Annotated in this window: 51 protein-coding genes, 1 pseudogene and 1 other annotated feature (2 of these 53 only partly in view); of the genes and pseudogenes, 40 read left to right on the plus strand and 12 right to left on the minus strand. The window is 45.4% G+C overall.

Annotated features, from left to right (window positions below):
* Nucleotides 1-456: the 3' portion of a carbohydrate ABC transporter permease gene (locus tag ACFYU8_RS02995; protein WP_106837281.1), read on the plus strand. It extends 372 nt beyond the left edge of the window; 456 of the gene's 828 nt are visible here — the last part of the coding sequence; its start codon lies beyond the left edge, outside the window; it ends in the stop codon at nt 454-456.
* Nucleotides 457-475: 19 nt separating this feature from the next.
* Nucleotides 476-873 (plus strand): annotated as a pseudogene (locus ACFYU8_RS03000) (SRPBCC family protein).
* An 82-nt stretch (nt 874-955) separates the two neighbouring features.
* Here ACFYU8_RS03000 and ACFYU8_RS03005 read toward each other — a convergent pair.
* Nucleotides 956-2,365: a sigma-54 interaction domain-containing protein gene (locus ACFYU8_RS03005; protein WP_390295959.1), complete on the minus strand. Its 1,410-nt coding sequence runs from the start codon at nt 2,363-2,365 to the stop codon at nt 956-958.
* A gap of 231 nt (nt 2,366-2,596) precedes the next feature.
* On the opposite strand from ACFYU8_RS03005, the gene pdhA reads away from it, so the two are divergent.
* The 5 genes from pdhA (at nt 2,597) to ACFYU8_RS03030 (ending at nt 7,888) form a co-directional block, all read left to right on the plus strand.
* Nucleotides 2,597-3,664: a pyruvate dehydrogenase (acetyl-transferring) E1 component subunit alpha gene (gene pdhA, locus ACFYU8_RS03010; protein ID WP_390295957.1), complete on the plus strand. Its 1,068-nt coding sequence runs from the start codon at nt 2,597-2,599 to the stop codon at nt 3,662-3,664.
* A complete protein-coding gene (locus ACFYU8_RS03015) occupies nt 3,661-4,644 on the plus strand; it encodes an alpha-ketoacid dehydrogenase subunit beta (RefSeq protein ID WP_390295954.1) in 984 nt (327 codons plus the stop codon). Before pdhA ends, ACFYU8_RS03015 begins: the two co-directional genes overlap by 4 nt.
* A gap of 17 nt (nt 4,645-4,661) precedes the next feature.
* Nucleotides 4,662-5,960, plus strand: a complete 1,299-nt coding sequence (locus tag ACFYU8_RS03020) for a dihydrolipoamide acetyltransferase family protein (RefSeq protein ID WP_390295952.1) — start codon at nt 4,662-4,664, stop codon at nt 5,958-5,960.
* Nucleotides 5,961-7,406, plus strand: coding sequence for a dihydrolipoyl dehydrogenase (gene lpdA, locus ACFYU8_RS03025; RefSeq protein ID WP_390295949.1), 1,446 nt, complete (start codon nt 5,961-5,963; stop codon nt 7,404-7,406).
* A 131-nt stretch (nt 7,407-7,537) separates the two neighbouring features.
* Nucleotides 7,538-7,888, plus strand: coding sequence for a VOC family protein (locus ACFYU8_RS03030; RefSeq protein WP_390295947.1), 351 nt, complete (start codon nt 7,538-7,540; stop codon nt 7,886-7,888).
* Nucleotides 7,889-8,012: 124 nt separating this feature from the next.
* On the opposite strand, the gene ACFYU8_RS03035 is transcribed toward ACFYU8_RS03030, so the two are convergent.
* Nucleotides 8,013-8,603: an NAD(P)H oxidoreductase gene (locus ACFYU8_RS03035; protein WP_390295945.1), complete on the minus strand. Its 591-nt coding sequence runs from the start codon at nt 8,601-8,603 to the stop codon at nt 8,013-8,015.
* Between the two features lie 239 nt (nt 8,604-8,842).
* On the opposite strand from ACFYU8_RS03035, the gene ACFYU8_RS03040 reads away from it, so the two are divergent.
* The 4 genes from ACFYU8_RS03040 (at nt 8,843) to ACFYU8_RS03055 (ending at nt 12,288) form a co-directional block, all read left to right on the plus strand.
* Nucleotides 8,843-9,187, plus strand: coding sequence for a winged helix-turn-helix transcriptional regulator (locus ACFYU8_RS03040; RefSeq protein ID WP_390295943.1), 345 nt, complete (start codon nt 8,843-8,845; stop codon nt 9,185-9,187).
* Nucleotides 9,188-9,217: 30 nt separating this feature from the next.
* Entirely contained in the window at nt 9,218-10,201 is a 984-nt protein-coding gene (locus tag ACFYU8_RS03045) for a serine hydrolase domain-containing protein (RefSeq protein ID WP_390295941.1), read from the plus strand.
* A 373-nt stretch (nt 10,202-10,574) separates the two neighbouring features.
* Nucleotides 10,575-11,069: a YdhK family protein gene (locus ACFYU8_RS03050; protein WP_390295939.1), complete on the plus strand. Its 495-nt coding sequence runs from the start codon at nt 10,575-10,577 to the stop codon at nt 11,067-11,069.
* 370 nt (nt 11,070-11,439) lie between these two features.
* A complete protein-coding gene (locus ACFYU8_RS03055; protein WP_390295937.1) occupies nt 11,440-12,288 on the plus strand; it encodes a VOC family protein in 849 nt (282 codons plus the stop codon).
* Nucleotides 12,289-12,416: 128 nt separating this feature from the next.
* On the opposite strand, the gene ACFYU8_RS03060 is transcribed toward ACFYU8_RS03055, so the two are convergent.
* A complete protein-coding gene (locus ACFYU8_RS03060) occupies nt 12,417-13,046 on the minus strand; it encodes a hypothetical protein (protein ID WP_390295935.1) in 630 nt (209 codons plus the stop codon).
* Nucleotides 13,047-13,330: 284 nt separating this feature from the next.
* Between ACFYU8_RS03060 and ACFYU8_RS03065 the strand changes: the two genes are divergently transcribed.
* Together ACFYU8_RS03065 and ACFYU8_RS03070 are read left to right on the plus strand one after the other, a co-directional pair.
* On the plus strand, nt 13,331-13,753 hold the full coding sequence (locus ACFYU8_RS03065) for a MaoC/PaaZ C-terminal domain-containing protein (protein WP_390295932.1): 423 nt from the start codon (nt 13,331-13,333) through the stop codon (nt 13,751-13,753).
* Between the two features lie 142 nt (nt 13,754-13,895).
* Nucleotides 13,896-15,416: a class I adenylate-forming enzyme family protein gene (locus ACFYU8_RS03070; protein WP_390295930.1), complete on the plus strand. Its 1,521-nt coding sequence runs from the start codon at nt 13,896-13,898 to the stop codon at nt 15,414-15,416.
* A 41-nt stretch (nt 15,417-15,457) separates the two neighbouring features.
* On the opposite strand, the gene ACFYU8_RS03075 is transcribed toward ACFYU8_RS03070, so the two are convergent.
* Nucleotides 15,458-17,542, minus strand: a complete 2,085-nt coding sequence (locus ACFYU8_RS03075; RefSeq protein ID WP_390295927.1) for a sigma 54-interacting transcriptional regulator — start codon at nt 17,540-17,542, stop codon at nt 15,458-15,460.
* 204 nt (nt 17,543-17,746) lie between these two features.
* Here ACFYU8_RS03075 and ACFYU8_RS03080 point away from each other — a divergent pair, with 204 nt between their 5' ends.
* From ACFYU8_RS03080 to ACFYU8_RS03110, 7 genes are all read left to right on the plus strand, one after another.
* Nucleotides 17,747-18,907: an acyl-CoA dehydrogenase family protein gene (locus ACFYU8_RS03080; protein ID WP_390295925.1), complete on the plus strand. Its 1,161-nt coding sequence runs from the start codon at nt 17,747-17,749 to the stop codon at nt 18,905-18,907.
* A 16-nt stretch (nt 18,908-18,923) separates the two neighbouring features.
* On the plus strand, nt 18,924-20,093 hold the full coding sequence (locus ACFYU8_RS03085) for a CaiB/BaiF CoA transferase family protein (RefSeq protein ID WP_390295923.1): 1,170 nt from the start codon (nt 18,924-18,926) through the stop codon (nt 20,091-20,093).
* Nucleotides 20,090-20,860, plus strand: coding sequence for an SDR family NAD(P)-dependent oxidoreductase (locus ACFYU8_RS03090; protein ID WP_390295921.1), 771 nt, complete (start codon nt 20,090-20,092; stop codon nt 20,858-20,860). The genes ACFYU8_RS03085 and ACFYU8_RS03090 overlap by 4 nt, the downstream gene beginning before the upstream one ends.
* 30 nt (nt 20,861-20,890) lie before the next feature.
* The gene (locus tag ACFYU8_RS03095) at nt 20,891-22,069 is read left to right on the plus strand and encodes a lipid-transfer protein (RefSeq protein WP_390295919.1); all 1,179 of its coding nucleotides are present in this window, start codon (nt 20,891-20,893) and stop codon (nt 22,067-22,069) included.
* Between the two features lie 28 nt (nt 22,070-22,097).
* Nucleotides 22,098-23,789 carry a long-chain-fatty-acid--CoA ligase gene (locus ACFYU8_RS03100; RefSeq protein ID WP_390295917.1) on the plus strand — a complete coding sequence of 564 codons (1,692 nt, stop codon included), beginning with the start codon at nt 22,098-22,100 and terminating at the stop codon, nt 23,787-23,789.
* A 288-nt stretch (nt 23,790-24,077) separates the two neighbouring features.
* A complete protein-coding gene (locus ACFYU8_RS03105; RefSeq protein ID WP_390295914.1) occupies nt 24,078-25,556 on the plus strand; it encodes an Lsa family ABC-F type ribosomal protection protein in 1,479 nt (492 codons plus the stop codon).
* A 161-nt stretch (nt 25,557-25,717) separates the two neighbouring features.
* A complete protein-coding gene (locus ACFYU8_RS03110; protein WP_390295912.1) occupies nt 25,718-26,296 on the plus strand; it encodes a dihydrofolate reductase family protein in 579 nt (192 codons plus the stop codon).
* Between the two features lie 62 nt (nt 26,297-26,358).
* On the opposite strand, the gene ACFYU8_RS03115 is transcribed toward ACFYU8_RS03110, so the two are convergent.
* Together ACFYU8_RS03115 and ACFYU8_RS03120 are read right to left on the minus strand one after the other, a co-directional pair.
* Nucleotides 26,359-27,324, minus strand: a complete 966-nt coding sequence (locus ACFYU8_RS03115) for a DHH family phosphoesterase (protein ID WP_390295910.1) — start codon at nt 27,322-27,324, stop codon at nt 26,359-26,361.
* 86 nt (nt 27,325-27,410) lie between these two features.
* The gene (locus ACFYU8_RS03120; protein ID WP_390297328.1) at nt 27,411-29,423 is read right to left on the minus strand and encodes a sigma-54 interaction domain-containing protein; all 2,013 of its coding nucleotides are present in this window, start codon (nt 29,421-29,423) and stop codon (nt 27,411-27,413) included.
* Between the two features lie 248 nt (nt 29,424-29,671).
* On the opposite strand from ACFYU8_RS03120, the gene ACFYU8_RS03125 reads away from it, so the two are divergent.
* From ACFYU8_RS03125 to ACFYU8_RS03155, 7 genes are all read left to right on the plus strand, one after another.
* Nucleotides 29,672-31,282 carry a glutathione ABC transporter substrate-binding protein gene (locus ACFYU8_RS03125; protein ID WP_390297325.1) on the plus strand — a complete coding sequence of 537 codons (1,611 nt, stop codon included), beginning with the start codon at nt 29,672-29,674 and terminating at the stop codon, nt 31,280-31,282.
* A 29-nt stretch (nt 31,283-31,311) separates the two neighbouring features.
* Complete coding sequence (gene nikB / locus ACFYU8_RS03130) at nt 31,312-32,232, plus strand: nickel ABC transporter permease (RefSeq protein WP_390295908.1); 921 nt, start codon at nt 31,312-31,314, stop codon at nt 32,230-32,232.
* A gap of 17 nt (nt 32,233-32,249) precedes the next feature.
* Nucleotides 32,250-33,794 (plus strand): ABC transporter permease, encoded by a 1,545-nt coding sequence (locus ACFYU8_RS03135; RefSeq protein WP_390295906.1) that lies wholly within the window; start codon nt 32,250-32,252, stop codon nt 33,792-33,794.
* Between the two features lie 10 nt (nt 33,795-33,804).
* Nucleotides 33,805-34,770: an ABC transporter ATP-binding protein gene (locus ACFYU8_RS03140; RefSeq protein WP_390295904.1), complete on the plus strand. Its 966-nt coding sequence runs from the start codon at nt 33,805-33,807 to the stop codon at nt 34,768-34,770.
* A gap of 19 nt (nt 34,771-34,789) precedes the next feature.
* Nucleotides 34,790-35,755 (plus strand): ABC transporter ATP-binding protein, encoded by a 966-nt coding sequence (locus ACFYU8_RS03145; protein WP_390295902.1) that lies wholly within the window; start codon nt 34,790-34,792, stop codon nt 35,753-35,755.
* A 35-nt stretch (nt 35,756-35,790) separates the two neighbouring features.
* Nucleotides 35,791-37,146 (plus strand): M20/M25/M40 family metallo-hydrolase, encoded by a 1,356-nt coding sequence (locus ACFYU8_RS03150; RefSeq protein ID WP_390295900.1) that lies wholly within the window; start codon nt 35,791-35,793, stop codon nt 37,144-37,146.
* Between the two features lie 174 nt (nt 37,147-37,320).
* Nucleotides 37,321-37,896, plus strand: coding sequence for a hypothetical protein (locus tag ACFYU8_RS03155; protein ID WP_390295898.1), 576 nt, complete (start codon nt 37,321-37,323; stop codon nt 37,894-37,896).
* A gap of 115 nt (nt 37,897-38,011) precedes the next feature.
* Here ACFYU8_RS03155 and ACFYU8_RS03160 read toward each other — a convergent pair whose 3' ends face one another.
* A complete protein-coding gene (locus ACFYU8_RS03160) occupies nt 38,012-38,383 on the minus strand; it encodes an ArsR/SmtB family transcription factor (RefSeq protein WP_390295896.1) in 372 nt (123 codons plus the stop codon).
* A complete protein-coding gene (locus ACFYU8_RS03165) occupies nt 38,384-38,818 on the minus strand; it encodes an SRPBCC family protein (RefSeq protein ID WP_390297322.1) in 435 nt (144 codons plus the stop codon).
* Nucleotides 38,819-39,079: 261 nt separating this feature from the next.
* Here ACFYU8_RS03165 and ACFYU8_RS03170 point away from each other — a divergent pair, with 261 nt between their 5' ends.
* The 9 genes from ACFYU8_RS03170 (at nt 39,080) to tyrS (ending at nt 50,080) form a co-directional block, all read left to right on the plus strand.
* A complete protein-coding gene (locus tag ACFYU8_RS03170; protein WP_390295894.1) occupies nt 39,080-39,385 on the plus strand; it encodes an MDR/zinc-dependent alcohol dehydrogenase-like family protein in 306 nt (101 codons plus the stop codon).
* A gap of 222 nt (nt 39,386-39,607) precedes the next feature.
* Complete coding sequence (locus tag ACFYU8_RS03175) at nt 39,608-41,083, plus strand: protein adenylyltransferase SelO (protein WP_390295892.1); 1,476 nt, start codon at nt 39,608-39,610, stop codon at nt 41,081-41,083.
* Nucleotides 41,084-41,188: 105 nt separating this feature from the next.
* Nucleotides 41,189-42,007, plus strand: coding sequence for a VHS/ENTH/ANTH domain-containing protein (locus tag ACFYU8_RS03180; RefSeq protein ID WP_390295890.1), 819 nt, complete (start codon nt 41,189-41,191; stop codon nt 42,005-42,007).
* A gap of 110 nt (nt 42,008-42,117) precedes the next feature.
* On the plus strand, nt 42,118-43,080 hold the full coding sequence (locus tag ACFYU8_RS03185) for an AAA family ATPase (protein ID WP_390295888.1): 963 nt from the start codon (nt 42,118-42,120) through the stop codon (nt 43,078-43,080).
* 14 nt (nt 43,081-43,094) lie between these two features.
* Complete coding sequence (locus ACFYU8_RS03190; protein ID WP_390295886.1) at nt 43,095-43,733, plus strand: RNA ligase family protein; 639 nt, start codon at nt 43,095-43,097, stop codon at nt 43,731-43,733.
* A 137-nt stretch (nt 43,734-43,870) separates the two neighbouring features.
* Entirely contained in the window at nt 43,871-44,932 is a 1,062-nt protein-coding gene (locus tag ACFYU8_RS03195) for a suppressor of fused domain protein (protein WP_390297320.1), read from the plus strand.
* A 39-nt stretch (nt 44,933-44,971) separates the two neighbouring features.
* Entirely contained in the window at nt 44,972-46,636 is a 1,665-nt protein-coding gene (locus ACFYU8_RS03200) for a DUF6138 family protein (protein ID WP_390295884.1), read from the plus strand.
* Between the two features lie 314 nt (nt 46,637-46,950).
* Nucleotides 46,951-48,450: an ATP-binding cassette domain-containing protein gene (locus tag ACFYU8_RS03205; protein ID WP_390295882.1), complete on the plus strand. Its 1,500-nt coding sequence runs from the start codon at nt 46,951-46,953 to the stop codon at nt 48,448-48,450.
* Between the two features lie 75 nt (nt 48,451-48,525).
* Nucleotides 48,526-48,755 (plus strand) — a binding site (T-box leader).
* A 56-nt stretch (nt 48,756-48,811) separates the two neighbouring features.
* Nucleotides 48,812-50,080, plus strand: a complete 1,269-nt coding sequence (gene tyrS, locus ACFYU8_RS03210) for a tyrosine--tRNA ligase (RefSeq protein ID WP_483862279.1) — start codon at nt 48,812-48,814, stop codon at nt 50,078-50,080.
* Nucleotides 50,081-50,138: 58 nt separating this feature from the next.
* Here tyrS and ACFYU8_RS03215 read toward each other — a convergent pair whose 3' ends face one another.
* The 4 genes from ACFYU8_RS03215 to ACFYU8_RS03230 all read right to left on the minus strand — a co-directional run bounded on the left by ACFYU8_RS03215 (nt 50,139) and on the right by ACFYU8_RS03230 (nt 54,279).
* Entirely contained in the window at nt 50,139-51,350 is a 1,212-nt protein-coding gene (locus ACFYU8_RS03215) for an MFS transporter (protein WP_390295880.1), read from the minus strand.
* Nucleotides 51,351-51,375: 25 nt separating this feature from the next.
* Nucleotides 51,376-52,206: a MerR family transcriptional regulator gene (locus tag ACFYU8_RS03220; protein WP_390297314.1), complete on the minus strand. Its 831-nt coding sequence runs from the start codon at nt 52,204-52,206 to the stop codon at nt 51,376-51,378.
* A gap of 71 nt (nt 52,207-52,277) precedes the next feature.
* Nucleotides 52,278-53,513, minus strand: coding sequence for a hypothetical protein (locus ACFYU8_RS03225; protein ID WP_390295878.1), 1,236 nt, complete (start codon nt 53,511-53,513; stop codon nt 52,278-52,280).
* On the minus strand, nt 53,461-54,279 hold the full coding sequence (locus ACFYU8_RS03230; protein ID WP_390295876.1) for a hypothetical protein: 819 nt from the start codon (nt 54,277-54,279) through the stop codon (nt 53,461-53,463). The genes ACFYU8_RS03225 and ACFYU8_RS03230 overlap by 53 nt, the downstream gene beginning before the upstream one ends.
* Nucleotides 54,280-54,365: 86 nt before the next feature.
* Between ACFYU8_RS03230 and ACFYU8_RS03235 the strand changes: the two genes are divergently transcribed.
* The 4 genes from ACFYU8_RS03235 to ACFYU8_RS03250 form a co-directional block, all read left to right on the plus strand.
* Entirely contained in the window at nt 54,366-54,692 is a 327-nt protein-coding gene (locus ACFYU8_RS03235) for a MarR family winged helix-turn-helix transcriptional regulator (RefSeq protein ID WP_390295874.1), read from the plus strand.
* A gap of 3 nt (nt 54,693-54,695) precedes the next feature.
* Nucleotides 54,696-55,886 (plus strand): MFS transporter, encoded by a 1,191-nt coding sequence (locus ACFYU8_RS03240; RefSeq protein ID WP_390295872.1) that lies wholly within the window; start codon nt 54,696-54,698, stop codon nt 55,884-55,886.
* A 42-nt stretch (nt 55,887-55,928) separates the two neighbouring features.
* Complete coding sequence (locus ACFYU8_RS03245) at nt 55,929-56,399, plus strand: DinB family protein (protein WP_390295870.1); 471 nt, start codon at nt 55,929-55,931, stop codon at nt 56,397-56,399.
* Nucleotides 56,400-56,602: 203 nt separating this feature from the next.
* A protein-coding gene (locus ACFYU8_RS03250; protein ID WP_391365298.1) for an AI-2E family transporter crosses the window boundary here: on the plus strand, nt 56,603-57,671 show its 5' portion. The gene runs 38 nt beyond the window's last position; 1,069 of the gene's 1,107 nt are visible here — the first part of the coding sequence; the start codon lies at nt 56,603-56,605; its stop codon lies beyond the right edge, outside the window.

The raw sequence follows: 57,671 nt of genomic DNA on the forward strand, positions 1-57,671 counted from the left end.
TTTATGTTCATGCAATCGATGGGCTTAACGAACAGCTACATAGGCCTGATCATTCCTTATACGACTTTCGCGCTGCCGCTTGCGATCTGGAATTTGACCATCTTTTTTCGCAAAATACCGAGTGATTTGGGCGAAGCAGCTAAAGTTGACGGCGCGAGCATCTGGCAGACGATGACAAAAGTATTTTTCCCACTCGCCATGCCTGGCGTTTTTACGACGGCCATCCTCGTATTTATAGCAGCGTGGAATGAATTTTTGTTCGCCTTGACGTTGAATACGCAGGAAGCGATGAAAACTGTGCCTGTGGGAATTGTCATGTTTCAGGGAATGTTTACAATCCCGTGGGGGGAAATATCTGCGGCTTCCATCATAGTGACGATCCCGCTCGTGGTGATGGTGTTGATTTTCCAGAAGCGGATTATCTCTGGCCTGACTTCTGGGGCTGTCAAAGAATAAAAGGGAAACATTCCATTGTTTGTCATGCAAATGTGATTATGATACGGTGGACGCAGCAATCAGAAAGCGAGTTGAGGAATGCATGAACAATCTTACAAAATTTCAGATTAACAGGCCTGCCCATGAAGTGTTCGAAGCATTCGTAGACCCCGCGAAAATCGGCAAATTCTGGTTCTCTTCCAGCTAGGCAAGGTGGGAGGAAGGGAAGAACATTACGCTATTTTATGATATTTACAACGCAGAAGTAGGGATTAGGTTCACGAAATCGAAGTGAACGAGGAGGGTTTTCAAGAAAATGATCCTGCGCTCGTACAAAAAATGGTCGACAATAAAGAAGGTTGGGTTTACGTCTTAAGCTGTTTGAAGGGGTATCTGGAGCATGGTATTCATACATTAAGAGAAGGGCTTGTGAGATAGCCCCCGGATGTATTGCGAGAACATGCTCTGAAATAATGAGAAAGCCCGAAACCTAAGCGTATCGGGCTTTTTTTCATCTGCACTATTTAATTCCAAGGGAGCGTTTTTTTCTTACGAGAGTGGATATGTTCACGTGCAGCTTATCCGCACAGTGCTGCATGGTGCCTGTCTCTTTCAAGAGACGTTGGATATACTCGCGTTCAAACCGTTCGACCGCTTCTTTTAGCGGCAACGGCTCATCCATTTTGGCGAGATGGAGCGGCAAGGCTGTCTGTTGTGTATTGCGAATGGACGTCGGCAACTGATCAAAGGTAATTCGCCCATTTTCACACATGTGGAAAGAACGCTCCACCACATTTTTCAGCTCGCGTATATTCCCTGGCCAATCATAATCCATCAGTGCCTCCAACGCATCTGTTTCGATGCGCATTTCTTGCTGGTACTTCCATTCGAGCTTTTTCAAATAGTAGAAAATGAGGGCCGGAATATCTTCGCGACGCTCACGCAAGGGTGGAATGGTGAGGGCAAGTACATTAAGACGATAGAACAAATCTTGCCGAAATCGTTTTTGTTCTACCATCGCTTCTAAGTCACTATTGGTGGCAGCGATGATTCGCATGTTAACCTGACGTGATGTTTTTCCCCCGAGTCTGCGAATCCACCCATCCTGCAAGACATTCAAGAGCTTCACCTGCAAAGGAAAAGGGAGGTCTCCAATCTCATCAAGAAAAATTGTTCCTCGATCTGCTAGCTCAAACAATCCTTCCTTTGATTGACTTGCTCCGGTAAATGCGCCCTTCTCATAGCCAAACAATTCTGACTCGAGCAAATGCTCGGGAATGGCCCCACAGTTAATCTTGATGAATTCGCCAGTTCGTCCGCTTTGGGCGTGAATGTAGTTCGCCATTACATCCTTGCCGACACCAGACTCACCTAGCAAGAGGACAGGGGAGTCGTTGGTCGCAAATCGTTTGGCGAGTGAAGCAATTCGATGCATGAGCCCACTGCGATAAATGATCTGCTCGTCAAAATCACCATCAGTTTGGATGTGCTGCAGCGCCCTTTGATACGCCGAACTGATTTGACGTGTCTCCTCCAGCTCCTTCTGGAGTTGATTTAGCTCCGTGACGTCACGCACATTTCCCACCACAAACAATAATTCCTTATTGGAATCGAGAAGCGGGGTAGCTGTGTTGATCGCTTGCCGCCCGTTTGCATAATCGATCACGACACTATGTGTTTGTTTTGTCAAAATCGTACGTACAGCAGAAGAGTCAGGAACAAGATGCATTTCTTTTTGCTCCATGAAGCTAAAATTATTCAAAATGTCGGCGGGAACTCCCGTGATGTTCAAGTACGCCTCATTGTAGAGCAAGACGTAGCCATTACGGTCACAGATCGCCAATCCATCATGGGAAGTGCTGAAGATGGTTGTCAGCAATTTTGCAAGCTCATGATTGTCACTGGCCTGGAAATACTTGGTCTGATACATCGAAGTCCTCCTAAGTAGGCTTGTAAACGAAATAATCAGAATTAATCATCCATATGCAATTGTGCATATGCAAAAATGATCATTTTCGATTCGTTTTGTTGTGAAATCGCTTTCAAATGGTTGGCATGCTACTTGCTCTTCTATAGGGAGGAAAGCAAATGCAAGACGATCAGATTCACATTATCGAAAGACACCACGGTGTTTTTCATCGAAAAAGAGAGGGATGTTTCCATGTCTTCATTATATCAGGTATTGAGTCCAGCAGGTGAGCTGGTAGGCGATCTCAAGGGGCAAATAGACGAGGCGACGATGATCAAGATGTATGAAAATATGATGCTGGTTCGCCAGTTTGATCGCAAGTCGATTAACTTGCAACGACAAGGCAGAATGGGGACGTACGCACCCTTTGAGGGGCAGGAAGCTTCACAAGTAGGCAGCGCGATGGCATTAACGCCTGGAGATTGGCTTTTCCCAACTTACCGTGACCATGCTGCGGCGATCGTCCATGGTCAATCCATGGCACGCGTGTTCCTTTACTGGATGGGCCACATGGAAGGGAGTATCAGCCCGAAACATTTGAATATCATGCCGCCATGTGTACCGATCGCGACTCAAATGGTCCATGCTGTAGGGACTGCTTGGGCGAGCAAGCTGCAAAACGAAAAGCATGTCAGCATCGCTTACTTTGGTGACGGAGCCAGCTCAGAAGGCGACTTTCATGAGGCATTGAATTTTGCGGGCGTATTTCAAACGCCGACCATTTTCTTCTGTCAAAACAACGGCTTTGCGATCAGCGTTCCGTTTTCACAGCAGTCTGCATCGAAAACGATTGCACAGCGTTCGGCCGCATATGACATCCCTGGAGTTCGGGTCGACGGCAATGATATCTTTGCTGTTTGGCTGACCATGAAAGAATCTATGCAACGTGCGCTCGATGGCAAAGGACCGACGTTGATCGAAGCGGTGACATTCCGCTATGGCGCACACACAACGGCAGATGATCCGAAGAAATACCGGGATCAAGAGAGTTTGTCCGAGGAATGGCGCAAAGAACGCGACCCACTCCAACGGCTGCGTGTGTATCTGGAGAATCAGGGTTTGTGGAATGAATCAAAGGAAGCAGAGCTGAATGCACGGGTAAATGAGCAAATCGACGCAGCTCTTGTCGAAGCAGAGAGCTATCCAAAGTCCAAGCCGGAAGACATGTTCAAGCACGTCTACGCGGAACCATCTTGGATGGCAGCGGAACAAGAAAGCGAGCTCGTCAAGCCATCGAAGCAGGAGGGAATCCCAGCATGAAACGCAAACTGACGATGATTCAAGCAATCACCGAGGCTATGGATCAAAAATTGGCAGATGATTCACGCATTATGCTGCTCGGTGAGGATATTGGCGTGAATGGTGGCGTGTTCCGGGCGACAGAAGATTTGATTCACAAGTACGGTTCAGACCGTGTAGTGGACACGCCGCTTGCTGAGGCGGGTATCATCGGGGCGGCTATCGGTCTTGCCATGAACGGAAAAATTCCTGTGGTCGAGATTCAATTCCTTGCCTTTATTTATCCGGGCTTTGAGCAAATTGTTTCTCATGCTGCACGGATGCGCTATCGGACTCGCGGACAATACCACGTACCGATGGTCATACGTACGCCGTATGGGGCAGGGATTCGCGGTCCTGAGCTTCATTCGGAGAGTGTCGAAACGTTTTTTGCCCATGTTCCGGGCTTAAAGGCTGTGGCACCAAGCACACCTTATGATGCGAAAGGCTTGTTGATTGCAGCAATGGAAGATCCTGATCCAGTCATTTTTTTGGAGCCGACCAAGCTCTATCGCGCATTTAAGCAAGAGGTACCGGAAGAAATGTATCGTGTCCCCATCGGAAAAGCGAAGGTCGTCCAGGAAGGTTCTGATATATCCATTTTTGCTTGGGGGGCTATGCTTCGTGTCGCAGAGGATGCTGCGAAACAGATCGAGCGTGAAAACGGCTTGAGCTGTGAAGTCATTGATCTGCGCACGCTCTATCCATTGGATCGGGATACGATCATTGCCTCGGTCAAAAAGACTGGACGTGCTGTTGTCGTACACGAAGCGCATAAGACAGCTGGCTTGGGTGCAGAGATCATCTCCATAATCAATGATGAAGCATTGATCTACATGAAGGCTCCCGTGAAACGGATTACCGGATTTGACGTGCCCGTCCCGCAATTTAGCATCGAGGATGATTATTTGCCAACGGCTGAACGCGTGAAGGACGGAATTATGGAAACGGCTACGTTTTAAGAGAAGGAGCGAGTCATATGGTTGAGTTCAAGCTTCCTGATGTGGGAGAAGGTATGCATGAAGGAGAAATCGTAAAAGTACTGGTTCGCATGGGTGAATCCGTTCAACAGGATCAGCCACTGCTGGAGGTACAGACAGACAAGGTGAATGCGGAGCTGTCAGCGCCAGTGACTGGTATCATTCGTGAAATTTTTATCTCGGAAGGGGAAACCGTAGAGGTCGGTACTACCCTTCTCGTGATAGATGCAGGTGGGGAAGCAAAGAAGGAAGAGACAAAGCTTCCAGAAAAGGTCGGAACCCCCGACAAGACAGTCCATTTTGCACCGGCACGCGCTGATCACCGACGCTCATTGGCCACGCCATACGTTCGGCAACTGGCGCGGGAAATGAAGCTGGATATTGAGTTGGTCACGGGTACAGGAGCAGCGGGACGTGTGACGGAAGAAGATTTGCGACAATTCGCCAATCGACTGCAAAAATCGGCGCCAGCTAAGTTTCCGACATCGGCTACAGGCAATGAGCGCCTGTTGGAGGCAAGTACAGTGGCGGTTGAGACTGAACAGGTTGTTCAGCCGAAAACAGGAACCGCTATGGTAGCCACCTCGTCGCAGGGAGATATCGAACGGCTACCATTAAAAGGAATCCGGAAAAAGATTGCCGAGCACATGGTGAAATCAGTCACAATCATCCCGCATGTTACTTCTGTCGATGAACTGGAGATGGATCAGCTCCGAGCACTCCGAGAAAAGTTGAAACCGCATGCAGATAAAAGGAATATCAAGCTGACCTTCCTGCCGTTCTTTATTAAGGCGCTGGTTATTGCCCTGAAGGAATTCCCAACGTTGAACGCATCGATTGACGATCATACGAATGAAATCTTGCTCAAGCGCTTTTACCATATCGGTATTGCCACAGATACGCCTGAGGGGTTGATCGTACCAGTCATCAAAGATGCAGACCACAAATCGATTTTTCAACTCGCAGAAGAAATCGATCAACTGGCACGCTTAGCTCGCGAAGGAAAACTGACCTTAGAACATGTTACAGGTGGCACCTTCACCATCAGCAATGTAGGACCAATCGGTGGGCTGCAAGCAACCCCGATCATTAATCATCCGGAAGTGGCCATTATCAGCTTGCACAAAATGGAGAAGCGCTGGGTCGTGCGTGAGGATGAAGGGGTCATACGCTGGATGATGAACCTGTCACTTTCGTTTGATCACCGTCTGATCGATGGAGTGACGGCTGTGCGTTTTACCAACCGGATCAAGGAACTGCTGGAAGATCCGAATCTATTGTTTGCGGAGATGGTATAGATGGTAGTCGGGGAAGTAGCAGTGGAAACAGATGTGGTTGTCATCGGTGGTGGTCCAGGAGGTTATGCAGCTGCTATTCGTCTCGGACAGCTGGGCCAATCGGTCGTTCTGATTGAAAAAGAAGTACTTGGTGGGGTCTGCTTGAATCGAGGATGCATCCCGTCGAAAGCACTGATTCATGCAGCAGGCGAATACCATAAGCTAAGTAGTCTGAATAAGCTCGGAATCCAACTGCCGACAGGGAAAGCGACGTTCCATATGCCGAGCTGGCAGTCGTGGAAGTCTTCTGTTGTTACGCAACTGAACAAAGGGGTCGATTATCTCTGCCAGGCCAACGGGGTTACAGTCGTGAAGGGGACAGCGACATTTCTCTCGAGTGATCGGATTGGTGTCGAGACGGGTGGCGATTTTGAAACGTACAAATTCAAACAGGCGATTATTGCGACAGGATCACGTCCATTCATTCCATCGTTTTTGAAGACAGACGGAGAATATATTCTGGATTCTACTGATATGCTGGCACTGGCTGAAGTACCGGAAACACTGGCCATTATCGGCGGTGGCTATATTGGAATGGAGCTCGGGATGGCGTTCGCTAAGCTTGGATCGCAGGTGACCGTCATTGAGGCTGCCCCGCGCATTTTACCGCAAACAGCCGCCCATCTCTCCCAGGAAGTGCTCAAGCAGGCGAAACAGCTCGGGATGACCGTAAAGATCGCGACAAAAGTAGAGAAGGCAGATGTGGCGGATGGAAGAGTCACGCTCACATTCACTTCGGAAAAAAATGGTTCCGAAAGTATCACCGCACATAAAACGCTCGTCACCATAGGGCGAGTGCCTAACACAGGTGAACTCGGACTTGCTCAGGCGGGAGTAGAAATGGACGAGCGAGGCTATATTCCCGTGACACCGACAGGCAGTACGAATAAGCGGCATATTTATGCCATCGGTGATGTAACACCTGGCCCTGCTTTAGCCCATCGTGCGACAAAGCAAGGGATTGTGGCAGCCGAGGTGATCGCAGGGCTGCCTAGCAGCGTAGATTCTCCGTATGTACCTTATGTGATTTTTACCGAGCCGCAAATAGCTGGTGTGGGGATGACACGAGAAGAGGCAGAGCTTCAAGGGTACAAAGTCAAGGTCGCGACGTTCCCTTATCGAGCGAATGGCAGAGCACTTGCCATGGATGAAGGAGATGGTTTTGCAGAAGTGATTGTGGATCAAGAGAGCCATTTATTGTTGGGAATGCACGTTGTAGGGGCAGATGCATCGAACCTGATCGGGGAGGGTGTGCTGGCACTTGAGCTTGCTGCACGTGTAGAAGATGTAGCGTTAACCATGCATCCGCATCCCACGTTAAGCGAGGTATGGCTGGAGGCTGCTGAAGCAGTGTTAGGTCATGCCATTCATATCGTAAACAAATCAAAAGTGGTTGTAAGTAAATAGGTTTATCGTGAAACCTTAAAGATAAGTGACGGATATTCACGCCAATGATCAGCCTCGGGGACTATCAAGATTAGCACTTGCATGAATGTGCTACGCTTGAATTAATCTCGTGCAAAGGATGTGTGGTCATTATGAAACTGAATCACGTCAATCTTACCGTTACGGATGTTCCAGCTGCTTCTGATTTCTTGGAGAAATACTTTGGTCTGAAAAAGTTAGATACGTCCGAAGATGCCCGTGGGGATAATTTTGGGGTCCTATTTGACGATAATGGCTTGGTGTTTACCTTAATGAAGGGTGCCGAAGTCCAATATCCCAAGACATTTCATATCGGCTTCATTCAGGAGAGCGAAGAGAAAGTCAACGAGATCAATCAACGTTTGAAAAAAGATGGGTACAACGTTGCTCCACCGGTACGGTCACATGGCTGGACGTTTTATGTGAAAGCTCCTGGTGGGTTTACGGTTGAGGTTCTTGCGTAACGCGCGTATACACATAGTCGAAAGCCTTCTTTTCCTAACAAGAAAGGGGGGCTTTCTCTTTCAGAAGGGGGTGGGCGATCACGTTAAGCAACACCCACCTTTGGCTTCAATAGATAGACTTTTATTAAACGTGCAGGCTCTCTTTTTTCCCATAATGGAAGCCCAATTGATAAGCGCGGTCCAACAGCTGCTCGATATGGGCAGGATTTTGCGCCAAGGTGTCATAGAGAAACTCAACCCTCGAATCGTCAATACCGACATAACTGGAGATTCCGACATTGAGATGGTGAGCCATCATTTGGTCATAATTTCTTTTTTGAAAATGATCTTCAAGAGCAGCTGCAAGACCGATCCACAATGCATGCTTATGATGCAGTTTACGTGAGCCATAGGCAAATCCGTTGTTCCAGACGCGATCGATATATCCTTTCAGCATGGCGGGCATACTGAACCACCAGATCGGAAAAATGAGGGCTAGCGCGTCGTGTTTTCTCATGCGCTCCATTTCGATCTCAACCGCTGGAGAATAGCGCTTTTCCCCATTGTTCCAATCCGGCTCATCTTCCTCCCATAAAACAGGGTTAAAACCATTGCGATGCAAATCCAAAACTTCAACCTCATGACCTGCATCTGTTAAGCCTTGAACGAATCGTTCTGCAACGGCAAAGGTCAAGGAATTCGTTCGTGGATGGCTAACAACTGTCAGTACTTTCATTTTCATACACCCTCTATTTCTGTAGTAATTTGTACGCCAAATCCTCCCGCGATCAGTAGGCGATTCGCCATGTTCCTTCCCTCCCGTTTTACAAGTAAGGTGCTGGTATATCCGAATCATGCACCATATAATGGAATGTGAAAAGTACGCACTTTTTTGTGCTTTCGATACCAAAAAGTAACATAGGAACAAAAATGTCCCTGTAAAAATCGTAAGGAATGAGGGAGGATAGCCAATCGATGAGGCCAAAGCTCAAACATACATACCAGATTCCTTCTGAAGCAACGCTAGATGTTTTAGGTGGCAAATGGAAAACCTTGATTTTATGTCAGTTATACTACGGCCCAAAAAGAACGAGCGAATTGAAAAAACAAATGCCGGACATTAGTCGAAAAATTCTGACACAGCAGCTTCGCGAGCTAGAAGAGGACGGAATTGTCATCAGGACCGTGTACAGCCAAGTACCGCCAAAGGTCGAGTATGAATTGAGTGAATTGGGTGAAACGCTCAAGCCAATCATGGATCTCATGTGCGAATGGGGCGAACGTTATATTCGAGGGGAAATACCGGGGAAAGAGACTTAAATGCCAGTTGGTGGAAGGAGGAACAATTACGTGCATTCACCCTTGTTTCCACTTGCAGACCCTGCAAAAACGAGGTTAGATACAGAGGTTTTCAGTGAATTTGACAGAAAGATCAGAAAAGAAAAGGTCGTCAGCTGTCTCATCATTCAAGACGGTTATCTCGCATACGAATATCATAAAAACAAGAAACAAGCGCAAAAACTTCAAAAGATCAATTCTTGCACCAAAAGCTTTATCTCGGTTCTTATCGGAATCGCATTGGAACAAGGACTGATTGCTGATTTAGATACTCCTATCTACTCCTATTTTCCCTATTTAGAGCAAAAAACGGTCGATCCCGTAAAACGCACCATTACGCTGTTTCACTTGCTGTCGATGACCTCCGGTTTTGATTGGCCAGAGTTCGGTGAGTGGCAATCATTTCCCCGGATGCTTTACAGTTCAGACTGGGTGCGTTTTGTGCTGGAGCGCCCATTAATCGATCAGCCAGGAGAGAAAATGAACTACAATTCCGGTTGCTCTCATTTATTGTCTGCCATCCTGCAAAAGGCAAGCGGGATGAGTACCTATGATTTTGCCAAAAAGCATCTTTTCCAGCCCTTAAATATTCAAGATTCGTACTGGTATGCAGACGGACAGGGGATTCATAACGGGGGAGACGGATTACGCCTTACTTCGCGTGATATGGCAAAGCTAGGATTACTCTATCTCCAAGGCGGTCAATGGCAAGAAAAGCAGATCGTTCCGGAAGCATGGGTTCAAAAATCGATTCAGCCAAAATTTCGGACATACGAGAGGATTGGGTCTTACGGCTTGCATTGGTGGAGTGACAGGATCGATCCAAGCCAGGATTGGACAGAGGACAACTTCTATTATTTTGCCCTTGGCTTTGGGGGGCAGTACATACTGATTGTTCCTTCGAAAAAGATGATTGTTGTATTTAGCAGTGAGCTGTACGACCATTCTTTGTGGCCGCTTGCTTTATTCAGAAAGTACATACTTGCACCGGAATAGAACGAAAACCAGTTCAGGACACGAGCAGGTCCATAGAACTGGTTTCTTTTTACATGAAACATTTTACTTGGACGGTTCGTCTTTATGGACAAGAGTTTTACTGGCATGGAATTGCTGGCGATACAGCATCCAAACTCCCATGATAAGAATGGCTAGCAGAAGGAAGATGTTGCTGTACACAGATGCTGCCGGATTTGTTACCAGCGGAAGCAATTCTATGCTCTGTTTTTACAGTTGATTGAAAACAAGGATTTGTCAATCCCGTCCAAGGATGCATTCAAGTAAAGCAACAAGCAGGACCTGAAGTGGATAAGTAAGGTCTTGTGTACCCATAATACCATTGACAGACAACAAAGAATTCGGGGTGTTTAGAATGAAAAAATGGAAACTGCTATCGCTCACGCTGATTACCGCGATGGGGTTAAGTGCATGTGGCGGTGCTGCTGCACCGGATGTGCTGGAGCAAGTAGAGGTTGTACCGAAGCCTACGTTTACAGTAGGGAGTGAAGTCGTCTTGAAAGCAAGTCATCAACCGGGGATGCAAGGGGCGAAGGCAAAAATTGTGGGGGCTTACGCCACGACGGCCTATTCAGTGACCTATACGCCTACTACGGGTGAGTCTGCTGTGAAGGGGTATAAATGGATCATTCAAGAAGAAATCAAGAACCATATCAAGCAACCGTATAATCCGGGAACAGAAGTCGTCTTGAAGGCCGATCATGTGAAAGGGATGCTCGATGCATCAGGCAAACTTGATACGGCAAATACAACGACTGTTTATATGATCGATTACACTCCCACGACAGGGGGAGGAGAAGTGAAGAACTACAAATGGGTGACGGAAGATGAGATATCGCCTGTAAAGTGATCAAAAAGACGTACCACCGTGGCTTCCTCTGTAACCAAGAGGAGGCCTACTCTTCGTTCGGCAATCCCTAACACGGGAAAAAACTCCATGACCAACCCTGAAACCATGTCACCTCGTCAAAACTCTCGATATTGCAGAAATTGTGGAGAAAGCGATCTAAAAGGGAACATCGAAAAAGAGCGGTATATCGCTCTTTTTTTGTTTGGCAAGGATTTTTAGTGACAATCGGCACGTAATACATTATAGTAAGCTTATTACTAATAGTAAGTTAATGAATCGCAAATTAATAACTGTATAGAGACGGTCTTTTATGGTCAGCTTGACAGTAGTCAGAAGAACGCCATTTGATAAAACGAGGAGGAACACGGTCATGAATTTTCATCAAAGTCCCAATACGTTTGTCCGACAAGTTAATCTGAAGGTGCAAAGCCTGGATCGCTCCCTGGCTTATTATCAGGAGGTGATCGGATTCAAAATCTTGAACCAATCTGCCACAAAGGCGGAATTGACTGCTGACGGCAAAACCGCGTTGCTTTCCATCGAACAACTCGATGAAGCATTAACGAAGCAAAATCATACGACAGGGTTGTATCATTTTGCGCTTTTACTGCCAAAACGCTCTGATTTGGCTAGCGTTGTGCGACACTTTTCTGCGTTGAATTTGCGCATCGGGTCTTCGGATCATCTTGTAAGTGAAGCCTTATACTTATCGGACCCAGATGGAAATGGAATTGAAATATATGCTGATCGTGATTCTGGTAGGTGGAGCTGGCATGGAAGCACCGTAGACATGGCATCAGATCCATTGAATTTTACAGATTTGTTGTCCAGCGGGGAACAGACCGCGTGGAAGGGGCTGCCTGCTGGTACCATTATGGGACATATTCATCTGCATGTATCGAAGCTAAATGAAGCTGAACATTTTTATACCAAAGGACTTGGCTTTGAGGTAGTGAACCGATATGGAGCACAGGCACTGTTCATTTCCACTGGAAAGTACCATCATCATATCGGGTTGAACACGTGGGCGGGTGTCGGTGCTCCACCGCCACATCCTAAGAGCCCAGGACTTGAATCGTTTGTCATGATGTTCCCGAATGAGGAAGCGAGAAATCGTGTAATCACTCAGTTAAGAGAAATCGGTGCATCTGTTCAGGAGGAGAGCGGTCATTTTGTAACAGAGGATCCTTCTGGCAATCGGATTCAGCTGCACATGTAATTGGAATACGCAGGAGAGATTCATTTCGAATGACGAAAACGACCTGTGGGTTGCATGAATGGTTTTCCATCGTGCTACCTACAGGTCGTTTATTCATCTCATTTCGTAACAGATTGTATCCGTTATGATTAGTACTTTCTTGTAAGAATTCGAGAATGCTCTCCATCTACAGTGATTTCCCAGCCTCTTGGGATTTCATAAGCAAAGGCTGGCGAAGGATGCTTGATCGCTTCAATGCTGGACTCAGTAGGGATACTGGTGATATTTACGATATGTTTTTCAAAGAGATTTAGATTTACCACGACCCAGCCATATGGTACAGGCTGACCGGTACCGACCCATTTATTCTCCAGCTCTTGAGGTTGGTACCGTTTTTTATTCTCATTTCTGATATCTATATAAGCCTGTCTCTTGCTGTTATAGCCTCGTCCTATTTCTACCCAACCAGAAGGGATGTTAAAGCTGTAGCTTCTTTCCACTTGCCCATAATTAGCGCCAATAATATATTTCGCTATTTCATATCCAAGCTGTCCTCCACGATGGGGCTCTTTTTCAATCGAAATCCATCCATTCGGAAAGAACGTATCGTATGCCACTACTAACGTATCACCGTACCGCCAGTTTCCTTCAAAGATATTTTTTTGTGGACGGACGATAGAATCTTTTCCTTTTCCTACCGCATCAGCTGCTTGAGTCGGGACGATCAGGAATGATGATGCCAAGACGAGAATAGCCAAACTTCTTACCATTTTTTTCATAGCTTTATTCCTCCATATGAATACAAAAAATAAAATGAATTTCAATAAGTATGATAAATTCAAAACAAAACTGAAAATTCCTTCTTTTTATGGGAATAATTTCTTGAAATGTAGTGGTCGAGGGAAACTAAGATAGTGTTTAGTGTCATTGTTTACAACCTGTAAAGTATCATTAACAACATTTTGTTAATGGCGCGTGACAGGTTTTTGTGTTGTCGGCCTATTTATGTCTTTTCTACGTTGGCATAATGCTTGCGTATATGTGAATGAAGAGGTGATCAATCATGAAATTCGATGAGATTTCTATCGGACAAATGCTCGTAACTAAGTCATATAAAATGAACAAGGAAGAGATCATAGCGTTTGCATCGGTATACGATCCACAGTACATGCACATTGATGAGGAAAAGGCAAAGAAAAGCCGGTTCAAAGGGATCATTGCATCGGGACTGCATACCGTCAATATCTCCTTTAAGCTATGGGTGGAAACGGGGGTTTTCGGTGACGATGTCATAGCGGGTACAGGCATTCACAATCTAAAATTTCTCAGACCGGTATATCCCGAAGATGTTTTGTACGTCACAGCTACAGTCATCGAGAAAAAGGAAAGAAGGGAGGCAGGGGAAGTTACAGTTTTGCTTGCTACTTTCAAAAATGAGGGGGAGCAAGTCTTGGAAGCAGAAATGTCAGCATTAATAGCCAAGTAGTGTTGCAGCATGAAAGAGTATGGAATTGTTAGCACTCAAAAATCATACGCGCTCATATGACTTCCTTGAAGGGATTGCCGCTTTTACGGAAAAAAGAACGCCTATTTTTAAAGGTTGTTAATCAGAAGGAGGGCAAAGCGTAATGAATATCGTAAAAATGTTAGAGGTGAACGCCGCTCGACATCCGTGGAAAGAAGCGATCATTTATCAGGAAAGACAGTATACGTATGATGAATTTAATGGGATCGTCAACCAACTCGCGCATGGGTTGATAGCCAGAGGGGTTGCCAAGGGCGACAAGGTAGCTCTGATGATGAAGAATTCGGATTACTTTGCGATCGCTTATTACGCTTGCGCAAAAATTGGAGCGGTACTTGTTCCGATGAATTTTCGTCTATTGGCGAAGGAATTGAACTATATCATCACGCAGTCCGACTCGAAGCACATTATCTCAGATACCGAATTTGAAGAAGTTATTCTGCAAGCAATCTCTCATCAAGTACCGATCCAAAACCTCGTTTCCGTTCCTCAGGCGAAGAACGACGCCTTTACATCCATCTCTGAAACATTATCAGAAAATAAAGACAATATAGAGGTGGAGCTGACAGGGACGGATGATTTGCATATCTTGTACACGTCAGGGACAACTGGTTTTCCAAAGGGCGCTGTCTTTGATCATGATCGCGTAAAAGACGTTGCCTTACAATTTATTTTAACGTTAGGCTATCATTCCGAAGAGCGAATGATGAATTTTGCCCCGCTCTTTCACTGTGCGCAGCTTACCATTGGGTTGATCAGTGGTTTGTATGTCGGTGGTTTGTCGGTCATTTATCGCGATTTTAAACCGAGAGAGATATTAGCTGACATCGGCAAATACAAAATCACGACCTTTCTAGCCGTTCCTACCATGCACCTCGCTTTTCTGCAAATTCCAAAACAGGATGATTTTGATTTTTCCACCATGGAAAAATACACGTATGGCTCCGCGCCAATGTCTGAACACGTTGTAAGAAAATGCATGGAGTATTTTGGTTCTCATCAATTTTATAGTTTATGTGGTCAGACAGAGGGCGGTCCAAACGGTATCCTATTATATCCAAAAGACCACGAGACGCACGCTGGTATGGCAGGAAAAGAATCATCTGCGTTTACATTATTTGATATCGTCAATGCCGATGGACATTCTACAAAACCAGGCGAGGTAGGGGAGTTTATCGTCAAAGGTCCAACGGTGATGAAAGAATACTATAATAACCCACAGGCAACAGCGGAAACGATTCGTGATGGTTGGTTATACACAGGTGACTTGGCCGTGAGAGACGAAGAAAACTACGTCAAATTAGTAGATCGCAAAAAGGATATGATCATCTCAGGTGGCGAAAATGTTTATTCCGTTGAAGTGGAAAACGTATTGGGGATGCACCCTGGTATTGCGGAAGCAGCGGTAATTGGCACGCCGGACCCCACGTGGGGGGAGCTGGTAACTGCGGTCGTAGTAGCAAAAGCGGGTGAAATAGTAAATGCGCAAGCCATTATCGATTATGCTAAGCAGCACGTAGCTGGGTATAAAGTTCCGCGAAAAGTGATTTTTGTCGAGAGTTTACCGAGAAATGCTTCTGGTAAACTCCTGAAATACCAGTTGAGAGAAAAAGTAAATGCCTAAAAGAAAAGGCGGTTGACCCCAATATAGGTCAGCCGCACTTCTTATTCGAGCTGATACTTCTTCATTTTTGCGTATAGCCAAGGTCTACTGATCCCGAGAAGCTGGCTCGCTTTTGATTTATTTCCTTTCGCCTCCTTGAGAGCCGTGATGATCATTTCTTTCTCCGTCGACAGAATCTTGTCCTTATAGGTTGAGGGAATCTGCTGGGGCAGTGCTTTTTCTTCCGTCTCGTGCTGGAATGTAGGGAGATCATCAGCATCGATGTAGTCACCCGTTTTTATGTTGGCAGCTCTTTCCAGAACATTGTGGAGCTCTCTCACATTTCCTGACCAGGTATGCCTCATCAGCTTCGTCAACGCAGAATGGGTGACGCCTTTCACGTAAAATCCACTTTGATTGAGGCGATTGGTAATGGATTGTATGATGTCGGGTAAATCTTCTATTCTTTCTCGTAAAGGGGGAATGTTTAACCGCATAATATGTAATCGATAGTATAAATCCGCTCTGAACTTCCCAGCGGCGATTAATTGTTCAAGATTTTGGTTGGTGGCAGCAATGATTTTTGTATGTAAATGAATTGTCATACCACTGCCAATGGGCTGAAATTCTTTCTCCTGCAACACGCGCAATATTTTGGTTTGCAAGGGCAGAGACATATCTCCGATTTCATCTAAAAACAGCGTTCCGTTTTGCGCGAGTTCAAACTTTCCTTTCATTCCGCCTTTTTTCGCTCCGGTAAACGCTCCATCTGCATATCCGAAGAATTCAGATTCAAGCAATTCAGAGGGAATCGCAGCACAATTCACTTGAACAAAAGCCCCCCTTTGTCCAGAAGCTGCATGGATTCCTTGAGCAAAGAGCTCTTTGCCCGTTCCACTTTCACCGACAATCAACACCGTAGACATGCTCTTCGCAGCTAATGTCGCCTCATGCTTGACTTTGCGGATCGCCTCTGATTCTCCGGCTATATCAAATAAGGTGTATTTGGTTCCTTTCATTTTATTGATCTCGTTTTGATAGTCGGAGACTTGTTTTTCCAGCTTTTTCACTTTCGTTAATGCTTCATGCAAATGGGGTAAGCCACGGTACGTTATTTTACAAATCGCGCTAATCGTTTCCTCTTTTTCCTTAATGGGCAAGATGGAAATGAGCGATTGTTGTCCGGCAATGATTTGTGGTGTATTGAGAATGCTGATCCCGCTCTGAATGACGTTTTCAATAGCAAGCTCCGGAAACAGCTCAGTTGTGGAACGCTGTAATAGATCCTTGCTATCCAGGCCAAACAAATCGGTGAAGCCTTTATTCACCATGGTAATTTCGGCTTTTTTATTGACGAGAATGATCCCATCATAGGCGAACTCGATAACCGACCTAAGTTTTTGTTCCCATTCTTTTGTTAGCTGCAATTCATTGATAGTCTGTTCAATTTGCGTAACATCCTCCAAAATAACCATCGCGCCAACCAGTTCATCATGGCTGTGTAGCGGATAACAATGTACGTACAGATTTAAATCGTTCAATGTGATTTGTTTCTTTGCTACCTTGGCGCGTTCTTGTACAATCTCCTCGATTAGCTCTCGGATCACATGCAATTCCGGATGATCACGAAAAGCATTCAGTTGATTTTCGTTGGTGTTTAGCAGTTGGTGGGCTAATGAATTCGAAGCGTTGATCTGGAAGCTCGTATCAATCGATAGTAAGCCAAAGTTCAGATTATGAAAAAGGAGTGCTAGCTGCGATTCGAATTGACTGAGGACAATATTATAGGAGCGCAGTAGTTGTTCGGTGGAGATGACCCCAATCGGAACCATTTCTTCGTTCACTACTGGCGCATGTCCAACCTTATGCTTCAACAGGTACTGTCTGGTGAATTCAATCGTAGCGTTTGGGGATAAATAGATCGGATTCGGATGGTAGTATTCGGCGATGGTGGTATCAAAGGCTGGCTGTGTGGTTAGGATTTTGAATATTTTGTTTTTCGTGATGATACCGATCAAACGATTGGACTCATCGATGACTGGAAGCATATTGGAATGGGTTCTGGTAAACAGGGGTAGCACATCATGGAGTGTGTCATGCTTGGAACAGCAAACAAAATTCTTGGTCATAATATCAGTGGCGAGCATACGATCCCCCCTTATTAACGGCATTATAGCAAACGAAAATGGATGCGTTAACACTTTTTTGATAAGTTTTTTTACACTTTACACTTTTCTGTAAATAATCAATAACAGTTCGCAAAGAAAGACCCACCACTTTACAAGTCCGAGAAATGGCATGGTATTTGCAAAAACAAGTATACGAAGAATGCTAAGAATGGAGGAGCTAGCATGTATCAAACTATCGCTATTGAAGACGAATTAAAGCTATTCAAAAAATCGATTGAGGCCTTTGCCAAAAAAGAAATCGAAGCTCACTATAGCAAATGGGAAAAGGAAGGGATGTTCCCAAGAGTGCTATGGAATAAGCTGGGGGAGGCTGGTTTCCTATGCGTGGGCATACCCGAGCAATACGGTGGTTTAGGAGCACCTCTTTATTTCGAGGCGTGTATCATTGATGAATTCAGTCGGCTCGGGTACAACTCTATTTCCGGGGGACTTGCCGTTCATTCGAACATCGTCGCTCACTACCTGTTAAACTCCGGTACGGAAGAACAGAAAACGCATTACTTACCCAAAATGGCCACAGGGGAATATGTGGGTGCAATCGCAATGACTGAGCCTGGCGCCGGAAGTGACTTGCAAGGGATCAAAACGACGGCAATGAAACACCCGGAAACAGGTGAATACACGATCAATGGCTCGAAGACATTTATCTCGAATGGTCAAATGTTTGACTTTGTAATCGTTGTAGCCAAAACCAATCAAGAAGTTCCCGTTTCGAAAGGTACAACTCTTTTCATTGTGGATGAGGCGACCAAAGGCTTAACAAAAGGGAAGAACCTGAAGAAAATAGGTCTGCATTCTGCCGACACGTCAGAACTATTTTTCGACGATGTTTGTGTGCCGCCTAGTCAAATCCTCGGTGCATTAGACGGTGGCTTTAGCACGCTGATGAATGAATTACCACGGGAGAGGACAATCTTGGCAGTTGGTGCATGTGGTGCTATGGAGGGAGCCCTGGAAATCACGATTCAGTACCTGCAAGAACGTGAAGCGTTCGGGAAACCACTTAGCAAGCTACAGGTGATTCGTCATAAAATCGCCGAGATGGTAACTGAAGCAAAAGTGAATCGTGCCTTTGTGAATCAGTGCTTGGTCTTACTAGAGAAAAACCAGCTGTCAACAGCCGAGGCAAGTATGGCAAAGCTCTCATCAACGGAAGCGCAATGCCGAGTGGCTGACGGTTGCTTGCAGCTATTTGGCGGCTACGGCTACATGGAAGAATATCCAATCTCCAGAGCCTATACAGACGCGAGAGTCCAACGCATCTATGGCGGTACTTCCGAAATCATGAAAGAAATTATTAGCAAGGACGTATTGGGAAAATAGAGTAGGAGGATGACATGTGGGGATTTTAACTGGGTTGAAAATATTGGATTTCTCCACGCTCCTGCCAGGACCTTTTGCTACCATGATGCTTGCGGATATGGGAGCAGATGTAGTGAAAGTCGAATCACCGCATCGTGAGGATGTGGTAAAGCATCTTCCTCCGATGGATGGCGAGGTATCTGCAACATTTGCCCATCTCCATCGTTCAAAGCGATCGTTAGCCCTCGATTTGAAAACAGAGGAAGCCAAAGAGGTCGTATACCAGTTGGTGAAAGAGTATGACATCGTGATCGAGCAGTTTCGACCAGGTGTCATGGACAGAATGGGCATTGGTTATGAAAAACTGAAGGAGATCAATCCCAGAATCATTTACTGCTCGATCTCAGGCTATGGTCAGACAGGACCGTATCGGGATCGGGCCGGCCATGATATTAACTATTTATCGTTAGCAGGTGTTGCTGGCTATTCATCCAGGAAAAAAGAAGCCCCGGTTCCAGCTGGGATACAAATAGCGGATTTGGCAGGGGGATCGATGTCTGCCGTCATCGGAATTTTAGCGGCAGTTTATCACCGCGAACGAACAGGAGAAGGTCAGTATATCGATATAAGCATTACAGATGTAGTTTTTGCATTGAATGCTGTGTATGGCCCAGGTTACCTAGTTGGAGAGATAGAGCCAGAGCCTGAATCCTTGCTATTAAATGGCGGTTATTTTTACGACTATTATGAAACAAAGGATCAGCGATATTTTTCCGTCGGCAGTTTGGAACCGCAATTCCAAGCAAGATTATGCGAACGCATCGGTGACGATCGTTTACGAAGTCTGGGCAGCAGACGACGGATAGAAGATCAGCGCGCTTTCAAGACGAGACTTGCGGAAATATTTAAACAGAAAGATTTTGCGGAGTGGGTAATGATTTTTGGCGGTGATTTTGACGGCTGTGTCGAGCCAGTTCTAAAATTTTCAGAAGCGGTCCAGCATCCACACATAAAAGCAAGGGAACTTCTTGTAACTGTTACGAAACCAGAAGGAGGAACACAGCAGCAGATCGCCTTTCCCATCAAGTTTTCCACGCAACCAGCTGCGTACCGATTTACAGGTGTGCAAACAGGGACGCATACAGAAGAGATTTTCAAAGAGATTGGCTTTGATCCAAGGAAAGATAGAGGAGATGAACGAGAATGAATCTACACGATAAAGTAGCGATTGTAACAGGCGGGGCTTCAGGGTTAGGTTTGGCGACAGTGACGAGGCTGGTCCTGAAGGGCGCGAAGGTGGTTATTTTTGATGTCAATGAAGCAAAAGCAAAGGAAGCAGTCGACCAATTAGGCGAGAATGTCCGCTATGCATTGGTGAATGTAGCCGATGATGAATCGGTACAGCAAGGGATCAACCAAGCGATCAAAGCTTTCGGTGCAATACACATATGCGTGAACTGTGCAGGTGTCGGAACCTCAGGGAAAACGATTGGAAAAAAGGGCGTACTACCTTTAGAGGCATTCACGAAAGTCGTCGGCATTAATTTGGTAGGGACTTTTAATGTATTGAGGCTGGCGGCGAATGAGATGAAAAATAATGAGCCACTCACCGACTCAGGAGAAAGAGGTGTGATTATTAACACGGCTTCAGTCGCTGCCTTCGATGGACAAATGGGGCAAGCTGCATACGGGGCAAGCAAAGCAGGCGTATCAGGGATGACCTTGCCAGTTGCACGTGACTTGTCTGAGTTCGGGATTCGTGTCAACACGATTGCACCTGGTTTGTTCCTGACACCCATGGCTGATTCTTTGCCCGAAAATGTGATGACAAAGCTCGCGGAAAGTGTTGAATTTCCAAAACGATTAGGACGCCCGTCAGAATATGCAGAGCTGGCAATATTTATCATGGAGCATGAGTATATAAACGGCGAAGTCATTCGTTTAGACGGCGGCATTCGGATGTCACCACGGTAAAACCAATCAATCAAACAGGAGGTTAGCAATATGACGAACCAAGCAAATGTGATAGGTGTAAACATGGTGAAATTTGAGAAGCCAGGTAAACATGAACCTTATGAAGTCATGGCCGCAAAAGCAATTACGGGGGCCCTAGCTGATGCTGGTATTACGCTGGCAGAAATCGAGCAAGCCTATGCGAGCTACGTTTATGGCGATAGTACATGTGGGCAAACTGCTCTCTACCAGGTAGGCATGACAGGTATTCCGATAATCAACGTCAACAATAATTGCTCATCCGGGTCTACTGCCCTTTACATGGCACGACAAGCAGTGGAAAGCGGTGCTTGCGAATGCGTCCTAGCGTTTGGCTTTGAAGAGATGCAGCCGGGGGCGTTAGGTGAGCAATGGACAGACCGGACCTCTCCTTTTCAGTGGATATACAATCGGTTTGATGAATTAAACCGTGAATTGCCTGATGGGCCTGTTGCCTTAAAGGTTTTTGCAGCAGCTGGTTCAGAATATCTCGAAAAATACGGAGCTAATCCTGAAATTTTCGGGAAAGTCGCCGTTAAATCGAGGCAACACGCCGTCCATAATCCTTATTCCTTGTTCACGAAAGAGCTCCATTTAGACGAAGTGATGAATTCGCCTGTCGTATACCCTGGTTTAACCCGCTTGATGGCGTGTCCACCGACATGTGGAGCAGCAGCAGTCATCGTGTGCAGTGACAGCTTTGCCAAAAAACATCAGATTCATAAGACTGTGAAAATCATTGCTCAATCGATGACGACGGATAAACCGAATAGCACCTCGAACAATCTGCATTTAGTCGGCAGTGACATGACAGCACGGGCAGCCGCACAAGTGTATGAAAAAGCAGGACTCGGCCCAGAGGATGTCGACGTTGTAGAGCTGCATGACTGCTTTACCCCCAATGAAGTCATTACGTACGAAGGACTGGCGCTCTGTGGTGAAGGGGAAGCAGAGAAGCTAATTCATGAGGGGAACAATACGTATGGCGGAAAATACGTGGTCAATCCTTCCGGTGGACTCATGTCAAAAGGGCATCCTCTTGGCGCTACAGGATTGGCTCAATGCACAGAATTGGTTTGGCATCTGAGAGGGGAGGCAGGAAATCGTCAGGTAGAAGGGGCGAGGATTGCCCTTCAGCACAATCTTGGCTTGGGTGGTGCATGTGTTGTTACGATGTATAGCAAAGGTTGAAAACTAGGGATAGAGGGGGAATTTGTTCATGAGAATGGTAAAAGGAAGCCCATCTACTTCGATGGATGACTATCAATTGAACACGACAACTTTGATACGTCATGCTGTGCGAAATTTTCCGGATCAAGAACTTCTCTATCGCAGTAACCATCAGCTTTTTCGTTATACGTACAAGGTTGCCTACAAGCGCATGATGAGGATTGCCAATTTTCTTGAAAATAAACTTGATGTCCAACCAGGTGATAAAATCGGCGTGCTCGATTGGAATTCCGAGCGACATTTCGAATTATACTTCGCCATTCCTGGGATCGGGGCTACACTTTTGCAACTGAATTTGCGCATTTCTCCAGATGATCTAGCCTATGTGACCAATCATAGCGAAGCGAAATACATTTTTGTTGATAAGTCATTGTTGTCTGTAGCCGAAGCGATAGCTCCAAGTCTGCAAACCGTTAAAGGCTTTATCATCATGTCAGATAAGCCGATGTCAGAAATAAAAACAACGCTAGCGCCTATTTATCCCTTTGAAGAAATGATCAAGGATGAACCTGCCGAATATGACTGGCCGATTATCGAAGAGTCGACAGCTTACAGTGCTTGCTATACATCCGGAACTACGGGCAGACCAAAAGGCGTCTATTATTCCCACCGAAACATGTATCTTCACACCATGGCGGGAGCAGCTTACTTTGGCGTTGATAGCCATGACTGCTTACTGGTGATCGTACCGATGTTCCATGGTCAATCATGGGGACTCGTGCACGTTGCTGTCATGATGGGGGCAAAAATCATTTTCCCAGGACGTTTTATGGCAGAAAACACTGCACCACTCGTAGATCTGATGATCGCGGAAAACGTCACGATTACAGGAGGGTCACCGGCGATTTTTCTCCCGATGCTGCAATATATCCGGACCCTTGAAAGGAAGCCTGATCTTAGCCGTGCAAGGTTTTTATCTGGTGCATCGGAGCCACCCGTATCCTTAATGAGGGGCTTTAAAGAGTTGACAGGGGCCGAAATTATTCATGCATACGGTGCGACGGAAACGACACCATTGGTCGCGATTAACTACCAGATCAATCCAACTCTGCGAAACAAATTGACGGTGGAAGAAACATGGGATTTAAGAAGGAAACAGGGCCTGCCGATCACGGGCGTTGATTTTACCTTATTTGATCCAGATACAGGTCAAGAAGTCCCGCGTGATGGCAAATCAGTCGGTGAAATATGCATAAGAGGACCATGGATCACGGGTGCTTACCACCTTGCACCGGATAATGAAAGCGGTTTCCGAAATGGTTACTGGCGAAGCGGTGATGCAGGGACCATCGACCAGAATGGATATGTAAAAATTGTTGATAGAATCAAGGATGTCATCAAGAGTGGGGGCGAATGGATTTCCTCCATCGATATGGAGAATGCGTTAATGGGCCATCCTGAGGTTCTTGAGGCAGTAGTCGTCGGAATCCCGCATGCCGAATGGGAGGAACGTCCACTTGCGCTCGTTCGCATGAAAGACTGCAAAGTAATTCCAAGAGAAGAGTTTGATCATCTCTTGTACGAACATTTTGCCAAGTGGCAGTTCCCGGATCAGATTCTGTTTGTTGAAGAAATCCCCAAAACGAGTGTGGGTAAGTTTAATAAGAAAGAAATTGTGAAGCAGTATAAGAATCTCTATCTTGGAACGGAGTCTGAGGGAGTCGTGTCGTCGGAATTATAAAAAGGGAAACTTGTTGAATCTAAATATTGGATATGATACAATGCTGATAACTTAATGACGGGAGCTGAAAGGTATAATGGATTCTTTTCTTGCCTAAAAAATAAAACAAAAAAGCGAGATCCTTCGCAAGTTTTATTCTTTATTTGCAAGAAAGTTACATTATCTTTTCACTCAATCAATATATCCATATCTAACTCTTGTTTGAGTTGGATTTGCTGTATTTATTTGAGCTACAAGAGAGGGTAACTTTCTTGTAGCTTTTCTATTTTTATACAGGAGGATGATTGTATGTCATTAATCAATGTAAATAACTTGACGTTTGCCTATGAAGGCAGTTTCGATAACATTTTTGAAAACGTGAGCTTCCAAATCGATACGGATTGGAAATTGGGCTTTACGGGAAGAAACGGTAGGGGGAAGACGACTTTTCTTAACCTGTTGCTTGGTAAATATGAATACAGCGGAAAGATTAGTGCGCATGTCAGCTTTGAATACTTTCCTTTCCAAGTCGAGAACAAAGAAAATCTGACCCTTGATATCGTTCAAGACATTGTCCCGGACTATCAGCTATGGGAATTAATGCGCGAGTTCTCCCTCCTAAAGATTTCAGAGGATGTTCTGTATCGTCCCTTTGAATCTTTGTCTAACGGGGAGCAAACGAAAGTGATGTTAGCCGCCTTATTTCTGAAGGAAAACAGCTTTTTGTTAATTGATGAACCAACCAATCACCTCGACATGCATGCAAGGGAGCTCGTCAGTGATTATCTCCATTCCAAAAGCGGTTATATTCTGGTGTCCCACGACCGGGCATTTCTAGACAACTGTGTCGATCACATCCTGTCCATCAACAGGACGAACATCGAGGTGCAAAAAGGGAATTTCTCCGATTGGTGGGAAAATAAACAGAGACAGGATAACTATGAACTCGCTGAGAATGAGAAGCTCAAAAAAGACATTAAACGCTTGTCGGACGCAGCGAAACGTACAAGCAACTGGTCGGACGCTGTGGAAAAGACGAAAAACGGAACATTAAATTCTGGTTCCAAAGTAGACAAAGGGTATATTGGCCATAAGGCTGCGAAAATGATGCAACGCTCCAAGTCGATTGAGAAACGACAGCAATCCGCGATTGATGACAAATCGAAGCTCCTGAAAAACATTGAAAACCAGGATAGCCTAAAGATTGCACAGCTTGCTTATCATAAGAACCAACTGGCTGAACTAGAAAAGCTTTCGATTCAGTACGGAGAGAAGCTAGTTTGCTCAGATATCAGCTTTACGATTGAGCAAGGGGAGCGTATTGCGCTAGCAGGCAAGAACGGTTCAGGCAAATCAAGCATTCTCAAGCTCATTTTCGGGGAGGACATCGATCATACAGGTACCTTCCGTAAGGGGAGTCAATTGAAAATCTCGTATGTTTCTCAAGACACTTCCCATCTAAAGGGCAATCTGACTGACTTTGCGCGAGACAACGGGATCGATGAAAGCCTGTTTAAATCGATTTTGCGCAAGCTGGATTTTTCCCGGGTGCAATTCGAGAAGGACATCTCTGCTTTTAGTGGCGGGCAGAAGAAGAAAGTACTGATTGCGAAAAGTCTTTGCGAGAATGCACATCTTCATATTTGGGATGAGCCGCTAAACTTTATTGACGTCATTTCTCGCATGCAAATTGAAGAGCTGCTCCTCGAACACTCGCCAACGATTCTTTTTGTAGAGCATGACAGGGAATTTTGCAATAACATCGCTACAAAGATCGTTGAACTGTAATAGGACGAAAAGTGTCTAAAAGAAAGAAGGTGGGGAAAACCGATTCGTTTTCCTCACCTTCTTTTTTGTCGGAAGGGAAATTTGAGCAATTGAGAAGAAATACTGAGTAGTGAAATGTGGTAATTTTTAGATAATACTATTGAAAGAATGGTGGAGATTCGATGGGGAAAATAATTGTAAACGTAAGCTGCACATTGAATGGTATCTTTACTGGGCCGACAGGAGAAGAAGGCAATATGGTAAGCTGGGCGTTGCCTGGCATCATGGATGCTACAGATGATGGTCTTGCGTTCTTCCAGAAGGCTGACGCAATCTTGATGGGGCGGGTCACCTATGAAGGCTTTGCAGGCTACTGGCCGTTCCAAGAGGGAGAGTGGGCTGATGCAATGAATAAGACTCAAAAGTTTGTAGCAACCACTAATAGTGAGCTTATGGAAGTTCACTGGGGAGACTACAACGATACCATTACACTCCTTCATTCTGATGTCATGTCGAAAATAAAGGAGCTAAAAGAACAAATCAAGGGTGATATCATTGTTGCTGCAAGTGCAGGTCTTATTCAAAGTATAATAAATGCTGATTTGCTTGATGAACTCCGAATCATTATTCATCCGGTCTTAATGGGCAGCGGCAAACATTACTTTGACAACATCCATACACGTCACGACATGAAGTTGGTAGAAACGAAGCTTTACGAAAAAAGCGGCTCAATGCTAATGCGCTATGAGATCGTAAAATAATGGATAACAAAAAAGCCCAATTTCTCAATTTTAAACGGGAAATTGGGCTTTTTCATATTGAGCTAATTCGTTCGTAAAGCAGGGTACACGAAGGCTTTTAACGTAACGCCCGTAAAGGAACATCCGGAAGCCTTTGGATGACCGCCGCCCCCGTAATGCTGGGCGATCACAGACAGATCCACGTTTTCGCGAATGGTTCGAAAGCTGATTCTGCCTTTCCCGGGATCGAGCATTGCGACGAAATCAATCATTTCCGCATTCTTACATAAGAAATTGCCTGTCGTGGAGTGATATTGTTCGAGGAAAACCACGCCCACTTGATACGTTTTTGGCTCGTCTAAATCGATTTCTACGGGAATCAGCTTCATTTGTTTCAGCTTTTTTTGCTCGAATTCATCGATTCGCTTTTCTTCCGTATAGATGAGAATCGACTCTACTTCGTCAAATACGAACTGATCCGTATGTGTACCTTCACCACGCAAGCGTCCCAGCACATTTTGAACAAACGTTTCTCGTTCGACCATATAGAATAAAATGTTCAGTTGATTGGCTTGAACAGTACCAGTTGCATCCCAGTCCCACGTATCAAAGGAACGAACCAACTCCACATAGTCAGAGAGAACGCCTGTAGGTGTCAGATGTCCTTGGTTTACCAGGTAATCATAATAAAGGCTCGTTGCCGAAGTCTTTTTCCCCGCTTGTTCCGTGATAACGTTTGCCCATTCGTACTTGGAAGCCAATGGTAAGGCGGTTGAGTGATGATCGATCAAAATAAACGCATGTCCCTGCTCGACCTTTTTCTGAATGAGCAAAGCGACCTCGTCATTGACACTCACATCGGTAATCACAACATACATATCGGGGGAAAGTTCTTCTTCGATAAACTTCTGTACTTCTTGATTGACCGTGTAAGGAGTCACTCCTCGGGAATCGACTTCTTGATTGGAAAAAGCAATTTGACTCAGGATCGCGCATGATACGCCATCCAAGTCCTTGTCACTGAAATGAATGATTGTTTGATGATTCATCAGGCATCTCCTTACTAAATGAGTCCGTATTTCGTATTTCACTACCATGAATCATTTTTCCCATGACTGCAATAGATAGACCACTTTTATTTCAAAACCCTCAGTCCAGCTTCGGTTAACCTCGTCCCAAAAGGCCCCCGACTTTTCACGATATATCCTCGCGATTCCAGCACATCCAATCTGCTGCGAATCTGCTGCTCGCTCAGTGGCTTTATCCAATCCGTGCTCATTTCAGTTATTTTCCGTCGATTTGGCCTTTCACCACGTTCCGCTATGGTTTGAATACTCCGCAAGATGAGTAGTAGCTCATCTTCTTCATCAGGAATGACCGGAGCTTCGGTATGTGAATCATCCCTTTTTAGAAAGTTGCTTTCCCACGGCATATCCTCGATTTGGATGGTATTCTCATCACATACAGCCAGCATGTAATCGATGGTGTTCTTTAACTCCCGCACATTTCCATACCACTGTAGGGATGTGAGCTTCTCGATGACTTCTGGCTTGACAGTTACCTGTGGGTGCTGGCTTTGTCGGATAAAATGCCGAACGAGAAGAGGGATGTCATCCGTTCGAGTCCGCAGGGAGGGGAGATCAACAAAGAGAACACGTAGCCGATGGTACAAATCTTCCCGAAAAGTCCCTTTTTCGATCATTTGCAGCAAATTTTTGTTAGTGGCGGCAATGATCCGTACGTCGATAGGAATGATTTTGCTTCCTCCGATGCGCATAATCTCTTTTTCCTGTAGGACGCGTAGAAGTCGTGCCTGTAGCTTCAGGCTACTGTCTCCGATCTCATCCAAAAAGATTGTGCCGCCGTTCGCCTGTTCGAACAAGCCAACTTTTCCGCCTTTTTTAGCCCCTGTGAATGCACCGTCATCATAGCCGAACAGCTCGCTTTCCATCAAATCCTCAGAAATCGCGCTGAAATTGATAGCGAGAAACGGCCTCTTGTCCCGCAGAGAAGCGTTGTGAATCGCACTCGCAAAAAGCTCCTTGCCTGTTCCGCTTTCTCCTTGGATTAGAAGGGTGAGGTCGGTTTTGGCCAGCTTTTTTGCCGTTTCCTTTGTGCGCGTGAGGGTTGAGCTTTCCCCGATCATATCGTCAAACGTGTATTTTGCCACAAAGCCTTTCTTTTTCAATTCGGAGCGTAGTGATCTCTCCAACTCGATCGTCTGTCGCGCATTCTTGAACGTAGCAACGAGTGATTGGTCATCATTTAATGGGAAGCGGTGAACGATCACTTCAACCTGACCGAACGTAAACCAGCGATCCTCTTCCTGTAAACGTGCAAATAAAAAGTCGATGAGCTCAGGATGATCAATGACATCGTCAATTTGTCTGCCGATAACGCGCTTGGCAGAGACACCAAGCAGAAGGCCGAGTTCCTCATTGAAGACCGTTATCTTGCCATCTTGCGTAATCGTCAAGATTCCGTCGTTGACGCCATCCAGTACATCATTCAAGTGCTTGTTCAAATCCGTAGCGATCTGGTTGGCATCCGCTAGCCGCTTACTCAATTGAATGATCTTGCGCAAATAGCGCTGAGAGATAACATCTCCTGGCCCGTTCAGTTGAAAATGGTCGAGTATTTGATGAATCGTCGAGATGTCCATCAGACGGGGGCCGATACTAACTGCCTCTTGAACATGGTCAGGGATTAGCTCGAACGCTCCTGGTGTCACCGCGAGATCAATTTTTTCTACATGCGGAATGCCGGGGTAATACGGTATGTAATGAATGTGGTCAATCCCTAGCTTTTTCAGTGATTCAATGGACTCCAAACATGTTTCTAACGAGTCATTCACGTAATAAGCTTTGGTTCCAGCTGGCAAGTATAAGAGCCTGTCGATGTTTTCGTAATTGATGATCCTTTTGGCAATGATGAGATTGCAATTTGTGCCAAGGCATGCCCTTATTTTTGGTTCTTCTAATACGAGCGGGTGGGAGAGGACGACCAATTCATTATGAAGAGATGTGGGAAGCTCCTCCTCAACGGAATAACTGCTCATTCGCACATACCCATCCATAATCTCTTGGAGCTGATTGACAAGTGCAGTTCGGGTGTCCTTGCTGCCAGCCAGTAATACGAATTCGTTCATCATGCCGTCCTCGCTTTTGGTTATTTGGTTATGTTTGGGTAAGATAGTTGCAATAAATAACCGAATATTCATTATCTTAAACCAAATAGCTTTTCATTGCACGAATAAGTGATGGGGAAAACCAGCAAATATCAAGGGTTTAGTAAAGGAAGCAGCATAGACAGCTGCCTATTTTTTTTGGCATAGATCATGCTAATTAACTCAGTAGTTTCACTTCATTGCGAGAAAGGGGATCGATTTACGTGCAGATGAGAAAAAGAGTGAAATTACTCACAGTCAGCTTTTGGGTGGCAACTGCTATGTTAGCTGGCTGTACGAGCAATCCTGGTCAACCCCCGCCAACAAACGGACCAGCACCAGAACACGCCGAGCAACAAGAAGTACCAGTAAAAGCAGAATTAAACGCGGAATTGACAGTGGCCATCGAAGCTGAGGCCACCTCACTTGATCCTTGGAATTCCACGGACAGCAACACGCTACACATTTTGTCCACGATGTTCGAAGGACTGCTTACGCTGAATGAAAATGGAGAGGTTATCCCTGTTCTTGCAACTGATTACCAATTAAACGCTGATGCAACAACTCTTACTTTTCACTTGCGAAAAGGAATTCTTTTTCATGACGGGACAGTCTTTGATGCTGATGTAGTGAAAAAGAATCTGGATTATGTGCGAAACAAGGAGAATGGCATGGCGCGAGCGAGCTTCTTTGGATTTATCAAGGAGGTTACAGTAGTAGACCCGGACACGATAACGGTCACGGCGAACGAACCCAATTCTGCGATGGTTGCCTATATGGCACATCCTTCTGCCAGCTTTAAATCGCAGAAAGAATTGCAAAAAAAGATCGATGATCCGAAATACAATTTGGACCGGTATCCAGTGGGAACTGGGCCGTACCAATTCCGCGAATGGAAGAACGGGCAGTTTGTGAAGGTAGCTGCTTTTGATGGTTACTGGGATAAAGAGAAACCGGCAAAGCTAGCAACGATTCTGTTTAAGCCTGTGACGGAGGCAAGTACGAGGGTCAATATGCTAAAAGCTGGCGAAGTAGACATCGTGACAAGTTTGCCGACACTGGATGCACGAACGATAGGGAAAGACGCGAATCTGGATGTTTACTCTGGTCCATCGCTCAACATGATTTATGTCGGTTTGAATGCAAAGCTGGATAAGTACAAGGACAAGCGTGTGCGTCAGGCGATGAACTACGCGATAAATAAAGAACAGTTGATCAGCCAGGTTGCCGACGGATATGGCACAGCTGCCGACTCGCCGCTTTCGCCATTGGTGAAAGGCTACGCGAAACAGCAAAGCTATCTGTACAACGTTGACAAAGCGAAACAACTTTTGACGGAAGCGGGTTATCCAGATGGTTTCGCAGCTACGTTGTGGACGCGCAATTCAACGGAATTCGTCGCGATTGCTGAAAATATCAAGATGCAGCTACAAGCTGTAGGGATCAAAGTAGAGGTGCAAGCTTACGAGAGCGGCACGCTATTTGAAAGGCTGGACGCTGGAGAGGGCACTGACTTGTATATCGGGCGATGGGGTACGGGTACTGCTGAAGCGGATTGGGGAATGAGACCAAACTTTGCCTCTGACAGAATTCCACCGAACTATAATAATTCTGGCTTTTATCAGAACCAACAAGTTGATCAGCTGCTAAATGAAGCATTGAAAGCAACGGACAACAGCATGGCACAGCAAAAATACACCGAAGCACAAAAAGTCATCATGGATGAGGCTCCATGGATATTCTTGTACGTCCCGGATGTGGTGATCGCAAAACGGAAAAATGTTGTAGATGTTGGGGTTAGCCTTGATACAGTTCGTCTCCATGCTGCTTACAAACAATAAGCTAGTTTTACAAAAAGAAGGTGTAGGAAATGGCTAGATATATTATCGGTCGCGTATTAGGCATGATTCCCATTTTAGTGATCATCTCGATCCTTTCTTTTTTGTTCGTACATCTTACCCCTGGTGACCCGATCCGCATCATGTATGGTGCCGAAATGGATATGGCCACCTATGAGAAAGTAAAAGAGAGCCTGGGCTTTCATGATCCACTCTATGTGCAGTATGGGCGGTACCTTCAGCAAATTTTGACGGGAGATTTCGGTGTTTCTTACAAAACGAAGACCAATGTGTCTGACGAGATTAGTAAGCGGTTCTTATACACGCTTGGTTTAACGTTTGCTGCCATGTTCTGGGCTCTCATCATAGGCCTGGTTGTTGGGATATATTCTGCGGCGAAGCGCAAGTCGATTTGGGACCGCCTAGGGATTATTTCAACCACGACGATCATTAGCATACCGGAGTTTTGGTTCGGACTCATACTCATGCAAATTTTTGCTGTGCAGTTAGGATGGTTTCCGACGAGTGGCAGCGGAACCTTTGCCCACCTCCTGCTTCCGTCGATAACACTCGGGTTCGGTGTATCTGCGATCATTGCCCGCTTTACACGTTCCAGCGTCCTTGAAGTATTGCAGGAAGATTTCGTACGTACAGCCAAGGCAAAAGGGCAGCGAGAATCAGTCATTATTTGGACGCATGTATTGCGTAATGCGCTAATTCCCGTGATTACGATGACCGGGCTGCAATTTGGCTTTTTGCTCGGAGGAGCAGTTGTCGTTGAGCAAGTTTTTGCCTGGCCGGGGCTGGGATCGTACTTGATTGATTCGGTTCTAGCTCGCGATTATCCAGCCATGCAAGCGCTCATTCTGCTCTTTTCCGTCCAGTTTCTCATCGTCAATCTGCTTGTAGATATCAGTTACAGTCTCGTGAATCCGCAAATCCGTTATGAATAACGAAGAGGAGCAGACGAATGAAAAGTCAGAAGACTTACTCTTTCTTTCAATTATTTTTGAAAAAGTTCAAGAAACAGACGATGGCGGTCGTAGCCTTTTGGATCTTAATCGGAATCTTTCTGTTAGGGCTGGCAGGACCATGGATCACGCCATATGATCCGAATCGGCCGGTAACAGAGCAGTATGAGGAAAAGGGAATCGACAGAACGAATGAAATGACCGGAATGATTCAAATTACCGGGATCATGAGTGATGGAGCAGAAAGACCTGTGACTGAGGTTATGCTGCAAAGTTCGAACCGACAGATTTCCTCGGTCAGTGAATCGAGTGGCACGATCACCATTACGCCAGTCGGGCAAGGAAGCACAACGGTGCTGATAGCCAAAGGAGATGTCGCTACGCAGATCCAGCTCGACGTTTCTGTAGAGGACACCCCGCCCATTCTCACGCAGCTGCTACTTCATGGTCCGACAGGCAAGGTAAAGAAGGGGGACATCTTACAGCTTGAGCTGGAGGCCACCCTTTCAAACGGTGATAAGCTAGTTGGCTTGGAACAAATACGTAGCAACCTGAAACAATTAATGGGGGTGAGTAAGACTGACTCTCATGAAAATAACGGATTTTTAACAGCTAGGAAAAAGCAATCGAAAGAAGACGGACAAATTCATTACCAGTCGACAGATGAAAAAGTAATACGTGTAAGTCCTGATGGGATGGTGACCGCGCTAGACCAAGGTATCGGGCCAGTGAAAGTATCCATCGGGCCTGTATCTACCATTGTTCCGATTGCTGTTGAAACACCGATGCAAGAGCCTGTACTCGTCCAAATCCAACCTAATCAGATGCATATCGCGCTTATGGATAACAGGAAACATCAACATCCATCTCTACTTCACTGGTTCGGAACCGATCATCAAAATCGGGATATCTTCAGTCGTGTATTGGCTGGGACTCGAGAAACGCTATTCATTGGTTTCGTATCTGTCGCGATTGGCGCTGTTATTGGGACGCTGTTGGGGCTGTTAGCTGGATATTACGGAAGGTGGATTGATTCGATCATTATGCGCCTAACCGATATCTTGCTGGCTTTTCCGGGGATTTTGCTCGCGATTGCTGTCATTGCCGTGCTAGGGGCAGGGATGGTCAATATTATTTTTGCAGTAGCTATTTTTACGGTTCCTATCTTCATCCGTATCGTCAGAGGGAGCGCTTTAGCGTTAAAGCAAATGACGTATGTGGAAGCGGCCAAATCAATCGGCGTGCAAGATTTCGTCATTATCATGCGGCATATTTTGCCCGGGATGCTACCTGTGGTCATGGTTTATTTGACGATGAGAATTGGTACAGCGATTCTGCTTGGTGCTGCTCTTAGCTTTCTCGGTCTAGGTGGTGACATTACAGCTCCGGAATGGGGGGCAATGTTGAGCGCAGCCAAAGACAACAGCCGGAATTTTTTCTACCCAACATTTTTTCCTGGGATCGCCATTGTACTGACTGTCGTCTGCTTCAATTTGTTTGGCGACGGTCTGCGAGACACGCTCGATCCCAAGCTAAAGGAGTAGAAGTGAACGAATGAATACGCCTATTTTAGAGGTCAACCAGTTACAGGTTTCTTTTAAGAAAGAGAAGGAAGAGATTACAGTTGTCAACGGTATTTCCTTTATTGTTCATGCGGGTGAAACCTTGGGAATCGTCGGAGAATCCGGTTGTGGTAAAAGCATCACGTCCCTATCGATCATGCGCCTGATCAGCCCACCCGGCAGCATTACGAGTGGACAAATTGTTTATAACAACAGGGATTTGACCCAACTCTCCGAGGAAGAAATGCGTGTCGTCCGAGGAAACGAGATCTCGATGATTTTCCAGGAGCCGATGACCTCCTTAAACCCTATTTTTACCATCGGTCGACAAATCGATGAGATTATTCTGCTTCATACGTGCGCATCCAAACAGGAAGCAAAAGAACAATCCATCGAGATGCTAAAGCGCGTCGGTATATCCCGTGCTGAGCAAATCTACCGAAGCTATCCATTTGAATTGTCGGGTGGAATGCGGCAACGGGTAATGATTGCGATTGAAATGGCATGCCAACCAAAGCTGTTGATCGCGGATGAACCAACAACTGCGCTGGATGTAACAATCCAATTGCAAATCTTAGACCTGATGAAAAAATTGCAAGAAAAAGAAAACACAGCCATCATGCTAATCACTCATGACCTGGGGGTGGTCGCTGAGATGTGTGACCGCGTTCTGGTGATGTATGCAGGAGAAGTCGTCGAAGAAGCTGACGTCGATGATTTATTCCATAATCCTAAGCATCCTTATACCATTGGTCTACTGCAATCCATGCCCTCTTCAGTAGAAAAGAGAAGCCGCTTATTTACGATCAAAGGGCAAGTCCCGCCAGCAGGGTCGATTACCAAAGGTTGTCGCTTCGCAGAACGGTGCGATTATGTTATTGACAGTTGCTGGAGGGAAGACCCCGCGATCGTTTCGGTCGGCAATAATCATACTTGCCGCTGCTGGTTACATGCCTAGGAGAACGGGAGGTGTTGGGATGGACCCATTAGTAGAAGTACAACAGTTACAGGTGTTTTATCCTGGGAAGAGCAAGCTGCTGCAAAAAACGAAGAGTGTAGTGAAGGCTGTCGATCACGTTTCGTTTACCATCAAACAAGGAGAGACGCTCGGGTTGGTAGGAGAATCAGGATGTGGAAAATCGACGATGGGCAGAGCGATTTTGCACCTGATAAAACCAACATCAGGGGATATCAGCTTTGCAGGCAGGAGTCTGTCCTCCTTTTCAGCGAGTGAACTGAGGCAACAGCGCAAGCATTTTCAAATGGTGTTCCAAGATCCGTTCTCGTCGCTTAACCCACGATTGACGGTAAAGGAAATTCTGGATGAGCCGCTAAAAGCCCATAGATTGGGTGATGAACATCAGCGTTTGGAAAAAATACACCATATGATGGAGGTTTGCGGGTTAAATCGCACCTATGCTGAGCGGTATGCTCATGAATTTTCGGGAGGGCAGCGGCAACGAATTGGCATTGCTCGTGCACTGATTCTTCAACCACAGCTAGTAGTGGCTGATGAACCCGTCTCTGCACTAGATGTATCGATCCAGTCGCAAATCTTAAATCTCATGCAGGATTTACAAGAAGAATTTCAACTGACTTACTTGTTCATTTCCCATGATCTCGGGGTGGTTCGGCATATTTGCAATCGTGTCGGGGTCATGTATTTAGGGAGAATGGCGGAGCTTGCGACAACGGAACAATTGTACGCTAATCCATTACACCCTTATACCAAGACGTTGTTATCCGCGATCCCAGTGGCAGATCCCCGATTGAGGAAGGAACGAATTATTTTGCAAGGGGACGTGCCTTCACCAGCCAACTCTCCACTGGGCTGCGCTTTTGCCAGTAGATGTCCGAATGTGATGGAGATATGCAAAGAAATCAGACCAGATATGCAACAAGTGACCGATTCACATAGTGTGGCTTGTCATCTCTATGTCTGATCAAAAAGGAAACCATAGATAGGAGAGAATATAGCATGAGCTTGGCTACTGTTCAGCGTCTGATAGAGGAGCGTAAAGAACATTATTTACAGCAGCTGTTTGCCTTGTTGAAACAGAAAAGCATAAGTACAACCAATGTAGGGGTACGAGAATGTGCGGAGCTGTTGAATGAGATGATGCAGGCATGTGGGATACAGAGTCGACTAATGGAAACAGCGGGACATCCAGTTGTGTATGGAGAATGGATAAAGGCTGAGAATGCATTCACAGTATTGATCTATGGTCATTATGATGTCCAGCCCCCTGAGCCGCTCGAGGAATGGCTGTCGCCACCCTTTGAACCGACTATACGAGACGGAAGGATTTATTGTCGAGGAGTAGGAGACAACAAAGGTCAGTTAATGGCTCAGGTACTGGCGATTCAAACGTATTTGGACAGCTTTGGTGAGTTGCCAGTCAATGTGAAGCTGGTATTTGAAGGGGAGGAGGAAAACAGTAGTCCTCATCTCGCTACTTTCGTTGAAGAGAATAAAGAGCTATTGGCATGTGACATTGTTTACACATCAGATGGGCCCATGCATGGAAGTGGTATTCCTTCTGTTGAGTTAGGTGTCAGGGGTATTCTTGGTATCGAACTGGTAGCACAGGGAGCAAAATGGGATCATCATTCGGGAAATATGGGAAATATCGCACCCAATCCGGCATGGATGCTAATTGACTTGTTAAAAACGATGCGTGATGAGCAAGGGAGGGTGCTAATCGAAGGATTTTACGATAACATCCGCCAACCGACTGCCTATGAGCTGGATTTGCTTCGCAAGCTTCCTTTTGAACGCGAGGTGTTAATTGAGCAGATCGGATATCCAGATATCGAAGCGGACGCCGAAACCTTTTATCGCTTGGTATCCTTGGAACCGACTTTCAATATTTGCGGCTTCCACAGTGGATACGGGGGAGACGGCTCCAAGACGATTATTCCTGCCACTGCACGTGTGAAAATGGATATACGGCTAGTCATCGATCAAGACCCAGACGATATTTTTCAAAAGCTTTGCGAACATGTGAAAAAACACAATCCTTTCATAGAGGTCTTGCATCAAGGAGATATGAAACCTTCTCGTACTTCTGCTGAACTGGAGATCGTGAAAGTGGTTACACAGGCAGTCAGAGATGCGTACAGAGTAGATCCTCTTCTTGTACCTGGAGTCGGCGGGAGCCTCCCCGATTATGTCTGGACCCAGATTCTCGGAGTCCCATCCGTGATGGTCCCGTATGCGAATGCAGATGAGGCGAATCATGCACCGAATGAAAATATGAAAGTGGCCCTTTTTTATCAGGGCATTTCGTGTACGTGCCATGTGATTCATCGATTAGGGGAGCTTTCAAAGTAAGAATCAATAAGTAGAAATTTGCTATTCATATCCATATGTAATATAATGCTTGGGTTAATATTACTCCACGTATCAGTAACGGCACGGGCGTGTTCGCGATTGTTCGCGATCGCCATTATTTCTAATACGCGAGTAAAACAGTGGAGAGAGAATATAGAAAAGGTGGTCCTCAACATGAAAAAGTCTACATTGATCCCAGCAGCACTCCTGTTATCAGTCCTGACTGCTTGCGGCAACGCTCAGCCTGCCGAGCAACCAACGAATCAGAATCAAGCGGCAACAGCCACCCAACAACCAGCGGGTGAAGCAGCTACACAAAAGCCTGAAGAAGCGAAGAAAGAAGAGCAACAGGTGTTTGCTGTTCCGCAAGAAATCGTCGTGTACAAGAAAGGGGAAAAAACATCCCTGAAGCCGGAAGATGATAAGTTCAAGGAAATTCTTGCGCTTATGAATAAACGTTTTGAAACACCTGCAGCTCTATTGCGTTTTGATGAAAGCACCCAGGCTGTAGAGAAGGACAAAAAAGAAGCGTTGGCTGTTGAATTCAACTATGCGGAAGTAACGACAAATACATTGCCTGCACTTGTTGGAGAAAACAATAAAGCGGAAGTAAAAGCTAAGACACTGTTCCTCGTATTGTCCGGAGATAACAAGGACCATATGTTTGATTCTGAAGATGGCAAATCGTATGGTACTGCACCGCTGCAACTGACCGAATCCACTGAACTGACTGAGCTCTTGAATAAGTAATTGACTGCGTAATTGAACCACAGCAGGCTATCGAGAAATCGGTAGCCTTTTTGCTATTCGAAAGAAAAACCTCTTGATCTTGGGTCAATCGATCAAGAGGGAAGGGCATGACAAGCTATTTTCTTTGTTGATCCGTTTCTGTTCGCACGACAGTTAACGCCGTATCACCATCGGTCTCCACCAGATGCTTAAGCATAGAGAGCTTATTATTCCAGAACTGCTCGTAAAAAGAAAGCCACTGTTTTACTTCGGTCAGGGGACCGGGATGTAACCGATAGATTTTCTCGCGACCTACCTTATGTCCCGAAACCAAATCTGCGTCTGCAAGTATATGAAGATGCTTGACAACAGCAGTTCGGCTTATGGGGAAATGAGAGGTTATGGCTGAGATGGGCAATTCTTTTTCAGCTAGCATACGAAGTACTTCTCGACGAGTAGGGTCAGCGATCGCTTGAAATACATCGACCTTTTCTGCTGAAGCAGACATTTAGCTCTCCACAACCTTTTTCAGACGCTCGTGAACAATACCAACCCAACCTTGATTCATCTTCTCACGAATTATTGAGCTCTTCGCGTTTGCTTTTCCGATGATTTCATCTGCTGCTTTCCATCCGCCATGAATGAGGGTAAACTCCGTTTTATCTCCCAAGTCTTTTAAAAGAAACGAGACTACCCAACCATCTGTATCCCAAGCAAAAGAAAGGCGATGAGGAGCTTCTATTTCCAACACTTTGCATGGCGAAGGCCCAAAAGGGGATTGGATATGAAACTCATGACCTACCACTGGTTGAAAATCATTCGGCATAAACCAAGTAGAAATGGCTTCCGCAGTGGATACTTTCTCCCATACCTTTTGAATAGGGGCGTCGAAAACGATGGTTTGTTGAATATCTTCTACGGTTTGCTGATTGTTCTGTTCCACGTGAATCTCTCCGTTTCGTTGGGAATATAACACCTTTTGGTTTCGCTTCATGATGATATAACACCAATTGGTTATATGTAAATGGTAATTTTCCTCTAATGATCGAGGGCTATTCAAAAAAGGAGATCAGATTTACTGAATCTCCTTTGTCACGATGCAACAATTGCTTGCCAATTCCGAATCCTTTCGAAAACAAACCATCATGGAACTCACGAAGGGTGGAGCGGACGTGTCCATTGATGCACTGGGGCATTTCGAAACATGTGTAAACTCGATTCTCAGCCTCAAAAAAGACGGTCGCCACTTGCAAGGGGGGCTTATTACACACGAGGTGGAAATGTCTCCATTCCAGTCACTGAAATGGTCAAGAAAGAGATTCGATTCCTCTCTACTTTTGGCATGCCGGTTCATGGTTACTCTTCTTTGCTTTCTTTTGTGTTGCAAGGTAAACTGGCCCCTAGCAAAATGGTGAATCGCGAGGTCTCTCTTTCTGAAGTGAACGACATTTTTGAAGGGATGACACAAAATACGCTTACTGGGACGTTTGTTGTCACAAAATTCGAATAAGACAAGCTGTTTATTGCAAAAAAATAGGAAGAGTCTGCTGGTCGTAACAGCAGACTCTTTTTCCTTCTCGCAAATGATCGTACATATAGAGATTGCCTCTCGTACATAAAAATGTGCCAATGTGCTCCAATTGTGCATGAACAGGGTATAATAAATTGGCAAAATGTATCACGAGAACGGTTACTTCAATCCAAACAACGCCAATCGATAAAAGGAGATACAATGACAGACAAAAAACCAACAATCGAACCGGGATGGAACTTCGATAACAGCTATGTCTCGTTGCCGAAATCATTTTATTCCAGGCTCAGCCCACCACCTGTGCGAGCACCGAAGCTCTCTATTCTCAATAGACCGCTGGCAACGTCACTAGGGCTGAACATAGAAGCCCTTCAAAGTGACGAGGTCGTAGCCATGCTCGCGGGAAACGAGACTCCAGAAGGGGCAATGCCGCTCGCACAAGCATATGCCGGGCATCAATTTGGCCACTTTACCATGCTGGGTGACGGCCGGGCTCTCTTGCTTGGTGAGCAAATTACACCTACTGGCAAGCGCTTTGATATCCAACTGAAAGGTTCAGGCAGAACGCCTTATTCACGCGGCGGCGATGGGAGAGCAGCGCTTGGCCCGATGCTGCGCGAATACATCATTAGCGAAGCCATGCATGGACTTGGTATTCCGACCACTCGCAGTCTTGCAGTAGTGACTACCGAGGAGTCTATTTATCGCGAATCCGAGCTGCCTGGTGCCATTTTGACGCGTGTCGCTGCCAGTCATATCAGAGTAGGAACATTCCAATTCGCAGCAAGATGGTGCTCCATAGAAGATCTCCGTGCGTTAGCAGATTATACGGTGCAAAGACATTTTCCAGAGATCGAAGCAGAAGAAAACCGCTATCTCCACCTACTGAAGGGAGTTATCAAGCGGCAGGCTGCGTTGATTTCCAAGTGGCAGCTCGTTGGCTTCATTCACGGGGTAATGAACACCGACAACATGGCGATCAGCGGCGAAACCATTGATTATGGTCCTTGCGCTTTCATGGACACGTATGATCCCGCAACTGTTTTTAGCTCCATTGACGTTCAGGGCCGCTATGCTTACGGAAATCAACCGTACATTGCTGTGTGGAATCTTTCACGATTTGCGGAAAGCTTATTGCCGCTGTTTCATGAAAATGAAGCGCAGGCTGTGAAAATAGCCGAAGACGCCCTCTCAGAATTCAGCAAGCTGTATCATAACAATTGGCTCACAGGAATGCGGGCTAAGCTCGGATTGTTTAACGAAGAGGAGCAAGATGAAACGCTAATCGAAAGTCTGCTAAACATGATGAAGGACCACCGCGCGGACTATACGAATACATTCCGTGCCTTCACGATCAATCAACCAGAAGATACGGTCCTGTTTGGCACGAGCGGATTCACGGAGTGGTATGAGCAGTGGAAAGCGCGACTAGCTAGACAGCCTGAAGATACCGCCGCGGTACAACAGTTGATGAAAAAGAGTAATCCCGCAGTCATTCCTCGGAACCATCGTGTAGAAGAAGCATTGGAAGCAGCGTGGAAAGAAGGCGACTACACTGTAATGGAACGGTTACTCGCAGTTCTTTCTGATCCATATGCTTACACTCCTGAGCAGGTAGAATACACGACTTTACCAGCGGAATCAGCACGGCCTTACCAAACGTTTTGCGGTACGTAACAGCGCGCCATCAGAGTCCAACGATCTTTCACACGTTGGACTCTTTTTTCATATGTCCGATCCGCGCTAAAATATGGAAAGCACAGAAAAAAGGAGCAATTGTTTATGGATAAAAAAGCAAAGCAAATCTTGATGAAAACATTTTGGAGCAGCAAAGGATGGAACAGTCGTCCGTACGATTTTTCGGGAGCAGATTTTGAATACGCAAAAGGCAAAGGCCTCATGTTTGACCCGCTGACGATTAGTCACGATGAGTGTATAAACCGAATCATTGCCCTGCATGAAAAAGTGACAAAAGAGCAAGTAGCCACCGCTTTTTTGCACAGTCTCTCGACACGAAAAGTGTACCTGCGCAGCGCCTTGTCTAGCTGGGCCTTGACTCAGCCTTTAAAAGCCCATCCATTCGAAAGTAACACAGGCAAGTATACGAACCCAGAAAACGGCATCTACTTCGCTATGTATGGTGACTGCCATATTTGTGACCGCTACCATATCGCAAGCCGAGAGCAGTATGTGGAGGAAGATTTGAATGTACTGAATTTCGAAAGAATCAAGTGGGGCGGCATCCGCTTGAATTTCCTTATGTACCTCATGCTTGATCTGGAGCTTTTAAGTCAGGAAGAGAATCTCCCGGTCCAGGAAGAGGATATAGCAATCCTCCGTCAGGTGCTAGACATTATCGCAAGCAGTGAACCAACAGATGCAGCCCGTCAACTGGAGAAGCGCCTCCAGGGAGTCTTTCCATCTAGCAAGAACGAACGGGATGTCTTCATGGAAATTCTTGCTTCGGCTGGTATTGTGGCTCCTAGCAAGGACAGACCAGGGCGTGGCGGGAAAAACGACTTTTTCGCGGTCGTGAATTGGCGCGGGGAAGATAGCTATTCCGAGCAAGCTGTCCAGAACTTCTTTGGTCCGTGGCTGTAAAGAACGGAAAATCTAGGAACAAAGAAGGGTGCCATCTACACTCGAACTGTGTATAATATTGGAAAAGAAAGTCGAAAAGTAAGTTTTTATTGAAAGGAGGTGAGATATAAGTGAAAAAGAAATTAATCGTTCTGTCAGGCATTGCAGGCAGCGGCAAAAGCAAGTGGGCACAAGAAATTGCCAAAAAGGAACGGGCAATCATTGTGTCTACGGATGAGATTCGCCAAAATTTATTCGGTGATGAGCGAAAACAAAAGAGGTCTGCGCAAGTATTTTTTGAGGTTTATTCGAAAATCGCAACGGAGCTGTCGAATGGAAAGAATGTCATCTTGGACGCTACGAATATTGACAGAGAGAAAAGAATGAAAGTCCTTGCCAAATTTCCCGATGTTCAAAAGGAATGCTATTACCTCGATGTTCCCTATTCCGTTTGCCTGGAGCGCAATCGATCCCGAAAGAGAACCGTTGACGAATACATCTTGGTGAAGATGCGGAAGAACTTCCATTTTCCCATTAAGAATGAAGGCTGGGATCACATTCATCTCTTGCACGAGTCCGTTCCCTATGCCATTGAAAAAGAGGAGTTTGTTCAGTTGCTTCAAGATGAACCCTCCTATGAAGTGCTGTTCGACAGGCTGAATGACATTCCGATTTTCCATGAGATGTATCAGTTTAATCAGGAAAACCCTTATCATCAATATCCTTTGTGCAAGCACACTTATCATGTTTTCGATTATGTAAACGCCTTTTATACGGAAGAAGACAAATTTCTCATGCAAGTGGTCGCCTTGTTTCACGATACAGGAAAACCATTCTGCAAAACGTACAAACCGATGAAAGGCCATTACTCCTATTACGGACACGAGCATGTTTCTGCGCAAATGGCTTGCCATTTCTTAAAAGAATTAGGATTCGAAGATGACTTTATTTTCGAAGTCGTCAATTTGATCCAAATGCACATGAAGATTAACTACGGAACACAGCAAGATATTTCCGAGATTTATCATTTATTGGGCGAAGAGTACCTGTGGAAACTGTACTTCTTCAAGGAAGGAGATGCCTATGCCAAATAAGGAGGTGAAAAACGATGTTAAAAAAATACCCGAGAACCTTTCATTTACCCTGGTCAAGAAGTAGAACCGACGATGATAAAATCTTGCGAACGGTTCGTCATTTCGAGGGAAAAGAAGTAGTCGTGACAGAAAAGCTGGATGGCGAAAATACCACGCTTTATCGAAACCATATCCACGCCAGGTCACTGGATAGCAAAGACAACGCATCTAGACATTGGGTAAAAATGCTGCACGGGACGATTTCGTTTCATATCCCTGAGGGCTGGAGAATTTGCGGGGAAAATGTATATGCGCTGCACTCCATCTACTACGAAGGCCTCAAGAGCTATTTCTACGTTTTCTCCATCTGGAATGAAAACAATGAATGCTTGTCGTGGGACGAAACGGTAGAATGGGCCCAATTACTTGGCTTAGAAACAGCGCCTGTCTTATACAGAGGGATTTGGAAGGAAGAAACCATAAAAAGCTGCTACACCAAACAATCTGTCTTTGGCGGAGAACAAGAGGGGTATGTGGTTCGAACTACGGAGAGGTTTCCGTATGAAGATTTTAAACAATCTGCAGCAAAGTTTGTACGCAAAAACCATGTACAAACCGACCAGCACTGGTTATCGAAGCCAGTCGTTCCGAATGGAATAACACAAGGCAATTAAAGACTTTTATATAGAAGGGAATGAGAACGATGTAATTTGCAAAGAGGTATTGATCGTCTGATAGAGTATCCAAAAATTTCACTTTGGCTATTGTTAAGACAGTCACTGCATAGGAGGCTAGAGAGATGAACGAAGAAATGAATGAAGAAATGACGTCAACGGGCTGGGATGCCATTGATCAGGAGATGGTAAAGATTTATGGAGAGCAGGAGCCTAAGCATTACGGGACGCTCATTTCATATGCGCTGGGTGGCAACGATCCACTGGATGGAATTAGCGCCTACAAAGCGGCCGAGCCTTATCCGCATTGGCATTTTGTCACGTATGGATTTAGCGAGCTGTATGAAAAGGAATCCGAGAATGAAGAGGAAAGCGGTTTTGGCTTTGAATTGACGTTTCGATTGGCACGAGGGGCCGACGAGGAAGAACCGCCTGCGTGGGCGCTGAATCTGCTTCAAAATATGGGACGTTACGTATTCAACACGGGCAATGTTTTTCAAGCAGGTGATCATTTGGATGCAAACGGTCCGATTTGCTTGGGCGCCGATACCCAACTGACTGCCCTCGCTTTTGTCAAGGACCCGCAGCTTGCCGATATCGATACGCCGAATGGTCGAGTGAAATTCTTGCAAATGGTGGGAATCACAGGTGATGAACTCGATGCGATGATGGCTTGGAATACATGTGGCGTACTCGATGCTGGCTTGCCATTCATGCCTTCCTACATAACCGATCTCGAGCGTGATTCGCTCCTTCGCAACCCTACAGTTTCTGCTGCTGTTCAGACTGGAATGGAACAAGAAGGATCCAACACCGCCTATTTGTTTGTCAGCCAGTTAGGTTGGGAGCAAGGTAAGAAAAGCTTGTTTAAAAAGACACCTTCGACTCTCAGACTCGGAGCAAAGCAAGCGGAAGTCATCGGGAAAATTCTCCGTGGCCGCATTAAAAAAGGAGAGAGCCTGAGTTTAGTAGGACCTGATATGCGAGTTGTATTTGAGGCAGGAGAGAAGCCTGAATGTATTCCTGGAGAGGACGTCATTCGTTTTGTCCTCGATGATACGACAACGATTGCGCTTACCAAGCAGTTGCTTCCAAAGGAAAACAGCTTTGATATCCCTTCCCTGAAAGGAATTGCCATAAACATTGTGAAAACCAATATTACCGATAGCGAAGGCAATGTCGTCAAGGTCATCGGTTAAGACGGTAGCGTTGTTTTTTTGCAGGAGGAGAATCAGTCAATGAATCAGGCAGCAGAAGCATTTCTAAACGAAGTATGGACTTCCATCCAAGAAATTTACCAAAAAGAGAGCCAACGGATCAACGAGATCAAAGACTGGAGTCAACTGCAAGCAGGAATCAAAGACTACCTGAGAGTGGCATGGAGAAAAGGAGAACTCGATTGGGCCAATGGCAAAATCCATGTGGATGTCCATGAACCTTACAGTTGGAGTGACGACTCGTACAAATACGATGCAGGATCTTACATAGAGGAGCTTACAGAGGAGATTCTCATGCAAGAGTTTTTTCCTGCATTGTGTGAACGAATAGATACCCTTTTCCATTCTAACGACTATGGTCCTCGCTTTTTTGATTACCGCTTCGAGCTCGTCTTCGAATTCGAGTGGAAACAATCGATACAATGCTATTCTCACCATTTCGTAAACGAACGAAAACGCGAGAGTCTAAAACAAGCACTGGATCAATTTATCGAGACAAAAATTATGTCAGAGCTTCCTGTACGGCCGAAAGAAAAAGACGATTTTTTCTTCATTCATTGTCTCGTCAATCCCGATTTGATGGAACAAAAGCAAGAGGTTATTGAACCGCTCATCCATCGCTTTAGCGAAAAGCTGCGCTCCAATAAAGAACGCTGTAATTCGTGGACATACTACTATACTACGGCTTTAAAAGGCTGGGCAAATGAGCGTTTTTTAGTCAAATTTTTCGATCGTACCGGGTATTATGGATTGGACTGGGTTTTGAAACCTGAGCAGGAGCGTCAGAAACCAAAAACAGAAGAGCTGGACTTTTTCCTGTACATCGCTCTCGCAATTGGTAACAAGGAACCAGACACCCGCAAGAAGTTCCTGGACCTCGCTGTTCAGCTCGGCTCCAAGCAGGCTGCGGACTATGTACAACGGGGCAGCGGTCGCTTTGAAAACGAGTATAAAAGCACTCAGATTCAAGCAAGCGCCAATGACGTTTTGCAAGCGATCGACATTCGTATCGTAACGGAGGAAGAAGCCGCCTACGGTGAAGCCTTAGATTTTATCAACGGCCTTTTGCGTGAAGGCTTTCCAAAAGGGTACAAGCTCAAGCTGAAGAGCAGTGAAAAGCATTATCTGCCAGTAAAAAAGCTGGCGAAGTCAGGTCTCCACCAGTTTTTTGCGAATGCGTCCCGTTATCCTGTCTTATATCCAAAAATCGCCGAATATGCCGAGCTAGCGATGGAGGAGTTCGGTTGGTACGGGGATGTAGAGCCAAGTGAGAAATCCGTCATGCCTGGAACCTATGCGGTTTTGGCTCTCGGATTGTCTAGCAACAATTATTTTCCACTCTTTCGTCGCTATATGGAGCTGGTCGACACGGAGCATCAGTCTGCTCAGGACGATTTTGCTATTGCTTTTATCGAGGCGCATGGTGTAACCGTAGAGAATATGCCTGTACTCGTCTCTCTGGTGCTTGGCAGTAGCGACTCGGCGAAGCCTTTGAAAAATATCACCATCGATCGTGCAGAACTGGTGGACGCACTCATAGGGGAGCTTGCAGCGATGGAAGATTACCTGCGGGAAACCGTTATTTATCGCCTTTTCGGCGGGAATAAGAAGCTCGCACAGGCGGTAAAAAAAGAATCTTCCCCCATCAAAGACAAGCTTACACAACTGCTAGCCTTGGTCGAATAGCTTCATTGACAATATTTAGAAGGCCATGCTATATTGAAGTCAACTACATGGAACGGAGGGTGAATCATTTGCGCAATTGTTTATTTATTGGAAAAGCCAATCCTATAATAAATAAACAAGAAGCCAAATTCACCTCAAATTGATATCTTGAATTCCTGTATGGTCTATTTTCCATATAGCGATTTCTAGAACGAGAGCAAGATGCTTCTGTTTATTGGACAGAAGCATCTTTTTTTGTTGTCAAAAAAAGGGGGGTGATACAGATGAACAAAGAGTAAAGGACGAGAAATGTAAAAACGAAATGGGGAATCCAAATGGTCGAACTGCACAATATCACGATTACCACCAAAAAAGACGGCAGGACTCTCATTCAAAATCTGCACCTGACCCTGCAACTCGGAGACAAGATTGCCATTATCGGGGAAGAGGGCAATGGAAAAAGCAGCTTATTAAAATTCATTTACGCGGAGCAAATGATTGCCGAGTATTGCACATTTGAAGGGAAAGTGTTGAGAAGCGAATGTTCCATGGGTTTTCTTTCACAGGAGCTATCGGACGAAGAAAAACAAATGACCATTGCCGACTTTTTTGCTGAAAATCAATGGAGCAAAGAACTGGTGAGAGCGATGGATGATTTCGGCATTCATGCATTGGATTCAGATAAGAAGATGGGTGTTCTGTCCGGTGGTGAGCGTTTCAAATACCGCTTTTTAAGTCTGTTGGCACAGCAGCCTGATGTTCTATTACTAGACGAACCCACGAATGATTTGGATATTCAAACGATGGTATGGCTGGAAGAATTCATCCAACACACGGCTATTCCTGTCATATACGTATCGCATGACGAAACATTTATTGCGAATACCGCAAACGGTATCCTTCATATGGAACTGACAAAGCGCAAGCAAGTACCCAAATATACGTTTTCAAGAGAACCATATGAGAATTACCTCGCGAATCGTGAGAGCCACTTGAACAAACAAGAGCAGATAGCCAGAAAGCAAGCTTCTGATCATCGAAAGCAAATGGAGAAATGGCATGACGTTTGGAATAAAGCAGAACATCAACATCGGAACGTATCCCGGTCAGACCCGCGACTGCAAAAGAAAATCAAGTCTCTGAAAAATCAAAAAGAGCGCGTGGAGAAAGCGTCGGAAACGTTTCTAGAGGCACCAAGTGTAGAAGAAGCAAGCGAATTCCGATTTGATTCTGCGGTACATGTGCCCGGTAGTAAACAAATCCTCGACTTTTCATTGGAAGTACTGCAAATAGGGAACAAACAGCTAACGAAACAGATTCATTTATCGATCAAGGGCCCAGAAAAAGTTGCGATTATTGGGGAAAATGGGATCGGAAAAACGACGTTGTTGAAAAAGATCATGGATGAGCTAGTTCAGCACTCGTCATTAAAGATCGGTTATATGCCACAAAACTATGAAGACCGACTGGATTCAACGAAAACACCGATTGAATACTTGGAAACAACGGGAATGAAAGATGCGATGATAAAAGCGTATACTCATTTAGGCAGTATGAAATTTACAAAAGATGAGATGCATCAACCCATTAAACACTTATCTGGGGGACAGAAAGCGAAATTGCTCCTGGTAAAAATGATTTTGGATCAGTGCGAAATATTAATACTGGATGAACCGACCCGAAACTTCAGTCCTTTGACGACTCCTGTTCTGTGCCGCGCCTTAACGGCTTTTGACGGTGTGATTATCAGTATTTCGCATGACCGACGGTATTTACATGAAGTCGCAACAACTGTTTATGAGCTAACTTCCGACGGTCTCACGAAAATAAAATAAGGGATAGTAGCGGAATCATTGCTACATGGTTGACATTGCTATTTGAATTCAATATACTGACTTTAATTTCATATGAAACATACGTTGAAAGAGCCCAGTAGCAGCTTATTCCCTGTTCTAGAAAGCCGGGGGTTGATGGAACCCGGTACACAATAAGCGAGCGAATTACACTCTGGAGTATCTCGGGTAATGCCGAGCGGAATCGCGAACGATAACTCGCGACGAGTGGCATGAATGGCCTGCGTTAACGCATGGGTCCATTGGTGCAAGTTGGGTGGTAACACGGTTATTCAATCGTCCCTATGTCTACAATAGACAAGGGGCGATTTTTTATTTTCACTATAGGAGATTGAAGGAGTGTATGGCAGTGAATATTATCGATGAACTCGAATGGCGCGAAGCCATCAATCAGCAAACGGATGCAGAAGGGCTGCGAGAATTAACGAATGAAAAAGCAGTCTCGTTATATTGTGGTGTCGATCCAACAGGTGACAGCATGCACATTGGTCACTTGATTCCTTTCATGGTACTGAAACGCTTCCAGCTCGCTGGCCATCGTCCGGTCATTTTGATCGGCGGTGCAACAGGTACGATTGGCGATCCGAGCGGCCGTCAATCCGAGCGCTCTTTGCAAACACTGGAACAAATTCAGGAGAACGTAGATGCACTTACCGCACAAATGAAGAAGCTGTTCGTTACAGAAGGCGACAACCAAATTCGTTTGGTGAACAACTACGACTGGACGCACAAAATCAATGTCATTGAATTTTTGCGGGATTACGGTAAAAACTTCAGCATCAATACGATGCTTGCCAAAGATGTTGTGTCGAGCAGACTAGAAAGCGGCATTTCCTTTACGGAGTTTTCCTATCAAATTCTGCAATCGCTGGATTACCTGCATCTGTACAAACATGAAGATGTTCAGCTGCAAATTGGCGGTTCCGACCAATGGGGTAACATCACGAGCGGTCTTGATCTGATTCGCAAAAAGGAAGGACCAGAAGCAAAAGCATTCGGTCTCACCATTCCTCTGATGCTGAAGGCAGATGGTACGAAATTCGGGAAGACAGCAGGAGGAGCTATCTGGCTCGATCCAAACAAAACAACACCATTCGAATTCTACCAATTCTGGGCGAATACCGATGACCGCGATGTAGTGAAATACTTGAAATACTTTACGTTCCTCTCCAAAGAGCAAATTGAAGAGCTGGCTGAAAAAGTACAGACCGAGCCACATAAACGCGAGGCGCAAAAAGCGCTGGCTGAGGAAATGACGAAATTTGTGCACGGCGAGGAAATGCTCGAGCAGGCGAAGCGCATTACAGCAGCTTTGTTTACGGGTGATATTAAATCGCTATCGGCAGATGAGATCGAGCAAGGCTTCAAAGAAATGCCGACGTACGAATCTACCCTCGAAACGAAGAACATTGTCGATTGGCTCGTTGAGATCGGCATTGAGCCATCCAAGCGTCAAGCGCGTGAGGATATTACAAAAGGCGCTATCTCCATGAATGGCGAGCGGGTTACCGATCTGGAACTGGAAGTAACGCCAAGTCTCGCTATCGGCGGACGCTTCATCATTATCCGCAAAGGCAAGAAAAACTACAGCTTGGTGAAATTATCTCAATAGATGAAGGAATAAGAAGCTTCCCTGTAAACATGAAGGGAAGCTTCTTCCTATATTTGCATTATTTTCGTGTTTGACAGCTCTCTAATGCATTTGTGTGATAGGAGATCGCTTTGCGATCTAAACTGTAGCTGATAAAAGTCAGCAACGATGCCGTGATCGCGACAATCGCACCGACCCAAGAAACATCAATGAGTTCCCGGTTTGTCGTTATAAATCCACCTAAAGCTGATCCGAGGGCGATCCCGACGTTGACAGAGACGGGAGTTATTGAAGAAGCCAAATCTCTGGCAGCGGGAAAATGTTTATCGGCTAAATCAATAAAATACAATTGCATCGTGGAATTCATGATATACACGACCAGCGCCATAAAGGATAAGCTGATGAATCCACCGAGTAGGGAATGCGACGAAACATAAGGAGATGCGAGAATGACGGCTTGCATCAGATAAACATACCGTAGCTTTCCAATCCCGTTGCGAGCTGCCAGTTTCCCACCAATCAACGTGCTAAAGATAGAAATCACTCCGTACAGTAAAAATACAAGACTTATATACTGGTTCGGTACGAAGAGCACTTTTTGCAGCAAAGGAGTTAAATACGTATAGACCGTGTAGGTCGCGCCGATGCTTAATGCCGGAATAAAGAACGCGATAATAATACGTGTATTGGTCAATAACCCGATTTGTTTTTGCAAGGAACTGTTCGATCCCTTAAGTCCTTTCGGGATGGTCGCTGCACTTGCTAGGAGAGAAATGACTCCTAATAGAGCGGCAAACCAAAAGGCCATTTGCCAACCGCCCCATTGCCCAATAAAAGTACCGATTGGCACCCCAACTACGCTGGCGATCGTGAAACCAGCAAAAATGATAGAAATAGCGGAACCCCTTTTCTCAGCAGGCATCGTTTCACTGGCAACCGCCATGGCAAGTGCAATCAAAACCCCGGTCACAACAGCCGTCAAGATTCTGGAAACAAGAAGCAAGGCATACGACTCGGATAAAGCCGTAAGAATATTCCCTGTAATAAAAACGCCGATCAACGTCAGCATGAGTGGATACTTGGCAAACCGGCTGAATATCGCCGTTAAGATCGGTGTACCAATCGCAAATGCGATGGCAAAGGCTGATACTAACGATCCTACTGTTGAAATCGATATGCCCAATTCGGATGCCAGATCACTAAGTAGCGAGATAATGACAAATTCACTGGTACCGAGGACGAAGGTCAATAAAAATAAGGTAAAAGTTAGGAACTTTTGCTGTTTGTTCAAAAGCTGAATCTCCTCTCCACATGTTCTATTGTCCAGCTTTTTCGACGGCAATCTGGAGCTCGGAGACGTAAGAGTCCGGGTCATTTGGATTTTCACGACGAACACAAATTTCACGACGCGGTTCGTTTTCTTTGATCCGATATCCATTTCGTTCAATCCACATCGCCAATTCGACACTCGCCGTGCAACGACACGTCGTCCGACAATGATGGATGAGCGTAGCCATCAACGGCATTTCCGGCAATTGCTTTACGGTAAAAGGTGGTTCGGTCTGCAAATCCTGAGAAATTAGACGCGCGACTTCCACATCCATGTTGTCATCGCACTCCTCACAGCCATGCCAAAGAACCATTCTGGAGAGAGAAGATTGACCAGCACGCCCCAAATGATCGTCCAGCTGTTGGAATAGCTCAGGTATTTTATTGAATGGAGTTCTTTTACGGTAGGATAGGACGAGCTGAGGCTCTACTTTTTTTAGAATAACGTCATGCGATGGCAGGCTTTTTCCTTCATTTTCGATGGCATACAGACGATCCTTGATGAGATTCAGTCTTGCTTGCTCCTTATCCAGAATGGACTGAATTTCGCTTTGCTTGATCCGAAACATCCCCCTGATTTGTTCGAGCGGGATATGCTCGCTCATCATCTGACGAATTTGATCTAACGAGAACCCCAATTCTTTATAGGCCAAAATCCGATTAAGCTGAAACATTTGGTCAGCCGAATAATACCGATAGCCTGAAAATTTGTCGGTATGAGCTGGCTTAAGCAAATGAACTTGGTCATAGTAACGAAGTGTTTTGACGGAGACTTGACTAATCTTCGAGTATAACTTTCCCGTAAAGGGGAGAGTCAAGCGGCAAGGCGATGGGAATGGGCAAAAAAACCGGTGGATTCGTAAACCACCGGGTACCAACGATTTTCTTTTTATTTCGGGAGTGCCATACTATCCACTTTGTTCGCGGCAATAACAGCAACGGCATTCGGCTCCAGATCGAACCAAAAGATAAGATCGCCATCCGCTTTCTTTTGCGACGGCTTGATCCCGTTCACATAGACTTTCGAAGCTTTTGTCGCCATGGAAAGATCAGAAATCTTCCGTATGCCATCATTGTGCAGAACAATAGAGCCGTTTGGAGCATATTCCATTCTGACTTGAGAGAGGGCGAGCCAATAATCCATGATTTCACGTACGGTCGTCAAATACAATTTGCCTTGATCGCGCAGCGTGTCCATTCGCTTCAACAAACGGTCAAAATCGGGATGGATGATCCAGTTTCCTTTGGCATCTTGAATGACAAATTTCCCGCCTTGCTTTTTGGAAGGTATTCTTGCCAAGTAGGTATGGTTGATAAAAACACCACGATTTTGAATGAGTTGCTTGAGATTTTGCTCTCGATACAGATAAAGGGTATCTTCCGGAATGGTGGCAGCCGACCATGAATAAAACGGACCAGTGACTGTCGGGTGCTTCCAATAGAGAGGGGTGCGCAAGGCGTCGCCTTTTCCAGTTTGGTACAGATCAAGGCCATGATTTGGATTGGCGATATCTTCAGAGCTGTAGTGCCAAAAATACGAGGTGCCGTATTTTTCCCAAAAATGCGCCAAGTAATTCGCAGTTTGGTTGTCGAGCGTGTTAAACGCAAAGCTGGACTTCAAATATCCGTGGTCAATCCATGTGCTGCTCTGGAAGTGATCTTGCATTACTTGTAATGCATCTTCCGTCGTCTTTTGGTAGTGCCTTATTTCGTAGGGATAGATGGTATGTAGACCAATATCAGTACCGTTCTGATTCAGATCATCTAGAAACTGCAAAAATTCAGGGCATTGCGAAATGGCGACATTGACAGGCGATTTCGCTTGAAAATATGGATTCGAGTAAAACACGCTTTTCGTAACCGGAATCCGGTGTTTGACAAAACCGCCAGTTGCTTGTGCCGACTCCGCGATCTTCTCCGATCCGAAATAAACAGCCCGATTCGTTTGGAGCGTTTGCTCGTCAGCATGCTCTGTCCATACGTGCGTCGCCAAAAAACCAGAAGGCTGACTCATAAATCGCGGCATGAGCTTCGGTTGATACCCTACCACCAGCGAGAATGAATTCGTCCGCTCATCGTTTGCACGATATTCGGAAGCGTGGCGCACTTTTCCGACTTGATTCATAGAGCCGTGTTGTACGTATCTGTGATCGTTGATGTGATCGTTTCACGATGAGCTGTTTTTGCGTTGCATTCAATTCAAGTGACGAAACGTTAGGGGTATGGTACAAAAAAGCAGCTTGCTTCCCGTGACCAAATTTCGCACCTTGGCGATCCAGCCAGTAAGTAGGCTGGAATTTTTGTGAATCCACTTTCCGATTCTTACGATATACTTCGGTTACTTTTGGTTTGAATTGCAAGGCAAACGCTTCTCGAAAAACCTTTGCTTCTCGCTTGTAGGTGGTTTTGATGGTGATGTCGATGGCAGGGCTATTTTTTTGCAGTTCGTATTGTGTAGTAATCACAGCAATTGGAGTATGGCCTGTGACTTTGACGATATGACCATTTCCCGTCTCCTGGTGTTCCATCTTTACGTCATCCCATTTGCGAATCCAATGGCTTCCCCGCTTGATAAAAATGTTCCTGCCGATGACTTTTGTCGTAGGGGGAGAGAAATACACGTCATTTCCACGCACGGCAGTCACTTTAGCCTGATGGACAAGCGGAGCATTCATCCTGCCACCAAATGATTCTGAGCGAATTTCGATGGCCGCCCCTGGTTGAAATGGTGGACTTTGATCCAACGTTATGTGATTGGCTCCTTTTGGAAGGGAAGGGGTCATCGCATTGTAGATCGTGCCATATTCAGCTAAGTACTGAATGGAGGAGAGGATTTCGTTTTTCGCCAAATCGGTAATGCGGACATTGCCTGCATCGTCCCAGCTAAACACATAATAGGGATTATGAAAGGTGGCTTCCTTAGCGAGTGTAGGGTTTGGAAAATAAAGCACGAAGAAAAGCAATAATAAGAAATGTGTTGCGGAAAACCTTAATTCGTTATCTCAATAATAACGGATCTGCTACTTTTAGCGACGTCGCCGATTATTGGCAAGTAGAGAAGCCGGCCATTACACCGATTGCGCAAAAATTAGCTGCGCGTGAATTGATCTCGATTTCATCTGGAACAGACAAACGGCAAAAAATTATGTATTTGTCAGAGAAGGGTGAAGCGCTACATAAGACAATTATGGAAGCGACTGATCCATTCTTGGAAGAAGTAATGGAAGGCATCTCACAGGAGGAAAGAGACGCAGCAGCCACAGTGCTAGAAAAATTAATCATGAATCTAAAGAGAAGAGGGTAAGCAGTGAAAAAGGATAGACTTTGGACAAAGGAATTCGTCATTGTTTCTTTCATCAATTTTCTTCTTACACTTATGTTCTTCTTACTAATGGTTACGATTGCTTCTTATGCCAAAACAGAATTTCATGCTTCAACCAGTGCAGCCGGATTGGTTTCAAGCATCTTTATTATTGGTGCCTTGATTGGTCGATTGGTCACCGGTAGAGCGATTAGTCACATTGGTACGAAAAAAACGCTTTGGATTGGGTTAGGATTTTTTGCTGTCACTTCGCTACTTTACTTTTTCACTTTCCATATCAGTTTGCTACTGGTCAATCGATTGCTGCAAGGGATCGCAGTTGGTATCGCCAGTACAGCAACAGGCACCATTATTGCGCAAATCTTACCAGCGTCTCGCAAGGGTGAGGGGATTGGCTATTACAGTTTAAGTGCGATCTTAGCCACTGCGGTTGGTCCTTTTCTCGGCATGATCTTATTGCGGCTTGATAATGGTTTCACCTGGATCTTTACGATGAATGTCGTGTTTTCCCTGATTTGTTTGATGTTTTATGCCATGGCAAAAATCAATGTTCCGGTACATTCAACAAGCGTGAAAGAGGAAGCAAAAGGTTCTCTGCTTTCGAAATTCATCGAGCCGAAAGCCTTGCCAATTTCATTCATTGCCTTATTAATCGGTTTCAGCTATTCGGGCGTCTTGTCATTTTTATCTTTTTATGCGGAAGAAATTAATCTCTCCTCAGCATCCAGTTATTTCTTCTTGGTGTACGCCGTCGTCATTATCCTCTCGCGACCGTTCACTGGAAAACTAATGGACGCAAGGGGGGCGAACATCGTGACATACCCCAGCCTGGTGATATTTGCCTTTGGTATGCTATTATTCAGTCAAGCCTCATCTTCCTGGATGTTGCTGCTACCTGCCGCTTTGATTGGAGTAGGTTTCGGAAACTTTAACTCCATTGCCCAAACGGTAGCTGTGAAAGTGACCTCTCCCCATCGCTTTGGCTTAGCAACCTCTACTTACTATATTTTGTATGATCTAGGTTTAGGAATCGGGCCGTATCTGTTAGGATTTATCGTTCCGCATACAGGTTACCGTACGATTTTCGTCGGGATGGTTGCCTTCATCCTTTTCAGTATCCCACTTTATCATTGGCTACACGGCAAACGAGATCGGGAATTGATACGAGCAGCCTAAAATCACAGGAAAGCATAAGTAAAATTCAAGGAGGGGACAAGAGTGGAAGTATCGATAGAAGAGTATATTCGTGGATACAGCATGCTTCGGGAAGCAATAGAAGGATTGACCGAGGATGAGCTTCGCTTCAAGCAGGGACCAGACAAATGGAGTATTCATCAAATCCTTATCCATGTAACGGATTCCGAAATTTTGTCTACACATCGGTTGAAAAAAGTATTGGCAGAGGAAGAGCCACTTTTGATTTCGTTTGATCAGCGTGCTTGGGTGGATAACTTGGCGTACGATCTGTTGGACCGAGAGCAGTACCTCCAATTATTTCAAATGCTCCGCTGTAGTATGCAAACGATTCTGGAGACGTTGACCAGTGATCAATTTGAGCGTGTAGGAGTTTATGCAGATGCAGGGCGGTTCACCTTTAAAGAGTTGCTTGAATATCGGGTTGAGCATGTTCGAGACCATCTTGCCCAGATCGAACGGGTACGGGCTGCGTACAAGCAAAGCTTGACATAACAAAACACCCGACGCATGGGTGTTTTTTGTTTTTGAAGGGTATTCAAGATATAATAGAGGCTTGGTGAGAATCTGCAGGATACCTGTGGACATACTAGTTGGAAAAGTTATGGATAAGCCCATCACCTTAGAAATCACAATCGTTAGGAGTCTGTAAGAGAATGATGGATAGAATAAACTGGCCAGATAGGAAGAAACACATCATGATCGCAACTTACACCGTACTATTGTTCGTTTTATTCTGGAATTTTACGGCTGTCAAGTTGTTCGTCTTTGAAATGTTTGATTTATTAGATCCCGTCATATATGGTATCGCCATTGCCTACATTCTAAACATTTTACTGAGATTTTATGAAGAGAGAGTATTTGCTCCCATCAATCGGCGAAACAATCGAATCTGGTTGAGAGTGAGACGCCCATTTTCCATTTTGTTAACATTAGCGACTGTTCTGGTTTTTTTGACATTTTTGATGTGGTTTATTGTTCCTCAGTTGATCTCGAGTATTTCCGTGCTTGCCTTTAGTCTGCCGAATGATATGGAATCATTGAAGGCATTCGTGGATAATATCGCAGCGAAGTTTCATTTGTCTGGCGATCTGTGGAATACACTCGTCGAGAAGTGGAATGAGATTCTGACCAAGTTTGGACAGTTTTTCCTGACTTCCATTCCGGTGATTTTGGAATTCACGAAAATGTTTACGATCAGCTTTATCGATATCATCATGGGTCTGATGCTGTCCGTTTACCTGCTGCTCAGTAAGGAAAAGTTAACAATGATCGCGAAAAAATTGGTATATGCCTACTCCTCAAAAGAGAGGGCGGACAAGGCTGTAGAAATTGGTAAAATTACGAACAAAGCATTCAGTGGTTTCATGGCGGGTCAGCTTACCGAGGCACTGATACTTGGTTCGCTCTGTTTTATCGGCATGTGGGTGTTCCATATGCCATATGCGATTCTGGTGAGTGTGATCATTGGGGTAACGAGCATTATTCCGATCTTTGGTGCTTACATCGGGACCATTCCCAGTGCGTTTATCATCTTGATGGTTGATCCGGTTAAAGCAATTTGGTTCGTCGTTTTTATTCTTGTCTTGCAACAAATCGAGGGTAACTTTATCTATCCAAAGGTCGTAGGGAATTCCATCGGGTTAGCGGGCTTATGGGTCATGCTGGCCTTGTTAGTGGGTGGAAGTTTATTTGGTATAATGGGCATGTTGCTTGGTATTCCTGCTTTTGCCGTCGTATATACGCTTGTCAGAAGTGCTACGAACA

It is taken from the genome of Brevibacillus sp. NPDC003359, from assembly GCF_042878995.1.
Lineage (GTDB): Bacteria > Bacillota > Bacilli > Brevibacillales > Brevibacillaceae > Brevibacillus.

Excerpts from the sequence above, each read along its gene's own strand:
- ACFYU8_RS03005 (WP_390295959.1), bottom strand. The coding sequence starts at position 2,365 with ATGTATCAGACCAAGTATTTCCAGGCCAGTGACAATCATGAGCTTGCA.
- pdhA (WP_390295957.1), top strand. The coding sequence starts at position 2,597 with ATGTCTTCATTATATCAGGTATTGAGTCCAGCAGGTGAGCTGGTAGGC.
- ACFYU8_RS03015 (WP_390295954.1), top strand. The coding sequence starts at position 3,661 with ATGAAACGCAAACTGACGATGATTCAAGCAATCACCGAGGCTATGGAT.
- ACFYU8_RS03020 (WP_390295952.1), top strand. The coding sequence starts at position 4,662 with ATGGTTGAGTTCAAGCTTCCTGATGTGGGAGAAGGTATGCATGAAGGA.
- lpdA (WP_390295949.1), top strand. The coding sequence starts at position 5,961 with ATGGTAGTCGGGGAAGTAGCAGTGGAAACAGATGTGGTTGTCATCGGT.
- ACFYU8_RS03030 (WP_390295947.1), top strand. The coding sequence starts at position 7,538 with ATGAAACTGAATCACGTCAATCTTACCGTTACGGATGTTCCAGCTGCT.
- ACFYU8_RS03035 (WP_390295945.1), bottom strand. The coding sequence starts at position 8,603 with ATGAAAGTACTGACAGTTGTTAGCCATCCACGAACGAATTCCTTGACC.
- ACFYU8_RS03040 (WP_390295943.1), top strand. The coding sequence starts at position 8,843 with ATGAGGCCAAAGCTCAAACATACATACCAGATTCCTTCTGAAGCAACG.
- ACFYU8_RS03050 (WP_390295939.1), top strand. The coding sequence starts at position 10,575 with ATGAAAAAATGGAAACTGCTATCGCTCACGCTGATTACCGCGATGGGG.
- ACFYU8_RS03055 (WP_390295937.1), top strand. The coding sequence starts at position 11,440 with ATGAATTTTCATCAAAGTCCCAATACGTTTGTCCGACAAGTTAATCTG.
- ACFYU8_RS03060 (WP_390295935.1), bottom strand. The coding sequence starts at position 13,046 with ATGAAAAAAATGGTAAGAAGTTTGGCTATTCTCGTCTTGGCATCATCA.
- ACFYU8_RS03065 (WP_390295932.1), top strand. The coding sequence starts at position 13,331 with ATGAAATTCGATGAGATTTCTATCGGACAAATGCTCGTAACTAAGTCA.
- ACFYU8_RS03070 (WP_390295930.1), top strand. The coding sequence starts at position 13,896 with ATGAATATCGTAAAAATGTTAGAGGTGAACGCCGCTCGACATCCGTGG.
- ACFYU8_RS03075 (WP_390295927.1), bottom strand. The coding sequence starts at position 17,542 with ATGCTCGCCACTGATATTATGACCAAGAATTTTGTTTGCTGTTCCAAG.
- ACFYU8_RS03080 (WP_390295925.1), top strand. The coding sequence starts at position 17,747 with ATGTATCAAACTATCGCTATTGAAGACGAATTAAAGCTATTCAAAAAA.
- ACFYU8_RS03090 (WP_390295921.1), top strand. The coding sequence starts at position 20,090 with ATGAATCTACACGATAAAGTAGCGATTGTAACAGGCGGGGCTTCAGGG.
- ACFYU8_RS03095 (WP_390295919.1), top strand. The coding sequence starts at position 20,891 with ATGACGAACCAAGCAAATGTGATAGGTGTAAACATGGTGAAATTTGAG.
- ACFYU8_RS03100 (WP_390295917.1), top strand. The coding sequence starts at position 22,098 with ATGAGAATGGTAAAAGGAAGCCCATCTACTTCGATGGATGACTATCAA.
- ACFYU8_RS03105 (WP_390295914.1), top strand. The coding sequence starts at position 24,078 with ATGTCATTAATCAATGTAAATAACTTGACGTTTGCCTATGAAGGCAGT.
- ACFYU8_RS03110 (WP_390295912.1), top strand. The coding sequence starts at position 25,718 with ATGGGGAAAATAATTGTAAACGTAAGCTGCACATTGAATGGTATCTTT.
- ACFYU8_RS03115 (WP_390295910.1), bottom strand. The coding sequence starts at position 27,324 with ATGAATCATCAAACAATCATTCATTTCAGTGACAAGGACTTGGATGGC.
- ACFYU8_RS03120 (WP_390297328.1), bottom strand. The coding sequence starts at position 29,423 with ATGAACGAATTCGTATTACTGGCTGGCAGCAAGGACACCCGAACTGCA.
- ACFYU8_RS03125 (WP_390297325.1), top strand. The coding sequence starts at position 29,672 with ATGAGAAAAAGAGTGAAATTACTCACAGTCAGCTTTTGGGTGGCAACT.
- nikB (WP_390295908.1), top strand. The coding sequence starts at position 31,312 with ATGGCTAGATATATTATCGGTCGCGTATTAGGCATGATTCCCATTTTA.
- ACFYU8_RS03135 (WP_390295906.1), top strand. The coding sequence starts at position 32,250 with ATGAAAAGTCAGAAGACTTACTCTTTCTTTCAATTATTTTTGAAAAAG.
- ACFYU8_RS03140 (WP_390295904.1), top strand. The coding sequence starts at position 33,805 with ATGAATACGCCTATTTTAGAGGTCAACCAGTTACAGGTTTCTTTTAAG.
- ACFYU8_RS03145 (WP_390295902.1), top strand. The coding sequence starts at position 34,790 with ATGGACCCATTAGTAGAAGTACAACAGTTACAGGTGTTTTATCCTGGG.
- ACFYU8_RS03150 (WP_390295900.1), top strand. The coding sequence starts at position 35,791 with ATGAGCTTGGCTACTGTTCAGCGTCTGATAGAGGAGCGTAAAGAACAT.
- ACFYU8_RS03155 (WP_390295898.1), top strand. The coding sequence starts at position 37,321 with ATGAAAAAGTCTACATTGATCCCAGCAGCACTCCTGTTATCAGTCCTG.
- ACFYU8_RS03160 (WP_390295896.1), bottom strand. The coding sequence starts at position 38,383 with ATGTCTGCTTCAGCAGAAAAGGTCGATGTATTTCAAGCGATCGCTGAC.
- ACFYU8_RS03170 (WP_390295894.1), top strand. The coding sequence starts at position 39,080 with ATGTGTAAACTCGATTCTCAGCCTCAAAAAAGACGGTCGCCACTTGCA.
- ACFYU8_RS03175 (WP_390295892.1), top strand. The coding sequence starts at position 39,608 with ATGACAGACAAAAAACCAACAATCGAACCGGGATGGAACTTCGATAAC.
- ACFYU8_RS03180 (WP_390295890.1), top strand. The coding sequence starts at position 41,189 with ATGGATAAAAAAGCAAAGCAAATCTTGATGAAAACATTTTGGAGCAGC.
- ACFYU8_RS03190 (WP_390295886.1), top strand. The coding sequence starts at position 43,095 with ATGTTAAAAAAATACCCGAGAACCTTTCATTTACCCTGGTCAAGAAGT.
- ACFYU8_RS03195 (WP_390297320.1), top strand. The coding sequence starts at position 43,871 with ATGAATGAAGAAATGACGTCAACGGGCTGGGATGCCATTGATCAGGAG.
- ACFYU8_RS03200 (WP_390295884.1), top strand. The coding sequence starts at position 44,972 with ATGAATCAGGCAGCAGAAGCATTTCTAAACGAAGTATGGACTTCCATC.
- ACFYU8_RS03205 (WP_390295882.1), top strand. The coding sequence starts at position 46,951 with ATGGTCGAACTGCACAATATCACGATTACCACCAAAAAAGACGGCAGG.
- tyrS (WP_483862279.1), top strand. The coding sequence starts at position 48,812 with ATGGCAGTGAATATTATCGATGAACTCGAATGGCGCGAAGCCATCAAT.
- ACFYU8_RS03225 (WP_390295878.1), bottom strand. The coding sequence starts at position 53,513 with ATGAATCAAGTCGGAAAAGTGCGCCACGCTTCCGAATATCGTGCAAAC.